The 57,671-nt window shown below is 66.1% G+C and carries 52 protein-coding genes (2 of these 52 running past the window's edge); 47 read left to right on the forward strand and 5 right to left on the reverse strand.

Features of this window, described 5'->3' with window-relative positions:
• From thrS to J2S45_RS05130, 15 genes are all read left to right on the forward strand, one after another.
• On the forward strand, positions 1-344 hold the 3' end of the coding sequence (thrS, locus tag J2S45_RS05060; protein WP_270974482.1) for a threonine--tRNA ligase. 1,672 nt of this gene lie to the left of the window's left edge; 344 of the gene's 2,016 nt are visible here — the last part of the coding sequence; its start codon lies beyond the left edge, outside the window; the stop codon is at positions 342-344.
• A gap of 9 nt (positions 345-353) precedes the next feature.
• Positions 354-980, forward strand: coding sequence for a phosphatidylinositol phosphate synthase (pgsA, locus tag J2S45_RS05065; RefSeq protein WP_307634733.1), 627 nt, complete (start codon positions 354-356; stop codon positions 978-980).
• Positions 977-1,936 (forward strand): phosphatidylinositol mannoside acyltransferase, encoded by a 960-nt coding sequence (locus J2S45_RS05070; RefSeq protein WP_270974485.1) that lies wholly within the window; start codon positions 977-979, stop codon positions 1,934-1,936. Before pgsA ends, J2S45_RS05070 begins: the two co-directional genes overlap by 4 nt.
• Entirely contained in the window at positions 1,933-3,057 is a 1,125-nt protein-coding gene (locus J2S45_RS05075) for a glycosyltransferase family 4 protein (RefSeq protein WP_307634734.1), read from the forward strand. Before J2S45_RS05070 ends, J2S45_RS05075 begins: the two co-directional genes overlap by 4 nt.
• A complete protein-coding gene (locus tag J2S45_RS05080; RefSeq protein ID WP_270974489.1) occupies positions 3,054-3,638 on the forward strand; it encodes a hypothetical protein in 585 nt (194 codons plus the stop codon). The genes J2S45_RS05075 and J2S45_RS05080 overlap by 4 nt, the downstream gene beginning before the upstream one ends.
• 16 nt (positions 3,639-3,654) lie before the next feature.
• The gene (locus tag J2S45_RS05085; RefSeq protein ID WP_307634735.1) at positions 3,655-4,191 is read left to right on the forward strand and encodes an NUDIX hydrolase; all 537 of its coding nucleotides are present in this window, start codon (positions 3,655-3,657) and stop codon (positions 4,189-4,191) included.
• Positions 4,192-4,243: 52 nt separating this feature from the next.
• Positions 4,244-5,002, forward strand: a complete 759-nt coding sequence (locus tag J2S45_RS05090; RefSeq protein WP_270974492.1) for a YebC/PmpR family DNA-binding transcriptional regulator — start codon at positions 4,244-4,246, stop codon at positions 5,000-5,002.
• Between the two features lie 2 nt (positions 5,003-5,004).
• Entirely contained in the window at positions 5,005-5,616 is a 612-nt protein-coding gene (ruvC, locus tag J2S45_RS05095; RefSeq protein ID WP_307634736.1) for a crossover junction endodeoxyribonuclease RuvC, read from the forward strand.
• Positions 5,617-5,738: 122 nt separating this feature from the next.
• Positions 5,739-6,332 (forward strand): Holliday junction branch migration protein RuvA, encoded by a 594-nt coding sequence (ruvA, locus tag J2S45_RS05100; protein ID WP_307634737.1) that lies wholly within the window; start codon positions 5,739-5,741, stop codon positions 6,330-6,332.
• Between the two features lie 2 nt (positions 6,333-6,334).
• Positions 6,335-7,345 carry a Holliday junction branch migration DNA helicase RuvB gene (ruvB, locus tag J2S45_RS05105; RefSeq protein ID WP_307634738.1) on the forward strand — a complete coding sequence of 337 codons (1,011 nt, stop codon included), beginning with the start codon at positions 6,335-6,337 and terminating at the stop codon, positions 7,343-7,345.
• Positions 7,346-7,442: 97 nt separating this feature from the next.
• Complete coding sequence (yajC, locus tag J2S45_RS05110; protein ID WP_307634739.1) at positions 7,443-7,838, forward strand: preprotein translocase subunit YajC; 396 nt, start codon at positions 7,443-7,445, stop codon at positions 7,836-7,838.
• 23 nt (positions 7,839-7,861) lie between these two features.
• Positions 7,862-9,703 carry a protein translocase subunit SecD gene (gene secD / locus J2S45_RS05115; RefSeq protein ID WP_307634740.1) on the forward strand — a complete coding sequence of 614 codons (1,842 nt, stop codon included), beginning with the start codon at positions 7,862-7,864 and terminating at the stop codon, positions 9,701-9,703.
• On the forward strand, positions 9,703-10,800 hold the full coding sequence (secF, locus tag J2S45_RS05120; RefSeq protein WP_296929596.1) for a protein translocase subunit SecF: 1,098 nt from the start codon (positions 9,703-9,705) through the stop codon (positions 10,798-10,800). Before secD ends, secF begins: the two co-directional genes overlap by 1 nt.
• Positions 10,797-11,351, forward strand: coding sequence for an adenine phosphoribosyltransferase (locus tag J2S45_RS05125; RefSeq protein ID WP_270974500.1), 555 nt, complete (start codon positions 10,797-10,799; stop codon positions 11,349-11,351). Before secF ends, J2S45_RS05125 begins: the two co-directional genes overlap by 4 nt.
• 58 nt (positions 11,352-11,409) lie before the next feature.
• Positions 11,410-13,707 carry a RelA/SpoT family protein gene (locus J2S45_RS05130; RefSeq protein WP_270974502.1) on the forward strand — a complete coding sequence of 766 codons (2,298 nt, stop codon included), beginning with the start codon at positions 11,410-11,412 and terminating at the stop codon, positions 13,705-13,707.
• On the opposite strand, the gene J2S45_RS05135 is transcribed toward J2S45_RS05130, so the two are convergent.
• Positions 13,658-14,170 carry a hypothetical protein gene (locus tag J2S45_RS05135; RefSeq protein ID WP_300047107.1) on the reverse strand — a complete coding sequence of 171 codons (513 nt, stop codon included), beginning with the start codon at positions 14,168-14,170 and terminating at the stop codon, positions 13,658-13,660. The genes J2S45_RS05130 and J2S45_RS05135 overlap by 50 nt on opposite strands.
• Before the next feature lie 104 nt (positions 14,171-14,274).
• Positions 14,275-15,642, reverse strand: a complete 1,368-nt coding sequence (locus J2S45_RS05140) for a DUF349 domain-containing protein (protein WP_307634741.1) — start codon at positions 15,640-15,642, stop codon at positions 14,275-14,277.
• Between the two features lie 141 nt (positions 15,643-15,783).
• Here J2S45_RS05140 and J2S45_RS05145 point away from each other — a divergent pair, with 141 nt between their 5' ends.
• The 4 genes from J2S45_RS05145 to J2S45_RS11060 all read left to right on the forward strand — a co-directional run bounded on the left by J2S45_RS05145 (position 15,784) and on the right by J2S45_RS11060 (position 21,177).
• Entirely contained in the window at positions 15,784-16,503 is a 720-nt protein-coding gene (locus J2S45_RS05145) for an MBL fold metallo-hydrolase (protein WP_270974506.1), read from the forward strand.
• A 69-nt stretch (positions 16,504-16,572) separates the two neighbouring features.
• Positions 16,573-17,892, forward strand: a complete 1,320-nt coding sequence (gene hisS, locus J2S45_RS05150; protein WP_307634742.1) for a histidine--tRNA ligase — start codon at positions 16,573-16,575, stop codon at positions 17,890-17,892.
• Entirely contained in the window at positions 17,885-19,621 is a 1,737-nt protein-coding gene (locus J2S45_RS05155) for a dynamin family protein (RefSeq protein ID WP_307634743.1), read from the forward strand. Before hisS ends, J2S45_RS05155 begins: the two co-directional genes overlap by 8 nt.
• Positions 19,618-21,177 carry a GTPase gene (locus J2S45_RS11060; protein WP_322790543.1) on the forward strand — a complete coding sequence of 520 codons (1,560 nt, stop codon included), beginning with the start codon at positions 19,618-19,620 and terminating at the stop codon, positions 21,175-21,177. The genes J2S45_RS05155 and J2S45_RS11060 overlap by 4 nt, the downstream gene beginning before the upstream one ends.
• Here J2S45_RS11060 and J2S45_RS05165 read toward each other — a convergent pair.
• Both J2S45_RS05165 and J2S45_RS05170 read right to left on the reverse strand, forming a co-directional pair.
• A complete protein-coding gene (locus tag J2S45_RS05165; protein ID WP_307634744.1) occupies positions 21,174-22,913 on the reverse strand; it encodes a DEAD/DEAH box helicase in 1,740 nt (579 codons plus the stop codon). The two genes, J2S45_RS11060 and J2S45_RS05165, sit on opposite strands and share 4 nt — an antisense overlap.
• 74 nt (positions 22,914-22,987) lie before the next feature.
• Positions 22,988-24,385, reverse strand: a complete 1,398-nt coding sequence (locus J2S45_RS05170) for an MFS transporter (protein ID WP_307634745.1) — start codon at positions 24,383-24,385, stop codon at positions 22,988-22,990.
• A gap of 157 nt (positions 24,386-24,542) precedes the next feature.
• Here J2S45_RS05170 and aspS point away from each other — a divergent pair, with 157 nt between their 5' ends.
• The 3 genes from aspS to J2S45_RS05185 are packed head-to-tail and all read left to right on the forward strand — an operon-like array spanning position 24,543 to position 28,234.
• Entirely contained in the window at positions 24,543-26,363 is a 1,821-nt protein-coding gene (gene aspS / locus J2S45_RS05175) for an aspartate--tRNA ligase (RefSeq protein WP_296929612.1), read from the forward strand.
• A gap of 30 nt (positions 26,364-26,393) precedes the next feature.
• Complete coding sequence (locus J2S45_RS05180) at positions 26,394-27,107, forward strand: GNAT family N-acetyltransferase (protein ID WP_307634746.1); 714 nt, start codon at positions 26,394-26,396, stop codon at positions 27,105-27,107.
• A complete protein-coding gene (locus J2S45_RS05185) occupies positions 27,104-28,234 on the forward strand; it encodes a hypothetical protein (protein WP_307634747.1) in 1,131 nt (376 codons plus the stop codon). Before J2S45_RS05180 ends, J2S45_RS05185 begins: the two co-directional genes overlap by 4 nt.
• Here J2S45_RS05185 and J2S45_RS05190 read toward each other — a convergent pair.
• Complete coding sequence (locus tag J2S45_RS05190) at positions 28,218-30,707, reverse strand: MMPL family transporter (RefSeq protein WP_307634748.1); 2,490 nt, start codon at positions 30,705-30,707, stop codon at positions 28,218-28,220. The genes J2S45_RS05185 and J2S45_RS05190 overlap by 17 nt on opposite strands.
• A gap of 115 nt (positions 30,708-30,822) precedes the next feature.
• Between J2S45_RS05190 and J2S45_RS05195 the strand changes: the two genes are divergently transcribed.
• The 25 genes from J2S45_RS05195 to rpe all read left to right on the forward strand — a co-directional run.
• The gene (locus J2S45_RS05195) at positions 30,823-32,157 is read left to right on the forward strand and encodes a replication-associated recombination protein A (protein WP_270974518.1); all 1,335 of its coding nucleotides are present in this window, start codon (positions 30,823-30,825) and stop codon (positions 32,155-32,157) included.
• Positions 32,158-32,277: 120 nt separating this feature from the next.
• Positions 32,278-32,898, forward strand: coding sequence for a 30S ribosomal protein S4 (gene rpsD, locus J2S45_RS05200; RefSeq protein ID WP_270974519.1), 621 nt, complete (start codon positions 32,278-32,280; stop codon positions 32,896-32,898).
• Positions 32,899-32,961: 63 nt separating this feature from the next.
• A complete protein-coding gene (locus J2S45_RS05205) occupies positions 32,962-33,321 on the forward strand; it encodes a DUF948 domain-containing protein (RefSeq protein WP_307634749.1) in 360 nt (119 codons plus the stop codon).
• A 51-nt stretch (positions 33,322-33,372) separates the two neighbouring features.
• Positions 33,373-36,039 carry an alanine--tRNA ligase gene (alaS, locus tag J2S45_RS05210; protein WP_307634750.1) on the forward strand — a complete coding sequence of 889 codons (2,667 nt, stop codon included), beginning with the start codon at positions 33,373-33,375 and terminating at the stop codon, positions 36,037-36,039.
• Positions 36,040-36,042: 3 nt separating this feature from the next.
• Positions 36,043-36,501, forward strand: coding sequence for a Holliday junction resolvase RuvX (gene ruvX, locus J2S45_RS05215; RefSeq protein WP_270974522.1), 459 nt, complete (start codon positions 36,043-36,045; stop codon positions 36,499-36,501).
• Position 36,502: 1 nt separating this feature from the next.
• On the forward strand, positions 36,503-37,657 hold the full coding sequence (gene mltG / locus J2S45_RS05220; RefSeq protein WP_270974523.1) for an endolytic transglycosylase MltG: 1,155 nt from the start codon (positions 36,503-36,505) through the stop codon (positions 37,655-37,657).
• Entirely contained in the window at positions 37,609-38,328 is a 720-nt protein-coding gene (locus tag J2S45_RS05225; RefSeq protein ID WP_307634751.1) for a hypothetical protein, read from the forward strand. The genes mltG and J2S45_RS05225 overlap by 49 nt, the downstream gene beginning before the upstream one ends.
• A 106-nt stretch (positions 38,329-38,434) precedes the next feature.
• Positions 38,435-38,989, forward strand: a complete 555-nt coding sequence (locus J2S45_RS05230) for a prepilin peptidase (RefSeq protein ID WP_296929628.1) — start codon at positions 38,435-38,437, stop codon at positions 38,987-38,989.
• A gap of 43 nt (positions 38,990-39,032) precedes the next feature.
• Positions 39,033-40,244, forward strand: coding sequence for a chorismate synthase (aroC, locus tag J2S45_RS05235; RefSeq protein ID WP_296929630.1), 1,212 nt, complete (start codon positions 39,033-39,035; stop codon positions 40,242-40,244).
• Complete coding sequence (aroB, locus tag J2S45_RS05240; RefSeq protein WP_307634752.1) at positions 40,244-41,794, forward strand: 3-dehydroquinate synthase; 1,551 nt, start codon at positions 40,244-40,246, stop codon at positions 41,792-41,794. Before aroC ends, aroB begins: the two co-directional genes overlap by 1 nt.
• Entirely contained in the window at positions 41,791-42,327 is a 537-nt protein-coding gene (locus J2S45_RS05245; RefSeq protein WP_307634753.1) for a nucleoside/nucleotide kinase family protein, read from the forward strand. The genes aroB and J2S45_RS05245 overlap by 4 nt, the downstream gene beginning before the upstream one ends.
• 81 nt (positions 42,328-42,408) lie before the next feature.
• Complete coding sequence (locus J2S45_RS05250; RefSeq protein ID WP_307634754.1) at positions 42,409-44,301, forward strand: heavy metal translocating P-type ATPase; 1,893 nt, start codon at positions 42,409-42,411, stop codon at positions 44,299-44,301.
• Between the two features lie 89 nt (positions 44,302-44,390).
• On the forward strand, positions 44,391-44,948 hold the full coding sequence (gene efp / locus J2S45_RS05255) for an elongation factor P (protein ID WP_270974530.1): 558 nt from the start codon (positions 44,391-44,393) through the stop codon (positions 44,946-44,948).
• Positions 44,948-45,448 carry a transcription antitermination protein NusB gene (locus J2S45_RS05260; RefSeq protein ID WP_307634755.1) on the forward strand — a complete coding sequence of 167 codons (501 nt, stop codon included), beginning with the start codon at positions 44,948-44,950 and terminating at the stop codon, positions 45,446-45,448. The genes efp and J2S45_RS05260 overlap by 1 nt, the downstream gene beginning before the upstream one ends.
• A 54-nt stretch (positions 45,449-45,502) precedes the next feature.
• Positions 45,503-45,898 carry a carbamoyl-phosphate synthase domain-containing protein gene (locus J2S45_RS05265; protein WP_307634756.1) on the forward strand — a complete coding sequence of 132 codons (396 nt, stop codon included), beginning with the start codon at positions 45,503-45,505 and terminating at the stop codon, positions 45,896-45,898.
• Entirely contained in the window at positions 45,898-49,164 is a 3,267-nt protein-coding gene (gene carB, locus J2S45_RS05270; RefSeq protein WP_307634757.1) for a carbamoyl-phosphate synthase large subunit, read from the forward strand. The genes J2S45_RS05265 and carB overlap by 1 nt, the downstream gene beginning before the upstream one ends.
• A 177-nt stretch (positions 49,165-49,341) precedes the next feature.
• Complete coding sequence (gene mihF, locus J2S45_RS05275) at positions 49,342-49,653, forward strand: integration host factor, actinobacterial type (protein WP_307634758.1); 312 nt, start codon at positions 49,342-49,344, stop codon at positions 49,651-49,653.
• Between the two features lie 74 nt (positions 49,654-49,727).
• Positions 49,728-50,279 carry a guanylate kinase gene (gene gmk / locus J2S45_RS05280; RefSeq protein ID WP_307634759.1) on the forward strand — a complete coding sequence of 184 codons (552 nt, stop codon included), beginning with the start codon at positions 49,728-49,730 and terminating at the stop codon, positions 50,277-50,279.
• Positions 50,280-50,330: 51 nt separating this feature from the next.
• A complete protein-coding gene (gene rpoZ, locus J2S45_RS05285) occupies positions 50,331-50,597 on the forward strand; it encodes a DNA-directed RNA polymerase subunit omega (RefSeq protein WP_270974536.1) in 267 nt (88 codons plus the stop codon).
• A complete protein-coding gene (coaBC, locus tag J2S45_RS05290) occupies positions 50,587-51,888 on the forward strand; it encodes a bifunctional phosphopantothenoylcysteine decarboxylase/phosphopantothenate--cysteine ligase CoaBC (protein ID WP_307634760.1) in 1,302 nt (433 codons plus the stop codon). The genes rpoZ and coaBC overlap by 11 nt, the downstream gene beginning before the upstream one ends.
• Entirely contained in the window at positions 51,888-53,069 is a 1,182-nt protein-coding gene (gene metK / locus J2S45_RS05295; RefSeq protein ID WP_307635430.1) for a methionine adenosyltransferase, read from the forward strand. The genes coaBC and metK overlap by 1 nt, the downstream gene beginning before the upstream one ends.
• Positions 53,070-53,099: 30 nt before the next feature.
• Positions 53,100-55,196 (forward strand): primosomal protein N' family DNA-binding protein, encoded by a 2,097-nt coding sequence (locus tag J2S45_RS05300; RefSeq protein ID WP_307634761.1) that lies wholly within the window; start codon positions 53,100-53,102, stop codon positions 55,194-55,196.
• 30 nt (positions 55,197-55,226) lie between these two features.
• A complete protein-coding gene (gene fmt, locus J2S45_RS05305) occupies positions 55,227-56,138 on the forward strand; it encodes a methionyl-tRNA formyltransferase (RefSeq protein WP_296929649.1) in 912 nt (303 codons plus the stop codon).
• Positions 56,138-57,547 (forward strand): transcription antitermination factor NusB, encoded by a 1,410-nt coding sequence (locus J2S45_RS05310; RefSeq protein WP_307634762.1) that lies wholly within the window; start codon positions 56,138-56,140, stop codon positions 57,545-57,547. Before fmt ends, J2S45_RS05310 begins: the two co-directional genes overlap by 1 nt.
• 20 nt (positions 57,548-57,567) lie before the next feature.
• Positions 57,568-57,671: the start of a ribulose-phosphate 3-epimerase gene (rpe, locus tag J2S45_RS05315; RefSeq protein ID WP_307634763.1), read on the forward strand. It continues 559 nt past the right edge of the window; 104 of the gene's 663 nt are visible here — the first part of the coding sequence; the start codon lies at positions 57,568-57,570; the stop codon falls past the right edge of the window.

The raw sequence follows: 57,671 nt of genomic DNA on the forward strand, positions 1-57,671 counted from the left end.
TGACCGAGCATTACGGCGGAGCCTTCCCGGCGTGGCTTGCCCCGGTCCAGGTGCGTTGCGTGCCGGTGGCTGAGGCCTTCGACGACTACCTGTTCGATGTGGCGGACAAGTTGCGCTCGCGTGGCGTGCGCGTGGAGGTCGACACCTCCGACGACCGCTTCGGAAAGAAGATCCGCAACGCCTCGAAGGACAAGATCCCATTCACGCTCATCGCCGGCGGTGACGACGCGGCGGCGGGCGCGGTATCCTTCCGCATGCGCGATGGCTCGCAGGACAACGGCATCGCCGTCGACCAGGCGATTGAACGGATCTGCGCGGCTATCGACAGCCACGAGAACCAGTAGGGAGTAGCCATGCTTTCTCGCAGCGGCCGGCCGCTGGCGAAGGTCATCTTTGGTCCCATCGCCAAGGCTCTCGTCCGGATGGGGGTCGGTGCCAACGCCGTCACGATCGTGGGCGGGGTGGCATCCTCCGTCGCCGCGCTGGTGCTCTTCCCACTCAACCAGTTGCTGGTTGGTGCGCTGGTGGTAACCATCCTCGTCATCTTCGATAACTTGGACGGTCAGATGGCGCGCCTGACGGGTAAGACCACGAAGTTTGGCGCCTTCCTCGACTCGACGATGGACCGGTTTTCCGACGGCGCGATCTTCGCTTCGCTCGCGATGTGGGGTTACCTGCACGCGGACGAGGCCACGAAGGTCTGGGTGGTCTCCGGAGCCATCGCGGCCGCCATCGTCGGCGGAATCGTGCCCTACGCCCGGGCGCGCGCGGAGGGGGTGGGCTATTCGGCGTCGGTGGGCCTTGCCGAGCGAGCCGACCGCCTCGTCTTCGCCCTCATCCTCGTGCTTGCCACAGGGCTTGGCGCCACCCACTGGGTGATGGCCGTGGGCATGTGGGTGCTCGCTGTCCTCGCCCTGTTCACGGTGGGCCAGCGCGTCGTCTACGTCCACAAGCAGATGGCGCAGGCTGGTGACGCGTGAGTATCCTGGGCCTCTTCCGGGCCGCCTCGTGGCTGGTTGACGCGTTGCCCGAACCGGTGGGACGGGCGATCTTCCGGGCCGTCGGCGCGGTTACGGGCGCCTCCAACATGCACGGCGCGGTCCAGCTGCGTGCCAACCTGGATCGCATCGTGCCCGTGACGGGATCCTGGAGGGCGCGGCGGCGTAGCTCCAGGGCGATGCGCTCCTACATGGACTACTACTACGAGGTGTTCCGCCTCAGCTCGCTGACGCAAGAACAGATCGACGCGCGGGTCACATGCGAGAATGTCGATGCGCTAAGGGCACACCTGGAGTCGGGGCATTCGGCCTCGGCGGCGCTACTTCACATGAGCAACTGGGACCTCGCCGGGGCCTGGGCGACCAGGAACCTCGCACCCGTCCACTCGATCGCGGAAAAGCTCAACCCGCCCGAGTTGGCCGAGCACTTCCTCAGCTTCCGCCGCTCGATCGGGCTGACCATCTACCAAACCGGCGGCGGGGCGATCTCCCACCTCGAGCGCTCCATGCGCACAGAGCCGATCATCGTCACGCTGCTATGCGACCGGGACCTATCCGCCTCCGGCGTCCAGGTGAACCTCGCGGACAAGCCGGTTCGTGTGGCGGTGGGCGCGGCGCTGCTGGCCCAGCGCACGGGTGAACCGATGTGGCCGATCACGATCGTCAACGACGACTTCGGTCACGACGCCGAGCGCGTGCGCCGCGCCGGAACCCGCTACGGGATCCGGATCATCTTCGGCGAGCCAATTCGCGCCGGGGTCGGGCCGGAGGCGAGTGGAAAGGAGCGCGAGGCCGACATCGTGCGGATGAATCAAGACTGGCTCGACCAGGCCTGGCCGTTACTCGCCACCCATGTTGCCGATTGGCATATGCTCCAAAAGGTATTCGTCGAGGACCTGGACCCGGCGCGGCTGGCCAGGTTTAAGGAACCCACATGAAGATCGGAATTGCCTGCGGTTACTCGTGGGACGTGCACGGCGGCGTGCAGTACCACATCCGCGACCTCGCCCAGGAGTTGATATCGCGCGGGCACGAGGTGTCCGTCATCGCCCCGGCCGAAAAGACGCCGGCTGAGGACTTCGTCTACCCCGTCGGTGCGGCGATCCCGGTGCACTACAACGGCTCGGTCGCGCGCCTCAGCTTTGGCCCGCGCGTCAACCGTGAGGTACGAAAGTGGCTCAAGCAGGGCAACTTCGACGTCCTCCATGTTCACGAACCCTTCACGCCGTCGGTGTCGATGCTCGCCCTCATGAGCGCCGAGTGCCCGGTGGTCTCCACCTTCCACACTGCGATGGATCACTCGCGAATGCTGACCCTCGCATCCCCCTTCCTCGTGCCGATCCTTGACAAGATTCAGGCACGCATCGCCGTCTCCGAGGAGGCCCGGCGCACGGCCGTCCAGCACCTTGGCGGGGACGCCTGGGTCATCCCCAACGGCGTGTTCGTCTCGGACCTGCAGATCGACGCCCCCGATCCGCGATTCACCGGCACGCCCGAGGCGCCCACGCTTGCCTTCCTGGGGCGCCTCGACGAGCCGCGCAAGGGCCTGCCCGTCGTCGCCGCGGCGTTCGGCCAGATTCGCGCGGCGCACCCGGGGGTGCGGCTACTGGTGGCGGGCAAGGGTGATACGCAGGAGGCATCGCGCATGTTCGGAGCGAACGCCGACGCCGTCGAGTTCCTCGGACCCGTCTCCGATCGTGACAAGGCGCTCCTGCTCGGCAGCGCCGACGCCTACATCGCACCGAACACGGGCGGGGAGTCGTTCGGCATCATCCTCGTGGAGGCGATGAGCGCGGGGGCGTTCATCGTCGCCTCCGACATCCCGGCTTTTCGCGCCGTGCTCTCCGACGGGGAGTTCGGCGTGCACTTTAGCAACGAGGATCCGCAGGACCTCGCCCGCGTGGTCAACGCCGCCCTCGATGATCGCCCCATGCGCGTCAGAATCTCCGCCCTCGCTTCTGAGGCGGCATGGCGCTATGACTGGGGGACGGTCGCCTCCCATATTCTCTCGGTTTACGAGACGGCGATTCGCACCGCCAGGATCGAGGTGGACGAATGACGTGGAAAATCGCACTGCTCGTCGTCGTCGGCGTCCTGCTCGTGATCTGCATCGCGGCAACGTTGCTTGCCCGCTCGCTCGACCGTCTTCACAAGAACGTCATGAAGTCGCGTGTCGCCCTCGAGCGCGCGCTGGTGGATAGGGCACGAGCCGCCCTGCGGGTGGCTCGCTGCGGGGTGCTGGACGTGGCGAGCTCAATCGTTGTTGCTGATCTCGCCACCGCGGCGATCGAGGCCTCGGCCTACCCGATCGTCGACGACGGGCTGGACGCCATCGTCATCGAGGACGACGGGCGCACGCTCAGCCGCGGTGCGGGCGAACCGCCGGACCGCCTCACGCTCGAATCGGAGCTGAGCCGGGCGCTGCGCCACTCGGTTGATCAGCTGGAGGCGACATCGCCAGAGCTGGAAGACCTGCAACGCGCGCGCGTCGCGGTGCAAATGACACGTCGCTTCCATAACAATCACGTCTCCCAGGCGCGCCGCGTGCGGCGCAACTGGCTGGTGCGCCTCCTGCACCTGCACGGGCGGGCGCCCGAGCCGCAGATGGTCAACCTTGACGATCGGCTCGACCGTGAGTGAGCGGCCAGCGGAGACCGTGAACGAATGGCCCCTTGACGCGGACGGCTTCCCACATCGCCGGGCGGGTCGCTGCGTCGTGTTCAACACGCGCGGTCAGATCCTGATGATCCTCGGCCACGACGTCGACCGCGCCGACTACCGGTGGTGGTTCACGCCCGGAGGCGGCCTGCTGCAGGGCGAGAGTGCAGCCGAGGGCGCGGCTCGTGAGCTCGCCGAGGAGACGGGACTTCACGTGGATCCCGGGCGGCTGGTCGGGCCGGTCCTCGATCGGCGTTCGACGTTCCGCTTCTATTTCTCCACCCGTAAGCAGGACGAGCTCTTCTTCCTCCTCCACGTGAGCGAGGAGGAAGAGGTGCGGATCGATTCGCGCGCGGGCGCCCGGCTGACGGATGTGGAGAAGGAAGTACTGGACGACATGCGCTGGTGGGACCTCGACGAGCTCGCCGCCACGGAAGCGGGCGGCGTTTTGGTTTTCCCGGTCGGCCTCGTCGCGATGGCCCGTCGGTGGCGCGCGGGGTGGGACGGTGAACTTATCAGCGCCGTTGAGGAATGACGTGGTGGGCGTTGTACAATGACGCCTGTACTTGAGTCGAAAGGAAAAAGACGTGTCAGGACACTCCAAGTGGGCAACCACGAAGCATAAGAAGGCTGCGATCGATGCCAAGCGCGGCAAGTTGTTCGCACGCCTCGTTAAGAACATCGAAGTGGCGGCGCGCAACGGCGGCGGAGACCCCGACGGAAATCCCACCCTTTTTGATGCCATTCAGAAGGCCAAGAAGAATTCCGTTCCGGCTGACAACATCAACCGCGCCGTTAAGCGTGGCTCGGGCGAGGGCGGGGAGTCTGTCAACTACGAGTCGATCACGTACGAGTGCTACGGCCCGGGCGGCGTCGCGATGCTCCTCGAGTGCCTCACCGATAACCGCAACCGCGCGGCCTCGGATGTGCGCGTGGCGGTGACCCGCAACGGTGGCACGCTCGCTGACCCCGGTTCGGTGGCCTACATGTTCGCCCGCAAGGGCGTGGTGGAGGTTCCGGTTGAGGGTAACGACGAGGACGAGCTACTCATGGCTGTCCTCGAGGCGGGCGCGGAAGAGATCACCGACGCCGGCGAGGTCTTCGAGATCCTCTCCGAGCCCAATGATGTGGTCGAGGTGCGTAAGGCGCTGCAGGCCGCCGGTGTTGACTACAACTCGGCCGAGGTCCAGTTCGTGCCCTCCATGAAGGTGGCCGTGGATCTTGAGACGGCGCGCAAGGTGATGAAGCTTATCGACGCGGTTGACGACCTGGACGATATCCAGAACGTCTACTCCAACGTCGACATCCCGGCCGAGATCGCGGCGCAACTGGAGGAAGAGGACTAGAGGTGCGCGTCCTGGGCGTGGACCCCGGCATGACGCGCTGCGGCATCGGGGTGGTCGACGCGCGGGGGCGGCAGGTCGCTATCGTCGCCGTCGACGTCGCCCGCACGAAGCCGGAGATGGCACCCCATCAGCGCCTGCTCATTATCTCGAACGCCATCGAGGAGGCGATTCGGCTCTACCGGCCGGACGTTGTGGCGATCGAACGGGTTTTCGCCCAGGAAAACGTGCGCTCCGTAACGGGCACCGCCCAGGTGGCTGGCATCGCGATGCTGGCGGCCGCCAAGGCCGCCCTGCCGCTGGGGATGCACACGCCCTCCGAGGTCAAGGCAGCGGTGACGGGCAACGGCCGGGCAGAGAAGGCCCAGGTCCAGCTCATGGTTCAACGCATTCTTCGCCTTCAGGCCCCGCCGCGCCCCAAGGACGCCGCGGACGCCCTCGCGGTGGCGATCTGCCACGCCTGGCGCGGGGGAGCGGAACACATCGTGGATCGTTCCCAACACGGGGGCGCGGGGATGTTGCCGCGAGCCGAGGGAAACGACCTCACCCCGGCGCAGAAGCTTTGGGCAAACGCCGAGCGAGTCTCGCGCCGCCACGGTGCTGTCGAGCCCAAGTAGCGCCAGCGATCGCCACCCGGCCGCGGCGAAGGGGGCGCCGGGGACGCGGGTGCGTGCCGGCGCGGTCGACATCGCCGATCGCGAGCGGATATAATCAAACAGGTGTTCGAATGGGAGGGCTCATGATTGTATCTCTGCGCGGTCCTGTCCTACGCGTGACGGCGACTGCGGCCGTCATCGAGGCAGGCGGCGTCGGCTACCTGTTCTCTGCCACGCCGGATACGCTGGCCAAGCTCCGGGAGGGGCAGGAGGCTTTCGTCCACATCGCCATGGTGACATCGCGCGAGGGAGAGCAGGCCCTGTTCGGATTTCACGACGACGACGCGCGGGCCACCTTCGACGTGCTCCGGTCCGTCACGGGGATCGGCCCCCGTTCGGCGCTGACCATTGTGGCGACGCTTCCGCCTGACGAGCTCCGCCGCGCCATCGAAACCAAGGATGAGGCCGCCCTCGTGCGGATTCCCGGGGTGGGCAAGAAGTCGGCCCAGCGGATGGTGCTCGAGTTGGCCGGCAAGCTCGGTCCTGCCGTCGGCGGGGAGCCGGCGTCGGCGTCGGCGTCGTCGTCGGCTGACGACGTCATTGCGGCGCTAGTTGGTATGGGCTGGAAGGAACGCGACGCGGCGAGCGCGCTTGCCGAGGCGATGAAGACCACGCCGTCGGGCACGCTGGCCCAGCTGTTGCGCGCATCCTTGCAGGTCTTGGGGCAACGGAGGTAGCGGTGAACGAGTACACGGATCCGGACGCGAGCGACATCGAGCGCGCCCAAGAGGCTGCGTTGCGCCCGAAGGTCCTCGAGGAGTTCGTGGGCCAGGAAACGGTGCGCGACCAGCTTTCGCTCGTGCTCGAGGCGGCCGTCCAACGCAACAGGGCGGCCGATCACGTTCTGCTCGCTGGGCCGCCCGGCCTAGGTAAGACGACGCTCGCGATGATCATCGCCGCCGAGGTCAACGGCGCCTTGCGGCTGACCTCCGGACCGGCGATCCAACACGCGGGAGATCTCGCCGCGGTGCTGTCCTCGCTTAACGAGGGAGATGTGCTCTTCATCGACGAGATCCACCGCCTCGCGCGCACGGCCGAGGAGATGCTGTACCTGGCGATGGAGGACTTCCGCGTCGACGTCATGATCGGAAAGGGGCCGGGGGCCACGTCGATCCCGTTGCCGCTGCCGCCGTTCACGGTGGTCGGCGCCACCACGCGCTCGGGCCTGTTGCCCGCCCCGCTGCGTGACCGTTTCGGATTCACGGCGCACCTGGACTTCTACTCCGTCCCCGAGCTGGCCCTGATCGTGGAGCGCAACGCGCGCAAACTCGCCGTCGAGCTGACCCCCGAGGCCGCCCACGAGATCGCCTCCCGCTCACGGGGCACGCCGCGCATTGCCAACCGGCTCCTGAGGCGCGTGCAGGACTGGGCGCAGGTGCGCGGCAGCGGCGTGCTCGATCTGGATGCGGCGCGCTCCGCCCTGGAGGTCTTCGAGGTGGACAAGAAGGGGCTCGACCGCCTGGACCGCGCCGTGCTCGACGTGCTGTGCGTGCGCTTCCGCGGCCAGCCCGTCGGGCTGTCGACGCTTGCCGTGTCGGTGGGCGAGGAGCCGGAGACAGTCGAGACGGTGGCAGAACCCTATCTCGTGCGCCAGGGCTTCATGATCCGCACCCCGCGCGGGCGGCAGGCCACCTCGCTCGCGTTCCAACATCTGGGGCTCGCCGCGCCCGAAGACACGCTCTTTTCGTGACTCGCTCCACGGGTGGACAGCGTCGCCCCATAGGCCGAAAGTGGGTAGACTTGTACGGTTGTCACAAAGCAACGTGCTTTGGTTGATTGGAGATGAGATGCCCGCTGTCCCCGTTGAGTTGATTATTCTCACGGTCTTTATGGTCGGTTTGTTTTGGCTGATGAGCCGTGGTGCGAAGAAGGCGCAGAAAGCTCAGGTTGCCAAGCGCGAGGAGGCCCTCGTGGTGGGGAACAACGTCATGACGCAGTCCGGCTTCTTTGGCCGCATTGTCGACATCGACGGCGACGCCGTCACGCTCGAATCTCCCTCCGGGGATGAGACGGTGTGGCTGCGAACTGCGATCATGGGCCAGATGGACATCCCGCTCGGCCAGAGCGAGGAGGATGAGACGGGCGACGTGGAGGAGTTCCTTCAGTCCCGGCAGGCCGACGGCGACCTTCCGGACCAGAACGCGCAGGCCCCTCTCTCTGACGATCCCAGCACTGATAAGTAAAGACGAGGCTCAAAGGAACTAACGTGTCTTCAAGCCACCTGGAGGACCCGACGCCAAAACCGTGGCGTCGCCTGACCGTCCTCTTCATCCTTATTGTCGCCCTACTAGGCTCCCTCATCGTTGGCAGCCTGCGCGGCGACAAGACCAGGTTCACCCCCGATCTTGCACTCGATCTTGAGGGCGGAACCCAGATCATTTTGACCCCGGTGACCACCGACGGCTCGGAGGTGACCTCCTCCGATATTCGCGAGGCGATCAACGTGATCCGCCAGCGCGTGGACGCTACCGGCGTGTCCGAGGCGGAGATCACCGCCCAGGGCGGATCGAACATTATCGTGGCCCTGCCGGGAACGCCGTCGCAGGAGACGCTCGATCTTGTGCGCACGTCGGCCGTCTTGCGCATGCGCCCTGTGCTGTCGATCCTCGACCCGTCGCCGCTGAATGCCCAGGCCGTGGTTTCGGCGCTCGGGGACAAGGCCGGCGATCTCGACCCTGCCACGATGGACGACGCCGCGCTGGACGAAGCGATCCGGAAGCTCGCCGATGCCGATGGCAACGGCGAGCTGTCCAGTGAACCAGCCCAGACGCCGGAGAACCCCTCGGACACGAACTGGATCACCGAGGAGACCATGTACGAGGCCTACACCCTCGACTGCAAGGTTCCTGACTCGCGCCCGGCAGAAAAGACTGATAGCCCGGAGACCGCGATCGTCGCCTGTGACCCGGACACGATGACGAAGTACATCCTTGGCCCCTCGGAGCTGGACGGCACTCAGCTCGATTCGGCCTCATCTTCTCCGGCCACGAACCAGCAGGGCCAGCCCACAGGTGGCTGGGCCGTCAACATGTCCTTCGACTCTGAGGGTGGCAAGATCTTCGGTGATGTCACCACCCGCCTATCCACGCTGAAGGAGCCGCGTAACTCTTTCGCCTCCGTCCTCGACGGGCGCGTCATTTCCTCGGCCCGCGTGTCCTATCCGATCACGGGCGGCCAGGCGCAGATCACTGGCAAGTTCACGGCGGACGAGGCCTCGGCGCTGGCCAACCAGCTCAAGTTTGGCTCCCTGCCGCTGCAGTTTAACGTCCAATCCGAGGAGCAGATCTCCGCAACTCTCGGATCGGAGCAGCTCAATTCGGGCCTCATCGCCGGCCTGGTCGGCCTGATCCTGATCATCATCTACATGATCTGGCAGTACCACGCCCTCGGCGTCGTGGCGATCGGCTCGATCCTCATGTCGACGGGCCTGTCCTACCTCATCATTAGCCTCCTCTCCTGGACGATGGGCTACCGCCTGTCGATGGCGGGTGTGCTCGGTATCATCATCTCGATCGGTGTGACGGCGGATTCGTTTATCGTCTACTTCGAGCGTATACGTGACGAGATCCGCGACGGCCGCTCGGTGCGCAGTGCGGTTCAGCACGGCTGGAACCGCGCTCAGCGGACGATCATCATCTCCGACATCGTCAACCTCACCGCCTCAGTGGTGCTCTACCTCCTGACGGTCGGCTCGGTGCGCGGCTTCGCCTTCACGCTCGGCGTGACCACGGTGCTCGATCTCGTGGTCGTCATGATGTTCACCTACCCGCTCATGACCCTCATCGCGCGCACGAAGTTCTTCGGAGAGGGCAAGCGGGGCTCGGGTATGGACACAGAGAAGCTCGAGTCCACCCCGCGCTACCGCGGGCGCTCGATCCCGGTGCGCAAGGAGCGTAGCAAGCCGAAGAGTGCGCTGGTGGCTGCGGACGGCGCCGTCATCCACGACTACGAGATGCCCGACGCCCGCTTTACCGACGGCGAGTCGCTTGCCAAGCAGCGCGCCCGCCAGAGGCGAGAAGAGCGCCAGAAGAAGGAAGGAGACCAGTAATGTCGATGTACTCCTTTGGTAACGGCCTGTACACGGGCAAGCGTTCCTACAACATCGTGGGCCGGCGCAAGCTGTGGTTCACCATCGCGATCACGGCCGTACTCATTTCGCTGGCTTCCTTCGCGATCCGTTCCCCGAACCTCGCCATCGAGTTCCGCGGTGGTTCGCAGTTCACCGTCTCCGGGACGGCCACCCTCGAGCACAAGCCGGCCTACGACGTCGTCGCCAAGGCCACCACCTCCGTGCCGCGCGTGTCCGACGTCGGCCAGGAGGCTATCCGCGTTCAGACCGAATCGCTGGACGACACCAAGACCCAGGAGGTCCGGCGCGGCCTCGCCGAGGCCTACGACGTGCCCGAGGCGGACGTGACCTCCACGTACATTGGCCCCTCGTGGGGCCAGGACATCCTCTCGCAGGCGATCCGAGCCATGATCATCTTCATGGCGCTGATCTCGGTGGTCCTCATCATCTACTTCAAGTCATGGACGATCGCGGTGGGTGCTATCGGCGCCCTCCTGCACGATTTCGTGGTCACGCTCGGTATCTACTGGATTCTGGGCTTCGAGATCGCGCCCGCGACCATCATCGGACTGTTGACCATCATGGGTTACTCCCTATACGACACCGTGGTTGTCTTCGACAAGGTTCGCGAGAATACCGCCGATCTCGAACATCAGTCCCAGATGACGTACGCGGAGGAGGCCAACCTGGCCATCAACCAGACCCTCATCCGCTCGCTCAACACCTCGGTCACCGGGTGGCTACCCGTGCTGTCGGTTCTGCTTATCGGCGTGTGGTGGCTCGGCGCTGAGACGTTGCGTGACCTGGCGTTGGTCATGCTCGTGGGCATGGTGCTCTCGGCGGCGTCCTCGGTGTTCGTGGCCGCTCCGCTCGCCGTGTGGCTGGCCGAACGCGACTCGAAGATCAAGGCGCACACCGCCCGCGTCCTCGCGCGCCGCGAGGAGCTCAGTGGCGAACCATCTGACGACACCAATGACCTCAATGAAAGTTCGGTCGCCGTGGCAACCGAACGGCTGGCTGGTGGCCACCGCGGCCAGCGCGCCCAGCCCAAGCGAAAGAAAAGGAATAAGCGATGAGCAACGAGGCTATCTTTCCTCAAGACTCTGTCGAACTCGTCAAGTCCCACGTGCGCGAGGTGGAGGATTTCCCGGCGCGTGGTGTGCTCTTCCGGGACATCACGCCATTGATCGCCGACGGCGAGGCCTTCGCCTCCCTGATCACGATCTTGGCGGACCGCTACCGCGGCAAGTGCGACGCCGTGGCCGGCCTCGAGTCGCGCGGCTTCATCCTAGGTGCCCCGCTCGCCCATGAGCTCGGCATCGGCATGCTGACGGTCCGTAAGGCCGGCCGGCTGCCCGGTCCCGTCGTCGGGGTCAACTACGACCTCGAGTATGGCTCGGCCCGCATGGAGCTGCAGCCTTTCACCGTCAAAGACGGCATGCGTGTGCTCGTGATCGACGACGTCCTTGCCACCGGCGGCACGGCGGGTGCGGCCTTCCACCTCATCGAGAAGGCGGGCGGCAAGCCTGCGGGCCTGTGCGTCCTGCTCGAGCTGGCCGACCTCGGCGGGCGCGAGTACCTGGCCGAGCGCTACGACTACCCGGTGGAATCGGTCATCCGTTACTAGCACTGTTCGTCCATGTGGGGCTTCGTCATTGCCCGTGACAGTGGCGTATAATCCCCACATGGACGCAACGGTCAACGAAGAGGAACCGCGGGTACGCTCGCGGCTTTCATGGCTCGGGCGTAAGAGTGATACTCCCGCCTTGCTTGAGCCTCTCATGCGCGCCATCGGCAATCGCAAGCTCGATAAGGCGCGCATTATTCGCGCCTTTGAAACCGCTGAGCGCGCTCACGATGGCCAGATGCGAAAGTCGGGAGAGCCCTACATCACCCACCCGGTGGCGGTTGCCACGATCCTGGCAGAGCTGGGGATGGATGAAGACACGCTCGTCGCGGCGCTGCTGCACGACACGGTGGAGGATACGAGCTACTCGCTCAAGCAGCTCACGCGGGACTTCGGCTCCACGGTGGCTCTGCTGGTTGACGGCGTCACGAAGCTCGACAAGGTCGAATACGGCGAGGCCGCCCAGGCCGAGACGGTACGGAAAATGGTCATCGCCATGGCGAAGGACATCCGGGTGCTCCTTATCAAGCTCGGAGATCGGCTTCATAACGCCCGTACCTGGAAGTACGTCAACCCGGCGTCGGCTCAGAAGAAGGCGCGCGAGACGCTGGAGATCTACGCGCCGCTCGCCCATCGCCTCGGCATGAACTCGATCAAGTGGGAGCTGGAGGATCGGTCGTTTAAGGAGCTCTACCCGGCGGTCTACGCCGAGATTGAGCGCATGGTTCAGGATCGCGCCCCGGAGCGCGAGCGCTACATCTCGCAAATGAAGGCCGAGCTGGAGCGGGAGCTGGGTAAGGCGAAGCTGCGCTGTACCATCTCGGGTCGCCCCAAGCACTACTACTCGATCTACCAGAAGATGATCCTGCGCGGACGCGACTTTGAGGACATCTACGATCTGATCGGGGTGCGCGTGCTCGTGGAGGAGATCCAGGACTGCTACACCGCTCTGGGCATTGCTAACTCGCTCTACGTCCCCGTCCAGGGGCGCATCAAGGACTACATTGCCTCCCCGAAGTTCAATCTCTACCAGTCGATTCACACCACGGTTATCGGTCCGGGCGGTAAAACGGTGGAGATCCAAATCCGCACGTATGAGATGCACAAGCGTGCCGAATTCGGCGTGGCCGCGCACTGGCGCTACAAGGAGAATCCGAACGCCTCGAAGGCCGACACGAGCGGGCAGGCGGATACCCAGCTCGAGTGGTTGCGTCAGCTCGTGGACTGGCAGCGCGAGACCGCGGACCCGAAGGAGTTCCTTGACTCTCTGCGCTACGAGATGTCGGGCAGCCAGGTCTATGTCTTTACCCCCATGGGTGAGGTCATGGAGTTGCCGACGGGATCGACCCCGGTGGATTTCGCCTACGCCGTCCACACCGAGGTAGGTCACCGCACGGTGGGTGCGAAGGTTAACGACAAGCTCGTCACGCTCGACCACCGGCTCGAATCGGGAGACACGGTCGAGATCATCACCTCCCGCTCCGAGGATTATGGGCCCTCGCAGGACTGGCAGGAGTTCGTGGCCACCCCGCGGGCACGCTCGAAGATCAAGTCGTGGTTTACCAAGTCGCGCCGCGAGGAGGCCATTGAGCAAGGCAAGGACAAGCTGGCTCGTGCCATCCGCCGCAAGAACGAGCCCGTTCAGCGCCTCATGTCACACGAGACCCTCAAGGCCGTGGCGCAGGATCTGTCCAAGTCGGACGTCACGGATCTGTATGCCAGCATCGGGGAGGGGACGATCTCGCCGGAAACCGTGGTGCGTCGCCTCATCTCCTCGCAGGGCGGAACCGCGGGCGTAGAGGAGACGATGGCGGAGGCCGTCACCCCCACCCGGATCCAGCACCAGCAGATCGGATCGGCGTCGTCGGCCGTCATCGTCTCCGACATCGAGAACACGGACGTGTTGGTCAAGCTCGCCAAGTGTTGCACGCCGGTGCCGCCGGACGAGATCGTCGGCTTTATCACCCGCGGTAGCGGCATCTCGGTTCACCGCAAGGATTGCACGAACATGCGCTCTCTGAAACGTGAGCCGGAGCGCTTCATCGATATCGCGTGGGCCGACGACGCGGATTCCAACGTCTTCCTCGTCCAGGTTCAGATTGAGGCGCTCGACCGCAAGGGTCTGCTGGCGGACGTCACGCGGGTACTGTCCGAGCACGACGTCAACATGCTCACCGGCTCGATGAACACCTCGAACGAGCGCGTGGCGCGGTTGAACTTCACCTTCGAGATGGCCGACCCGCGTCACCTGCGCCAGGTCCTGCACGAGCTTCGCAAGATTGAGGGCGTCCACGACGCCTACCGGCTTACAGGCTCAGCGAAGCAGGCTGTCCGAGATCACGAGGCAGCTGGGTAAGGATCTCGCGTACGCGGGCAATCCCGTGGAGTTGGAGCTGGTAGGCGCGCCGTTCGATCGCCTGAACGCACGTGCCAGCGCGCACCAGGAGGCACAGGAGCTCCACGCCCGCGTCCTCGTGGGAGATCATGAGGTCGATCGCCGTGCGTTCCAGGGTGGTCACGAGCTGGCCGCCGACGTCGGCGAGGTCGGTGCCCGGGATGGCGGCTGGCGCAACGGCGTCCACCCGGGTCTGTAGTTGGGGCGTGTGCCAGCCGGTGTGAACGAAGAGCGCCGACTCGCGGACAAATACTTTGCCCGGCTTACGCATGGCTAGCAGACGGGCCCGGGAGGTGGCTGTCTTGCACAGGTCGACCCCGACGTATCCGATCTCGCCGATGTCGATCATGAGGCCTGCGCCGGCCAGGGTTCGCGCCTCGTTGCGCTGGGCCAGCGTGGTGGGTTGGTAGATGTGGAGCGTCATGGGTCAAGTTCACCACGACGCCGACCCGGCACATACGGGCTACCCACAGCTGTGGACAAGAGCGCCGCTGGAGACCAGCGGCGCTCTTGTGGAAAGTGTCGGCGTTAGTCGCCTTGGACGGCGCTCAGCCAGGCTTTGCGGGCGGCGAGGGCGTCCTCGTACTCCTTGAGCTTCTTTTCGTCGCCGGTTTGGCGGGCTTGAGCTATCTGAGTTTCGAGCTCGTCGATGAGATGCTGGAGCTGCTCGGCCATGCCAGCCGATCGCTCGTCCTTTTCCGGGTCAGAGTTCTTCCACTGCTCGGATTCGGCATCGCGGATCTGGGCCTCGATGTCGCGCATGCGCCCCTCGGTGCGCTGGATGTCGGCTCGCGGCACGCGGCCGATGGCGTCCCAGCGTTCGCCGATCGCGCGGATCTGGGCCTTGGCGTAGTCGATGTCGGTGACGGGCAGGAGCTTTTCCGCCTGAGCCAGCAACTCGAGCTTGAGGTCACGGTTGGCGGCGAATTCTTCGTCGATCTCGGCGTTGTAGGCGTTGCGGGCTTCATAGAAGCGATTCTGGGCGGCGCTGAAGCGCTCCCACAGCGCGTCGTCTTCGCGCTTGTTCATCCGCCCCGCGCGCTTCCACTCGTTCATGAGGTCGCGGAACTGACCCGAGGTGGGCCCCCAGTCTGTTGAATCCGCGATGGCCTCGGCGCGGGCGATGAGGGCCTCCTTGCGAGCAACGATCTCCTTGCGCTCCGCGTCGCGCTGCGAGAAGAACTGGCGACGGTGGCGGTCGAAGGTGGTGCGAGCAGAAGAGAAGCGCTTCCAGAGCGCCTCCTCCGTGGGGCGGTCGATGCGCGGGGAGTGGCGCTGGGCGTACTTCCACTGGTCGAGCAGGTTAGTCAGTTCGGCGCGAGAGTTCTTCCAGTGCGTGTTCGCCGGATCCTGCGCTGCGACGGCCTCGGCGGCCTCGACGATCGCGGTGCGTTCGGCCACGGACGCCCGCTTTGCTTCCTCTCGTTCCGCCTTGACCTGGGCGCGCCGCTCGTCGGCGGCCCCCTGGAGGGCTTCCACGCGCCTGCGCAGCGCATCGATGTCGCCGACGACGGCGGGCTCGCGCAACTGCTCGGACAGGCCCTTGAGGGAGGCCGCGATCTCCTCGGGGGAGATGTTAGCCAGGCGAGCCTCGAGAAGGCTGACCTCGTTTTCAAGATCAAGGTAGCGCCGAACGTACAGGCCGAGGGCGTCCTTGTCGGATCCGCCGATGGTGTATTGACCGACGATGCGTTCGCCGTCGTTACCGGAGGAACGCAACCACACGTTGCCCTCGTCATCCACGCGCCCCCACTTGGCGGCCTCTGCGGCGGCGACGTCGTCTACCTCGGGAACCGGGGCTGCCACCTGCGGCTTGGGGCGAGGCGCCGGGATGGGCTTGTCCTCCGTTTGCGCCTCAGGAGTAGTGTTCGTGGTCTCGTTCGTGGAATCGGTCATGAGATTCTCCTCAGTAGACGGGGTTGGCGACGCCACACCGTTCGCGTATATCGTGCAATAGTCTACGCGGTTTGGCCTGTATTTTTCGCATTCTCGCATTCCTGGATGTACTCAAGCCTGCCTTGCGGGTAGCGTTAAGATATGTATTTCCTCCGAAACAGCGATACGTTCCTCCAGGCCAACACCTATATTCTTGCCGCGGATTCCACAGCGCTCGTGGTTGACCCCGGAGCCGGATCGCATGCCTGGGTTCCCGGTGCGCTCGACGCCCGCGGGCTGACCCTGGGCGCGGTGCTTCTCACCCATGGCCACCCGGATCACGTGTGGGACGTGGCCGCGATAGCGGGTTCGGCCCCGGTTTACATTCCCGGCCCTGACATGTACCGCATGGATGACCCGGCCGCCCACATGCCCGCCGATCCCTCCCGAGACCTCGCACTCTCGCGCATGGGTGCCCAGCCGTGGGCGAAGCCCGAGGGCCTGCGTGAGTTGCCGGCCGAGGCATTCTCCGCCCCCGTCGAGCTCGTCGCCGGTATCGCGATCCGTGCATTGCCCGCGCCAGGCCACACCGAGGGTTCGACCGTGTTCCTGCTCCAGGGCGACCCGACGCCAGATCGCGAAGGCGCCATGATGTCCACCGGACAGGTCGAGCCGATCATGCTCGCTGGCGACGTGTTGTTCAACGGCGGAGTGGGACGCACGGATCTGCCCGGTGGGGATGAACAGAAGATGGCCGCGAGCCTGCGCCTACTCGTCCAGGTGATCAAACCCGAGACGGCGGTCTTCCCCGGACACGGCCCGTCCACCACCATGTTCCGTGAGGTGCGCACCAACCCCTTCCTTCACGCCGCTATGAGCTGATGGGAGCCCGTGAGGAATTGCGCCGTGGCAGATTCCTTGTTCGAGGTGGAAAGATGAAACAATAGGCCCATGGCTAAAATTGCACCTCTATCTGGTTTCCCCGAATGGCTCCCCGCTGGCCGCATCGTCGAGCAACACGTGATCGACGCTTTGCGCACCACCTTCGAGCTACACGGGTTCTCCGGGATCGAGACGCGCGCCGTCGAGCCGGTCGAGCGCCTGCTGTCGAAGGGGGAGACCTCGAAGGAGATCTACCTGTTGCGCCGCCTTCAGGACGCGAGCGTGGACTCGGAGCTGGGGCTGCACTTTGACCTGACGGTCCCGCTGGCACGCTACGTGTTGGAAAACGCCGGGCACCTTGACTTTCCCTTCCGCCGCTACCAGATCCAAAAGGTCTGGCGTGGCGAACGCCCCCAGGATGGACGCTTCCGCGAGTTCCTGCAGGCGGACGTCGACGTCGTCGGACAGGACACCCTCGCATTCCACCACGAGATCGAGCTGCCGCTGGTCATGGTGGACGCGCTGTCGAAGCTGCCCATCCCGCGGGTACGGATTCTTGCCTCGAACCGAAAGGTCGCCCAGGGCTTCTATGCTGCGATCGGGCTGGATAACGTGGAGGAGACGCTACGCATCATCGACAAGCTCGATAAGGTCGGCCCGAAGGTGGTGGCGCAAATGCTCGGCGAGATGGGGGCCACGGAGGATCAGGCGCGTCTGGCCCTCGAGCTCGCGAGCATCCGCGGCGACGACGCCCGGGTAGCCGATCGCGTCCTCGCTCTCGGCTATCGTTCGGATCTGTTGGATGAGGGCCTCGGCGAGCTGGTCGATCTCCTCGAGGGCGCGAACGACCTCATCCCCGGCTCGGTGAGCGCGGATCTTAAGATCGCGCGCGGTCTGGACTATTACACGGGCTCGGTTTACGAATCGGTGCTCGAAGGACACGAGGACCTGGGCTCGGTGTGCTCCGGCGGTCGCTACGACTCGCTGGTGACGGACGGCAAGAAGAACTACCCGGGCGTTGGGCTTTCGATCGGTGTCTCGCGTATCCTCGCCCGCGTCATCGGGCGGGATCTGGTCCGGCCCACCCGCAAGGTGCCCACGGCCGTGCTCGTGGCGGTCAACGACGAGGGCGAGCGCCGCCATGCTGAGAAGACGGCCCAGCTCTTGCGCGGGCGCGGGATTGCGGCCGAGGTCTCGCCCAACTCGGCGAAGTTCGGCAAGCAGATCCGCTATGCCGACCGCCGCGGCATCCCCTTCGTGTGGTTCTCCACCGACGACGGCGAACAGGTCAAGGACATCCGCTCTGGAGAGCAGGTTGCCGCCGACGCCGCCTCGTGGGCGCCGCCCGCCGCGGACCTTGCCCCCGAACTTCGGGGGAGCGATGAGTGATTTTCCGCAGTTGCCCTCGCGGGTAGCGGCCGAGCTGCGTCCCTTCCGCGAGAGCCTTGCGGCGCTCGATTTCCCGTTGGAGATGGCGAGCTCGGGGGAGCGGATGCTGGTCTACGCGGACATGAACAACCAGCTCGACGACTACGTGATCCCGCGCTATGAAGCGCTTGACGCCCCGCTACTTGCCGTCTTCGGCGGCTCGACGGGTGCCGGAAAGTCGACCCTGATCAATTCGATGCTTGGCGAGGAGGTGGCCAGAGCCTCGGCGCTCCGTCCCACGACGCGCCGGCCGCTCCTGCTTCACCATCCCGACGATGCACGCTGGTTCACCGACCAGCGCATCTTTCCCCACCTGGCCCGCGTCGTGTCGCACGGTCCGGTCGATCCCGATGCGGTTGGCGAGGCCGGCGACGAGTTGGAGATCCGCGCAACGGAGCTTGTTCCGCGTGGGATGGCGCTCCTCGACTCTCCCGACATCGACTCGGTCGTGGTGGAGAATCGCCAGCTCGCGGCGCAATTCCTGGCCGCCGCGGACCTGTGGGTCTTCGTGACCACCGCGGCGCGCTACGCGGACGCGATCCCGTGGGCGATGCTCGACGAGGCGGCCGAGCGTAACGTCGTCGTCGGAATCGTCCTTAACCGGGTGCCCGCCGGCACAGGCGCACAGGTGCGCCCCGACCTGGACCGTATGCTTGGCGAACGCGGGCTTGACCATGCCCCGCTCTTCGTGCTCTCCGAGCAGGAACTGGAAGGCGGGATGATTGCCCGGGCGGACGTCGCCCCGATCCGCGGCTGGCTTGAGGGTTTGGCCTCCGACGCGCAGGTGCGCGCCTCGGTGGCGCGCCAGACGTTGACGGGCACGGTGGATAAGCTCTTGATCAGCGCCTCCGAGGTACTCGCCGGCTATGACGAGCAGCTCGCCGGGGCGGACTCGCTACGCTGGGACGTCAATGCCGCCTTCGACCGTGCCGAGGACGCTCTCAGACGCCACGCCTCCGACGGCTCGATGCTGCGTGGTGAGGTGCTTTCGCGCTGGCAGGACGTGGTGGGAACGGGTGAATGGGCCCGTAAACTCGAAAAGGGCGTCTCCTCGCTGCGCGATCGAATCACCGGTTTTTTCCGTGCGAGCGTGGACACCTCCACGGTGGAGGATGCGCTCGAGGATAACGTGCTCGCCCTGCTCCTGTCCGAGGCGGACGGAGCGAACGCCGAGATCGCACACGCGTGGCGGGCAGGTATCGGCGGCCCGCTCGCCCAGCGGGCTCAGGAGCGCCTCAGGAGCGACGACGACCGGCGGGCCGCCGCCGAGCGCCTCGTGCGCGAATGGCAGGCCGCCCTCATTGCCCTCATCCGAAACGAGGGTGAGTCCAAGAGGCTTGCGGCGCGGGCGCTGGCCTTCTCCATCAACGCGGTGGGCGTGGCCCTCATTATCGTCGTCTTCGCCTCCACCGGCGGGTTGATCGGCGGAGAGATTGCGGTGGCGGGCGGCACGGCCGTCGTTGCCCAGCGGGTGCTCGAGGCCGTCTTCGGTGACGAAGCGGTGCGCCGGATGGCGAAAGAGGCACGCGCGGACCTGGACGAGAGGGTGCGAGAGTTCCTCGGCACGGACCGAGCGGTGTGGCAGGGTGTCATCGATGAGCTTGGCCTGTCCCCCCAGATTCGCGACGACTACGCGCGTCAGCTGCGCGCCTTGACCGAGGCGAAGATCTGCGACGGGAGAAACCTATGAGCCTGACGGAGTCCATCGGAGACCTCCACGCCGCCGCCGAGATCGCGCAGGAGAAGATCCCGGGCGTCCTTGGCGAGGTACCTCAGCTCCTCGACCGCGCGGTTCGGCGTCGGACGATGAACACCGATGCCACGGTCATCGCGGTGGCGGGTCCGACGGGTGCTGGCAAATCGTCCCTGGTCAACGCGCTTGTGGGGCGGCCCGTGTCGCGGGCGAGCGCTATTCGCCCGACGACAGCGCACGCGCTTGCCGTCACCAACTTTCCCGCCGGGGAGATCCTCGACTGGCTCGCCATCACCGAGCGGCACGAAGCGCCGCTGACCGGGGCCGGCTCGGCAATCCTGATCGACCTTCCCGATGTCGATTCGACCAACTTCGACCACCGCCAGACGGCGCGGAGGCTGACCGAGCTGGTCGACGTCGTCGTGTGGGTGCTCGACCCCCAAAAGTACGCCGATGCGGTGGTCCACGAGGACTACCTGGCTGAGCTCTCGGAGCACGCAGCGACGACGATCGTGGTGCTCAACCAGGCCGACAAGTTGGACGAGGACACCCTCGCGGACGTCCTAGCCGACGCGCGCCGCCTTCTGCGGGCCGACGGCTTATCCACGCCCGTGCTTCCCGTCTCCGCCGCCACTGGGCTCGGCGTGGATGCGTTGCGAGCAAAGCTCGAGGATATCGTCGCGGAGCGGGTGGCCTCGGGCGAGAAGCTCGCGGCGGACATCCGCACCGAGTCGCGCAACATGTTAGGGCGGATCCACGCCGACGGCGGGCAGGCGGCCGCCACCGCGGTCGACGTCCCGTTCGAGCCGGTCGCCTCGGCGCTGGCGATCGCGGCGGGCGCGGGCGTGGTCGCCAGTGCCTCGGCCGATTCGTATGAGCGGCGGGCACGGCTCGCCACGGGCTGGCCAGTCACGCGTTGGCTGGCCCGGCGCGGGATCGATCCGCTCAAGCGCTTGCGTCTCGACGCCGGCGGTGTTTCCGGTGTTGCAGATTACGTCTCGCCGGCGCAGACGGCTGTGGCGCGCGGAAAGATCCGGGCGTATGTCGAGGAAGCGACCGCGCACATGCCCTCCCAGTGGGCGCGCCAGACCCGCAAAGAGGTCGACGAGCGCGCCGAGCGCCTCATCGGCGATCTGGACACATCCATTTCTAGCCTCGATGTGGAGGCGCGCCGTGTGCCAGCCTGGTGGGTGCTCTTCAATCTTCTGCAGTGGGTGGCGCTTGCCGCCGTCGTCGCGGGAGGCGTGTGGCTAGCCGCCCTCGCCTTCGCCGACACGCTCCGACTGCAGCTGGGCGAGCCACCGGCGTGGGGTATCTTTCCGCTGCCCACGCTTATGTTGGCGGGCGGCCTCCTGGCGGGTTGGATCCTCGCCGGAATTGGGCGGCTGCTGGCCGCGCGCGGTGCACGCCGAACCCGCCGCCGCGTCCTCGCGCGCGTCAACGCCGCTTTCGCGGACAAGGTCCGCGCCGAGCTGTCGGTCGTTCAGGAGGAGCGAGCCGCCTACGCCCGGCTCCAGGAATTGCTGACGGGGCTGACGAAGGCCCGTCCCTAGCGGAAGTGGCGCGGACGGCGCGGGGTGCGGTTATCGCGCCCACGGCGGGCGCCGCGTTTCGCGCCTGGGCCGGTGTCCTTAGAGATGTTGAGGTTGCGCCCGGAGACACGGGCCGTGGCGATGCGGCGCTGGGTGTCGTGGTCGATCTCGCGGTCGATCTGGACAAGCGAGAAGGTGGGGTAGATGTCGATCCGCCCGAGCTGCGAGCCGTTCAGACCACCCTCGTTTGTGAGCGCACCGACGATCGCGCCGGGGGAGACGCCATCGCGGCGTCCGACCTCGACCCGGTACATGGTCCCCTCGCCCGCGAAGGTCTTTGGCTTGGAATGACGGCGACCCTCGCGATCCTCGCGCCGGCCGTATCGCTCCTTGCGATCCTCGCGGCCCTCGAAGTGCGCGGTGAGCCGTTCGGGTTCGTCGTCGGCCTGTGGGCCCGGGTCGCGCACGCCGATCGCGAGTAGCGCGGCGATGAGGTCCTCGGGCGAGAGCGGGGTCTCCGCCTCCATCTGCTCGTCCCTAAACTCCGCGATGACCTCCCGGTAGACGGAGAGCCGGCCGACCTCGTAGCGCTCCTTGGCCTGGGCGATGAGCCGACGGGCGCGCAGCCCGGAGACCTCCGCCGGAGTGGGCAGTTCCACCTGCTCCATGTGGGCGCCCGTGATGTTCTCGATGCGACGTAGCCGGTTGCGTTCCTTGGGGGTGACGAAGGTCAGCGACGTGCCCTCCCGTCCAGCGCGTCCGGTGCGGCCGATGCGGTGGACATACGTGTCGACCTCCCGCGGAACGTCGAAGTTCACCACAAGGCCGATGCGCTCCACGTCCAGCCCGCGGGCGGCGACGTCGGTGGCCACGAGTACGTCGAGCGTGCCGTTGCGGAGCCGGTCGACGAGCTTTTCCCGGTCGCGCTGCTGAACGTCTCCGGAAAGCGTGGCGGCCTGGACGCCGCGGGTGGACAGCTCGATGGCGAGCTCCTCGGCGGTGGCACGGGTACGAACGAAGACGAGGGCGGCGTCGGCCGGCGTCGTGGCAAGCACGCGCGCGAGGGCGCCGATCTTGTGACGCGACGGCACAATCGCATACGTCTGGTGGATCGTGTCGATGGTGGAGGCCGGCGGAGCGACGGTGACCTCGACCGGATCGGTCATGTGGGTCTCGGCCACGCGGCGAATCTGGGCGGGCATAGTGGCAGAAAACAGCGCCGTGATGCGCTCCTCCGGCAGGCCGGAAGCGATCTTCTCCACGTCCTCTGCGAATCCCATGCGGAGCATCTCATCAGCTTCGTCGAGCACAAAGTAACGAACCGCCTCGAGTTTGAGAGCACCCTTGTCGATGAGATCCATGATGCGTCCCGGCGTGCCCACCACCACCTGCGCCCCGTCCTTGAGCGCGCCGATCTGCGGCACGTAGGATGAGCCGCCGTAGACGGCCACCACCCGCAAGCCCGTCGTGGTGGAGGCGAATTTGTCGATTGCGTCCGCGCCCTGCATCGCGAGCTCGCGCGTTGGGGCCAGTACGAGGGCCTGGACCCGAAGGAGGGCGGGGTCGACGTGGGTGAGCATCGGCAGGGCGAAGGCCGCCGTCTTTCCAGTGCCTGTCTGGGCCACGCCGACGACGTCGCGCCCCTGAAGGAGCGGAGGGATGGCCTCCTCCTGGATGGGGGTGGGCTCTTCGTAGCCCATGTTGGCGATGGCGGACAGGATAGTGGCGGGCAGGTTGAGCCCAGAAAATGAAGTCATGGATCCCTTGGGAGTGTGAAAACCGCAAGGCGCGAAGGGCGCGGCGGCTGGGCGCGTTCGCGCCGCCCCTTAGTCTAGTGCTCGGACGAGGCGGCTGACACCGCCTTCGGGGTGACATCAAGCACCCGGGAGGCCACCCACAGGCTCACCCCCAGGAGCGCTGTCATCGTCCCGATCACCCATACGAAGGCCGCATGACCCTGTGGGAGGGCGAGAGCGTAGATGATGCCGCACCAGGCAACGAAGAGCGCCGAGCCCAGTGTGTCGGCGATTGTGAGCGCAGACGAGATGCGACCGTGGCGTTCGGGCGGGGTGAGCGCGAGCGCGTGGACGGTCAGTGCGGGGTAGACCAGCCCGATTCCTAAGCCTGCCACGAGCCAGCCGATGAGGGCCGTGACACCGGGCACCGCGGAGGAGGCGGCGGTGATGGTCGCCGCGGTCCCAATCGCCTGAATGAGGGTGCCGACGACGGGCGCGGCCGCGCGGTAGCGCTCATTCCTCACCCGCCCGCTCGCCCAGGAGCCGATCGCCCAGGTGACCGAACCGAAGGTCATAATCATGCCCGCCTGCGTCGCGGACCAGCCGTGGACCTCCTTCAGCATGAGCGGAAGGAAGACCTCCACGGCGATGTAGGTGCCGTTGATCGCCAGCCGGAGCAAGACGGTGGCGGGCAGTCCGCGCCGGGCGCGGAAGGTCGCCCGGGGCAGGAGCGGGCGGGCAAGGACGAGGACAAGCACGGACAGGCCAATGACAAGGGCGATGGCCGTGGTGTCGAACTCCTTGGCATTGAGGCCGGAGAGCAACTGAATACCAAGAATGACAATGCCGGCCGTGGCGGAAAAGGCGACGGTACGCTTATATCCCGTGATCGGAGTGCGCTGATGCAGGTCCGGAAAGCGGGCGAACTGCTTGATGATGAGCGGCGCGGTGGGGAGAAGGATGAGGGGCACGATGGCAAACACGAGACGCCAGTTGAGGCGCTCAACGAAGAAGCCGGCCACCAGCGGGCCGATGAGCGAGGGCAGCACCCACGCGGCGGCGAAGGCGCTGAAGATGCGCGGCTGGCGGGCGGGCTCGACGTAGTTGCCCACAAACACGTAGAGCGGAACGACAATGAGACCGCCGCCCAGGCCCTGGATCGCGCGCCCAAGAACGATGACCTCCACCGACGGGGCCGCCGCCGCCACGACGAGCCCGGCCACAAAGAGCCCAAGGCCCGTGTACAGGGAGACCTTGGGACCCTTCGCGTCGCACCACGGACCGGCGAAGGCGGTGGTGATGAGCTGGGTGGCGAGGGTCACGCCCGATGCGAGAGCGTAGAGGTTGCGACCGTCGAGGATATCGACGACGTAGGGCATCGCGGTCGCCACCGCGAGAGCTTCGAAGGCGACGAGGCTGATGAGACTCACCGCGAGGATGGCAAGCCACTGCTCGAGACTCCGGCTGATGCGCTGCTTCTTTCGTTCTCTCACACCAGAATGCTAGGTGTTGATGTTGGAAACGGCACGCCCGACCAGATGTGACATTTGCCAGCCGGCGCGTAGAGTGTTTCACATGTTCCCCGCCCGTCTCGTGGGAGAACATCGCCCGCCCGTCTCGCGGGTGAGACCACAACTGAAAGAGGTATACGTGATTCGTACCCGGATGGCAGGATCCCTGCGAAAAGAAGATATCGGCGCCGTCGTGACGCTGGCGGGCTGGATCGATCGGCGTCGTGACCACGGAGGGATCGCCTTCCTGGATCTCCGTGACGCCTCTGGCATCGCCCAAGTCACCGTCCGCGAGGAGGTCGCACACGAGTTGCGCTCCGAGTTCGTCGTCAAGGTGACCGGCACCGTGATGGAGCGCCCCGAGGGCAACGCGAACGCGAGCCTCGCCACGGGCGACATCGAGGTGGAGGCTAGCGAGGTCGAGATCCTCAACCCCTCTGCACCGCTCCCGTTCCAGGTCTCGGATCACGCTGAGGATGCCGGCTCGGTCAACGAGGAGACCCGCCTGAAGTTCCGCTACCTTGACCTGCGCCGTTCGTATGAGCAGAGGGCCATCCGGCTGCGCGCGAAGGTTTCTCAGGCGGCCCGCCGCGTGCTCGACGGCCATGACTTCGTCGAGGTTGAGACGCCGACACTGACGCGTTCGACCCCGGAGGGGGCACGCGACTTCATCGTCCCTGCCCGCCTCTCGCCCGGCTCGTGGTACGCCCTGCCACAGTCGCCCCAGCTGTTTAAGCAGCTGCTCATGGTTGCCGGCATGGAGCGCTACTACCAGATTGCGCGTTGCTACCGCGATGAAGACTTCCGAGCCGACCGCCAGCCCGAGTTCACCCAGCTCGACGTCGAGATGTCCTTCGTGGATCAGGACGACGTCATCTCGGTGGCCGAGGATGTGCTCAAGGAGATCTGGGCGCTCATCGGCTACGAGCTGGCCACTCCCATCCCGCGCATGGCGTACAAGGAAGCGATGGAACGCTTCGGTTCCGACAAGCCCGACCTGCGCTTTGGCCAGGAGCTTATCGACCTCACCGAGTTCTTCAAGGACACCCCATTCCGGGTGTTCCAAAACGAGTACGTGGGCGCGGTCGTCATGCCCGGCGGCGCCTCCCAGCCGCGGCGCACCTTCGACAAGTGGCAGGAGTGGGCCAAGGCGCGCGGTGCGCGCGGCCTGGCCTACGTGACCATCGCGGAGGACGGGACCTTGGGCGGCCCGGTGTCGAAGAACATCTCCGACGCCGAGCGCGAGTCACTGGCGCAGGTCACCGGCGCCAAGCCGGGCGACTGCATCTTCTTCGCCGCCGGCAAGCCGGCTGCCTCGCGTGACCTGCTCGGGGCTGCGCGCCTCGAAATCGGCAAGCGCTGCGGCCTTATCGATGAAAACGCCTGGGCCTTCGTGTGGGTGGTCGACGCGCCGCTGTTCAAGCCCACCGCCGACGCCGAGGCTGAAGGCGACGTTGCCGTGGGAGCCGGAAAGTGGACGGCCGTCCACCACGCCTTCACCTCTCCCAAGCCCGAGTGGCTCGATTCCTTCGACCAGGATCCGGGCAATGCCTTGGCCTACGCCTACGACATCGTCTGCAACGGCAACGAGATTGGCGGCGGTTCCATCCGTATCCACCGCGCCGACGTCCAGGAACGCGTCTTCCAGGTGATGGGCATCGATGAGGAGACGGCGAACAAGCAGTTCGGATTCCTGCTGGAGGCCTTCAAGTATGGAGCACCGCCGCACGGCGGCATTGCCTTCGGCTGGGACCGTATCGTCTCGCTGCTGGTGGGTGCGAAGTCGATCCGCGACGTCATCGCCTTCCCGAAGATCGGTAATGGCTGGGATCCGCTCACCGACGCCCCGGCGCCGATCACAGCGCTTCAGCGCAAGGAGGCGGGCGTGGACGCCAAGCCCAAGGGGGCCAAGAAGGACGCCGCTGAGGCTGAGCCGGCCGAGAAGGCCGACGCCGAGTAGATGCTCGGGCCGTCATCGGCGTTCTGGCGCTTGAACGCATGGGATGGGAACGTCCTCGAGCGCGAGGAACGCCCCGGCCTTGGCCTGCTGCTCCTTGCCGGTGATGCCGGCCCGACGCTCATCGTCTACGGTGAGCCCGGGTCGGCGATACCGGCTTTGGTCGAGCTCGCCGGGCGCGGGGTCGCGCCCGCCCACACGTTGATCAACCGCGAGGTTTACGGCGCCCTCGACGAACCCCTGCGCGAGCACTTCGGCCCGAGCTGGGGACACGCCTGGGACTTCTTCTGGGCTGATCAGCCGCTCGCCCCGGTCGAGCACTGTGAGCGCGTCGAGTTCTGCGCCGCGGCGAGTGAGGAGATGGCCGAGGTACGCGGGGAGATCCGCGCCGCGCTACTCGCCTCCAACCCAATCTCTGACGCTGTGGGGGAGCTGGACCGGCTGGACTGGTTCTACCTGCGCGCCCCCGACGGCAACATCGCCACCGTCATGGGGGCAGAGAGAACCGGGGGCGCGGTAGGCTTCCATGGCCTGGGTACCGTTCCCGACTATCGTGGCAACGGGTACGGGGGAGCGATGATGGTTGGCGCCGTGAACGCTGCCCTCGAGCGTGCCCAGTTTATCCGCTTTGGCGTGTGGGCCTGGAATGAGGGCGCGATGCGCCTTTACACTCGGCTTGGCATCACCCGCGACGGCGCGATTATTTCCGGCCGCGTCGAACCCTTCGAGGAGCTGAGAGGCACGTGAGATCGCGCGCGTTTGGGTTGCTCCCCGGTATCGCCCTTGCACTTGCCGGCTGCTCGGCGGGCGGCGCGCAGGTCGAATGGTCTATCCCGGTTGGCGGAATGTACGGAGTGCATTTCGCCGACCTGGGCGACGTCATTATCGTGCCCCGCGGGCAGGCCATCGAGGGCTATGACACTGCGGGAAAGAAGCTGTGGAGCGTCACCCTTGCCGACGAGGCACAATCCTGCGTGGCAGCGGGTTCGGGCGCGATGTGCGTGGCGGGAACCCAGATCTTCGTCGACCGCGACGGGCAGACCGTAGCCCGCTCCGACCTCGCCTTCGTCGGCCAGGCCGGGGACAGGGCCTACTATGCGCGCGGGGAGGAAGACGGCGTCGTCCTCATCGAGGAGAAGGCCGATACCCCGCTCGATCAGCTCGGCGCGAGCGCGCAGGTGCTCGCCCGCTACGAGGGGCGCACCGCCTACCTGCCGGACGGCACGAAGGTCGAGCGCGCAGGTACCACCTACCCCGAGCCGCTCCAGCGCCTCCTCGACGAGGGCGTGTTGACCGTCGATTCCCCATGGCTCAACCCCGCTGGGATCGCCTCGGTGGCCCAACCTCTCGCCGATGGTTTCGTCGTCGTGGAGGCCGGGCAGGCGGGGGCCCGCAGCGAGCCGAGCACGCTTACCCTGTTCGACCTGGCCGGAAATGAGACCGCGCGCTTCCAGGTCACCCCGGTGCTCTACATGAACGTCAGCCCAAGCTGGACGCGGGCCACGCTGGAGAAGATTGCCCAGGATGCACAAGCGCTCGAGGAAAGCAGAGCCTTTGTCTTCGACGACGCCCGAGTAGTCGGCTTCGAGCAGGTTCTCACCGATTCCGTGGCCCCCGGATACGCCAACGTGGAGGCGCTCAGAATCGAGGGGAAGACGCTCAGCTTCGACGCGATCCAACCCGAGACGCTACGCCTCGCCGCACTCGACTACCCGTACGTCTCGGTGGCCGGAACCGGTTCTCAGACCGTTGTGGCCACGTTCGACCTCACAACCGCGAAGCGCGTGGCCGAGGCCAGCTGCTGGCTGAGCGAGGCCACCTACTGTGCGACGCCGACGGCACTGGAAAAAGTGAACCTCAGTGGACGATCTTGAACTTTTCGTAGACCTTCTTCAGCGGGCGGGGCGCCCACCAGTTCCACTTTCCCAATAGCGTCATCGTGGCTGGCACGAGCAGCATGCGCACGAGTGAAGCGTCGATGATGACGATCATGGCCAGCGCCACGCCCACCTGCTTGATTGCCAACATGTCGCCGAAGATGAAGCCCACGAACACCGCCACGATGATGGCTGCCGCCGAGGTGATGATGCGCCCTGAGCGCTGCAGGCCCATCTCGACCGCGGTGTCGTTATCATGGCCCGCGTCCCAGTATTCCTTGATGCGCGCGATGAGGAAGACCTCGTAATCCATCGCCAGCCCGAGTCCGAAGGCGACCGAGGCGGCGACGACGAAGGTCTCCAAGCCCACCGACTGCGGAAGGCCGAGCAGGCCGTGTTCGAAGACGAATACGGTTGCGCCCATGCCGGCGATGAGCGACAAAGAGTTGACAATGAGCGCCTTGATCGGTGCGATCACCGAGCCGGTCATGAGGAAGAGCAAAACGAGCACAGCGATCGCCACCATCGCCACGGCGATCGGTGCTCCGTCCTTGATCGAGTTCGTGAAGTCCAGCTGCAGTGCGGCCGCCCCGCCGACGTAGGTGTCGTAGCCGGCGTCGTAGGAGCGCAGATCCTTGACCGCGGCGGTGACCTCCGGGCCGACCTGGTCGGCGGCGTCGATGTGGAGCTTGATGAGGGTTTCGCCGTCGCCGATCTCCTCGGCGGGTAGGACCCAGTCCACCCCGTCGAGCTGCTCGATGTGGCTGACGAGGTCGGCGGTGTCGGTGGGATTCGTGTCCGCAATGACGGTGACCGACGGCGTGGCGAGGATCTGATAGTCCTGCATGCCCTCATAGGCGCGCGCCGCGCTGGTGTGGTCAGGGATGTACTCCATGAAGTTCGAGCGCATCGTCAGGTCGCGGATGGGCATCGCCATGAGGATGAGCGCCGCGGTGATGGTGATGAGGATCGGCCAGGGGCGGCGGTGAACCCAGCCGGCCAGGCGCGAGAATGCGCCCTCGTCGGAGGCCGTGTCCCCAACCTTCTTCACGATCGTACGGAAAACGGGCACGCGTGTGAGCCAGGACGGGCGGACGAGCCGGCCTCCGAGGAGCGTGATCATGGCCGGGACCATGAGGACCGCGGTGGAGACCGCGAGGACCGTGACGATGATGCCGCCGATGGCGATCATCTTCAGCATCGGCGCCTCCATGAAGGCCAGGCCGGAGATGGCGAAGGCGATGGTCAAGGCTGAGAAGGAGACCGTGCGGCCCGCGGTGGCCACGGTGGCGGCCACCGCGTTGGCGACGATGTCCGACACGTCCTGCGGTAACGCATTCGGATCCAGCCCGCGCCTGTCCAGCTGCTCGGCCACCTCCTCGCGGTAGCGCGAGACGATGAGCAAACCGTAGTCGATGGAAAGGGCCATGCCGATGACGGAGATGATATTGAGCACGAAGGAATCGACGTTCGTCACGTGGGTCAGGCCCCACAGCGCGCCCATGCCGATCGCGATGGAAGTCAGCGCCCCGATGAGCGGCATGCCTGCGGCGAGCAGGCTGCCGAAGACGATGACGAGGAGGAATAGGGCGATCGGCAGGCCTACGGCCTCGCCGGTGATGAGATCGGATTTGACCACGTCCATAATCGCGTTTTCAAACACGACGCTGGAGCTGACGTCGGCATGCGCATCGGGGTTGACCGCTTGGATCGCCTTTTCGAAGGTGGCGGTGGCGGCCAGGACATCGTCGGTGGGAGATGCGCCCGCCTCTGCCTCGACGCTGACGATGAAGCCGTCATCCTTGCGCAGATTGTTGGCGGGATTGGTCTGCTTGGCCGCCTCTTGCGCGGCGGCGCTGCGGGCTTCTTCCTCGATGTTGGCCGTGGCGGCTTGCCGGGCCTGGTCCTCAACCTGGGCGGTGGCCTGCTGGCGCGCCTGGGCGGCCACCTCGTCGGTGGGCGCACCCGGGTACTGGGCGGAGAATTGAGCCACGGCGGCGGCGACGGCCTGCTGGATCTGCGGCTCGGCCTGGGCGACGGCCTGGCTAACGGCGCCCTCGATCGTGTCGCGGTTCTGCTCGAGGGCCTGGGCGACGGCGTCGTCGGTGGCTTGCTGGACGCCTTCGCTGAACTGCTTGTCCACCGCGAGGGGGTCGACCACCTTCGTGACCCCGGGGATGGCATTGAGCTGGTCGCGCAAGTCGGTGACCTGGGATGAGACCTCGGCGTCGCTCACTGCCTGGACGACGATGACGGCGGAGTCCGGGGCGGTGTCCGCGTTCGTCTTATGGATGACGACGTCCGACTCGGTGCCCGGCACCATCGATTCCGAGGACTGCATGCGCTCGAAGAGGTTGCCCTGGCCGAACCCCCACAGTGCCGAGGTGGCACCGAGGGCGAGGAGAAGAACCCACGCGAGGACGAAGAACCTTGGTCTGCGCGCGATGGCATGGCCGATCCGATCAAACATGACGTCACCTTTCCTATATCTCCATTATGCCAATCTTGGCCGCTAGGGGGCACCCGAGTTTGCAAGGCTCCCTCGGCTGCGGCTCAGTGTCGTAGCCGAGGGATATGCTGGGGGCATGGATCTCTTTGACGCCCAATCGATGAGCGAGGACGGCACGCCCGCGGATACGTTGGCGCCCCTCGCGGTTCGCATGCGCCCGCGCAACATCGATGAGGTCGTGGGCCAGAGCCACCTGCTCGGGCCGGGGCAGCCGCTGCGCCGCCTCATCGAGCCTCATCGCGGGGGAGCGCCCGCCTCGGTGTTCCTCTGGGGTCCGCCCGGGATTGGCAAGACCACCCTGGCCTACCTCGTGGCCCGTCAGGGCAACCGCCGCTTCGTGGAGATCTCCGCCGTCTCGGCGGGTGTCAAGGAGCTGCGGGCCGTCATCGCCGAGGCGCGCGACCACCTCGTCACCGACGGCACCGACACCGTCCTCTTCGTTGATGAGGTGCACCGGTTCTCTAAGACACAGCAGGATGCGCTGCTGCCGGCGGTGGAAAACGGTTGGGTGATCCTCATCGGCGCGACGACCGAGAACCCCTCCTTTTCCGTCATCTCGCCGCTGCTATCGCGTTCCCTCCTTCTGACCCTGCACCCGCTTTCTGACTCTGATATCGAAATCCTTGTGCGACGGGCGCTTGCCGACGATCGCGGCTATGGCGGCAAGGTGAAGGCCGACGACGAGGCGGTGGCAGAGATCGTCCGTCTCGCCGGCAACGACGGGCGCCGGTCGCTGACGATTCTCGAGGCCGCCGTCGTGGGCGACCACCTCACGCTTGCCGACGTCGAGGCGGCGGTGGACGTCTACGCCGTGCGTTACGATCGCGACGGCGACCAGCACTACGACGTCATCTCCGCCTTCATTAAGTCGATCCGGGGCTCTGACGTGGACGCCGCAATTCACTACCTGGCGCGGATGCTTGAGGCGGGGGAGGACCCGCGTTTCGTGGCCAGGCGACTCATGATCTCGGCGGCGGAGGATATCGGCATGGCCGACCCGTCGGCGCTGCAGACGGCCACGGCGGCCGCGCAATCGGTGGCGCTGGTGGGCATGCCGGAGGCCCGGATCATCCTCGCCGAGGCCGTGGTGCACCTGGCTACCGCGCCGAAGTCCAATCGAGCCTACCTGGCGATCAACAAGGCTATCTCCGATGTGCGGGCGGGCAAGATCGGAGCCGTGCCCGTCCACCTGCGCGACCAGTCGGTGAAGTCATCCCGGCTGGCAGCTGACTCGACGGGCCGCAATGTGCCCTACCAGTATCCGCATGACGACCCGGACGGCGTCGTCGCCCAGCAGTACCTGCCCGACGAGCTGGTGGGGACCACCTACTACGAGCCACTCAACCGCGGCTACGAGGCCAATATCACGTCTCGGTTGGAACGGATCAAGGCGATTTTGCGCGGACAGTAGTGCTACTATGTCACGGTTGCCTCATCGAGGCGACACTCCCGTGCGGAGTTCATCCTGGGACCTTAGCCGCTAGTTGTTGGTCCCGTGCATTGCACGCCATGAGTCGACAGGAGAGTTGTTATGGCTGGAAACCGTTCACGTAAGTCGGTGCGCGAATCGCGCGCCCTCGGCATTGCCCTGACCCCGAAGGCGGAGCGCCTTATGCAGCGCCGCCCCTACCGCCCCGGAGAGCACGGACGCGGCCGGGTGAAGGAATCCGACTACTCGATCCGTCTGAAGGAGAAGCAGCGCCTGCGCGCCCAGTACGGCATCCGCGAGGCTCAGCTTCGCAAGACCTGGGACGAGGCCCGCCGCATGGAGGGCATGGCCGGTGAGAACCTGGTCGAGCTCCTCGAGATGCGTCTCGACGCCCTCGTGCTTCGCTCCGGCTTCGCCCGCACGATCGCCCAGGCCCGCCAGGTCGTTGTCCACCGCCACGTCCTCGTTGACGGCAAGCTCGTGGATCGCCCGTCCTTCCGCGTCAAGCCCGGCCAGGTCATCCAGATCAAGCCGCGCTCGCAGGCCTCCCCGCAGTTCATGGTGGCGGCCCAGGGCCAGCACGCCGACGTTCTGCCCTCCGTGCCCGAGTACCTCAGCGTTGACCTGACCAAGCTCCGCGCCGAGCTGGTTCGCCGTCCGAAGCGTGCCGAAGTTCCGGTCACGTGTGACGTGCAGATGGTCGTCGAGCACTACTCGCGATAGAACCTCCGGACAACGCGCCGCGGCAAGCCGTGGCGCGTTGTCATTTCCGGTTAAGCTATCCCTATGGCAGACATTTCTCTTGGACAGATCGCCGGGCTACTGGCCGCCCTCGGCTTCCTCGTACTCGTCTATTTCTCGATCAGGCCGCTACGCAAGCTGTGTTACGTGCTCGACCGCCTGACCGAATCCCTGCGGGAGCTGACCGAGCACACGCTACCCGCTATCGACGAGGCGGCCCAGACAGTGGCCGGGGCGAACCTGCAGGTCCAGAAGCTTGACGCGATCACCGAGGCGGCCGCCCGCACGAGCGAGGACATCTCGGCCATGACCACCTTGGTTACCTCCACTGTTGGCGCGCCCTTCCTCGCCGCGCGCAAGGGTGTCGAGAAGGTGCGCGACGCCTTCGGCACCAAGAAGCCCTAAGTCATTTTTCTCGGCGCCTACGATGGTTGGGCGCTTTAAGATGGGAGTTCAATGCGTACCTCTGAGATTCGTCGCCGCTGGCTCGATTACTTCGCCAAGCACGACCACGAGATTGCCGAGTCTGTTCCGCTCGTGTCCCCGGATCCCTCTATCCTTTTCACGATTGCTGGCATGGTGCCCTTCATTCCGTACATCGTCGGCACGGAGGAGGCTCCGTTCCCGCGCGTGGCCTCGGTCCAAAAGTGCATCCGCACGAACGATATCGATAACGTGGGGCGCACCACCCGTCACGGCACGTTCTTCCAGATGTGCGGCAACTTCTCCTTCGGCGATTACTTTAAGGAAGGCGCGATCGACCTCGCATTCGGGTTGCTGACCACCTCGGTGGACGAGGGTGGCTACGGCCTGGAGAAGGATCGCTTGTGGGTGACGATCTGGGAAGAGGACGAGGTCTCCTATCGCCACCTGACGGAGGTGGTGGGCCTCGATCCGAAGCACGTGGTGAGGCTCCCGCGCGAGGAGATCTTCTGGTCCACGGGCCAGCCGGGTCCCGCCGGTGGCTGCGCCGAGATCCATTACGACCGCGGCCCCGACTTCGGGCCGGAGGCCGTGGGCGGAAACGTAGACCCGGGCGGGGATCGCTACCTGGAGATCTGGAATCTCGTCTTCGACGAGTTCATGCGTGGGGAGGGCACGGGTAACGATTACCCGCTACTTGGCAAGCTCGACAAGACCGCCATCGATACGGGCGCGGGCCTGGAGCGCATCGCCTACCTGCTTCAGGGCAAGAAGAACATGTACGAGATCGACGAGGTCTACCCCGTCATCGCCGCCACCGAAGAGCTGACGGGTAAGAAGTACGGCGCGGACGAAGAAGACGACGTGCGCATGCGCATCGTCGCCGACCACGTCCGTTCGGCGCTCATGCTCATCGGCGACGGCGTGCGCCCCGGCAACGACGGGCGCGGCTACGTGCTTCGCCGCCTCATCCGCCGCGCGGTCCGCTCGGTGCGATTGCTTGGCTACGAGGAGATGGCTCTTCCGACGCTGCTACCGGCGTCGATGAACGTGATGAAGGAGTCCTACCCAGAGTTGGAGACGGACTTCGGTCGGATATCCCGGATCGCCTACGGCGAGGAGGAGGCCTTCCGCCGCACGCTCGAGTCCGGCACCCAGATCTTCAACGACGCGGTGCGCCAGGCGAAGGCTGAGAAGAAGGAGCTGCCCGGCCAGACTGCCTTCACCCTCCACGACACCTACGGCTTCCCGATCGACCTCACGCTCGAAATGGCACACGAAGCCGGCGTTGAGGTCAACGAGGAGGGCTTCCGCACCCTCATGCAGGAGCAGAAGGACCGCGCCCGCGCCGATGCGTTGGCGAAGAAGACGGGCCACGTGGACGCCTCCGTGTATCACAAGATTGAGGAGCGCTCCGGGGGAGCGACGCGTTTCCTCGGCTACACCGACTACTCCGCCGACGGCAAGGTGGTCGCCATCTTGCGTGATGGCCAGCCCGTGCCGTTCGCGGAGGCGCCGGCGCAGGTCGACGTCGTGCTCGACCAGACCCCGTTCTGGGCCGAGCAGGGTGGCCAGCTTGCCGACCACGGAACGATTACGGTTGCGGGCGGCGGTCTTCTCGAGGTGGGCGACGTGCAGATGCCGATCAAGGGACTTTTCGTGCACCGCGCCACGCTGACCGAGGGTTCGGTCGCGCTTGACGACGCCGTCTACTCCCAGATCGACGCGGATCGGCGCGAGCAGATTGCCCGCGCTCACACCTCGACCCACATGGTTCACGAGGTGCTCCACGAGGTGCTCGGCCCGGAGGCCACCCAGGCGGGCTCGGAGAATGCGCCCTCGCGCATGCGTTTCGACTTCCGCCACGGCTCCCAGGTCTCGGCGGCCGACCTATCGGCGATCGAGGCCGAGGTCAACCGCAAGCTGCAGGAGAACCTGGCGGTCACCGATCAGATCATGGGCCTGGAGGAAGCCAAGGCGCTTGGAGCGATGGCCCTCTTCGGCGAGAAGTATGGCAAGGAGGTCCGCGTCGTCTCGATCGGCGGGGACTGGTCGCGCGAGCTGTGCGCCGGCACCCACGTGGGCGACACGGGCGAAATCGGCCTCGTGTCCATCCTGGGCGAGTCCTCTATCGGCTCGGGCGTGCGTCGCGTGGAGGCGCTCGTCGGCCGCGGAGCCTACGCCGAGGGTGCGAAGGAGCGCGCGCTCGTCTCCCAGCTTTCGACAATGACCCACGTGCGTCCCGAGGAGCTGCCCGAGCATATCGAGTCGCTCATTGCCAAGTTGCGCAAGGCCGAGAAGGATCTTGACACGCTTCGCACCGAGAAGCTGACGGCCAGCCTGTCCGAGCTCATCGAGCGACGCCGCCAGGCACATGGCATCACCGCCGTCATCCACGACTTCGGCACCGACGCCGACCCGAACCAGGTGCGTCAGCTGGCCGCCCAGATCCGCGAGCGGCTCGGCGCGGCGCCGGCCGTCGTCGCGCTGACCGCCGTGTCCAAGGGCCGACCCTCGGTCGTCATCGCCACGAACGAGGCAGCCCGCGAGCATGGCATCAAGGCCGGTAAGCTCGTCTCGGTCGCCGCGAAGATCCTCGGCGGAGGAGGCGGCGGCAAGGACGACATGGCGCAGGGCGGCGGCCAGGATCCAGCGAAGATCAAGGAAGCGCTCGAGGCCATCTTCGCTCAGATCGGCTAGGCCGTGAGGATAGGTATACGATTCGGGGTCGACGTCGGTGCCGCGCGCATCGGCGTCGCCCGGAGCGATTCGGCGGGGATCCTCGCCACGCCAGTGGCGACTCTGCGAAGCGGTAGGGGCGATGTCGACGCCGTGGCGAAGATGGTGCGTGAGGCTGACGCGCTCGAGGTGATCGTCGGACTGCCGCTCAACATGGATGGCAGCGAGGGCAAGTCGGCGAGAGTCGCCCGGGCGTGGGCGCGGCGGCTTGCGCGGCGAATCTCACCCGTCGCGGTACGGATGCAGGACGAACGACTCAGCACGGTTCAGGCTCATCGTCAGCTTCACGAGGCCGGACGTAGGGAAATAACCCATCGGCATGTGGTCGACCAAGCGGCAGCGGTTATCATTTTGGAAAGTGCGCTGGAACAGGAACGCGTGAGCGGTCGCGTGCCAGAGCTGGTGCTAACTGCGGAGGAATAACGTGTCACAGCTTTTCGATAAGCTCCCGGATAAACAGGCAAAGGCCAAGGGCGCAGGCGAACGCGCCACGCACAGACGTAAGCGGGGTCTGCGGACCGCGGTGGTGACGTTCGTGGCGGTCGCGCTCCTGGTCATGTCGGCTGTAGTGGCCCTTCCGCACGTCCAGTCTCTTCTTTCCCTCGATCGACCGACCGCGCAAGACTATGAGGGTGAGGGCAGTGGCGAGGTCATCGTGACGATCCCGGAGGGCTCGACGGGTCGTGATATCGCGGCGATCCTCCTGGCCGGCGACGTCGTGGCCTCCGAGCGTGCCTTCGTGGACGCCTTCCAAGCCGACCGGAGGGCCTCATCGATCCAAGCCGGATCATACAAGCTTAAGAGCAAGATGTCGGCGGTGGCCGCCCTCGCGGCCCTGCTCGACCCCGCCTCCCGCGCCGAGATGACGATCTCCATCCCGGAGGGTTTCACCGTCCAACAGGTCTCGGATCGGCTCGTCAACGTGATGGGCTACGATGCGGCCGAGGTTGAAAGCGCGTTGGCGGACACCGAGGCGCTCGGCTTGCCCGCCGAGGCGGATGGCTCCGTGGAGGGCTGGCTCTCGCCCGTGACGTACTCCTTCGCCCCGGACACCTCGGCGCGTCAGGCACTGGCCGCCATGGTTGCGAAGCGGGTCAGCGAGCTCCAGGCCTCCGGAATCGCGCGCGAGAATTGGGCCCGCACCATCATTGTCGCCTCGATCGTAGAGCGCGAGGTGAACTGGCCAGATTATTACGCGCAGGTGGCGCGGGTGATCGAGAACCGGCTAGCGGACAAGGGCGAGGTCAATGGACGTCTCCAGATGGACTCCACTGTCCTATTCGGCGTGGGCAAGTCCGGCGGCGTTCCCACCCGAGAGGACCTCGCGGACGATAACCCGTACAACTCCTATCTTCACCCAGGCCTGCCGCCCACCGCGATCTCGAATCCGAGCATCGAGGTCATCAAGGCCTCGGCGAACCCGCCCGCGGGCAACTGGCTCTACTTCGTCACCGTCAACCTCGACACCGGCGAGACGAAGTTCGCCACCACCCTTGACGAGCACAACGCCAACGTGGAAGAGCTTCGCAAGTGGGTGGCCGATCACCCGGATTCAGGCGCGTCAGAGAGCGCTCGTTGATCGGCGTCGTCGGACTTGATCCGGCACCGTTCCGCCTCGCCTGCGCCGAGGTGGTTGAGCTGGGCGCCGTGCGGCTCGATTTTCCGGGCACCGGGATGGCGTTCGCGGTCGACCCCAACCCGGCCTTACGGGAGGCCTGTGACGCCATTGACGGGCTCGCGAAGGGCGTGGGCGCGATCGATACACTCGTTTTTCAGCCGATGGGCAGCGAGCGGATGGCGGTTGGCTTCGCCGCCCTGCCCGGCGCGCTCGGTCGGACCTTGGACGCCCACCTCGGCGTGCACTCCGGCGGTGGCACGCGCCTGGCCGCCATTGTGGGCTCGGGGGCGACGGCGGCCTGCGCGGTCGCGGCTCTCGTCCAGCATCGTTACCGGGTCCTCGTCGCGGCCGAGGTGCCGGGTCTCGCGGTGAGCGCCGCGCACAGGATGAACGTCGACGTCGACCTCGTAGCGCCCGCTGCGCTGGCGGGGCAACGCCTCGATCTGCTTGTCCAGACGGTGCCCGGTCGAGTGCAAGCGGTGCCGAGTGCCGTGGTCGACGTCGCCGGTGCGTGGAGCGGGGCCGATGGCCGGGTGATCGCGGCGCGCGAGGTTAACGCGCGGCAACGTCAGGATCAGATCCGGGTGCTGACGGGCAAAAACGTCGGCGTCGAAGCGATACTCGAGATATAGGGACACGCGCGAGGGGTGCTCGCCGGTCCATAGTTGCTCCGTAGCCGGCGCGCGACCCCTGTGGATAACGCCGAGGCACGGTGGTGGGAATCGCTAGCCTGAGGGCATGCATCCGCTTCTTTACAACTCGATGACGAACCGCCAGGCCGCGCTCCTCGTGTGCGCGAGCGCGCTCACCTCGGCGTGGGTTGCCGGCACGGTCTGGGCGGGGCAACCGCAGTGGTGGTTGCCTGCGGTTTTCGCCGCCCTCTTTTACCCGCCGCTCGCCATCAATGCCGTGATCGACGCCCGTCACCACGTGCTTTTGAAGAACTGGACGCACCTGGCAGGTTTAATCGCTGTTCTCGCCTTCATGGCCGCGGGCGCGCCGTGGCCAAACCTGCTGATTGGCGCGGCGATCGCTCTGCCGATGCTCGCGGTCTCAATCTTCACGCGCGGCAGGCTGATGGGGATGGGCGACGCCCGCCTTATCGCGGTGGCGAGCCTGTGGAATTCCATCTGGGACCCTCGCGGCGCGCTCGTCATGGTCTGCGTGAGCTTCGCCCTGCACGTGTTCTACGTGCTCGGGCGTTCACTCGTGGCGCACGTGACGCTACGTTCCCGCCATGCGCTAGGCCCGTGGCTTGTGGCCGGATCCTTCCTGGCCTTCACCCTCGCGTGAGCTGGTCGGGCGCCGGGCGGCGCAAGATGGCACAATAGGAGGCATGATTCGGTGGAGTACGGCAGGTGAGTCCCACGGCCCGGCGCTGGTGGCCCTCTTCGAGGGCATGCCGGCAGGTGTCCGGGTCACCAGTGAGGATATCAAGCACGCCCTGTGGCGTCGGCGGCTCGGCTACGGGCGCGGCAGCAGGCAGCAGTTCGAGCAGGACGAGCTGAGGATCCTGTCCGGGATCCGGCACGGCCAGACTCTCGGCTCGCCCATCGCACTCGAGATCGGCAACTCGGAGTGGCCCAAGTGGTCCACCGTCATGAGCGCGGACCCGGTCGCGCCCGAGGCTCTCCTCATCGACGCCGGCACCGGCGACGAACGCGAGGTCTCCCGCAACAAGCCGCTCACGAGGCCGCGCCCGGGGCACGCGGACCTGGTGGGCATGAACAAGTACGGCTTTAATTCCGCCCGCCCGGTGCTCGAGCGCGCCTCGGCGCGCGAGACCGCCGCACGGGTCGCGCTCGGCGAGCTTGCCAAACAACTCCTCGCCCAGGCCGCGGGTACCCGGATCGTCTCCCACGTGGTGGAAGTGGGCGCCGTCCGCGGGGAGGGCCTGAGTCTACCGACGCCTGAGGATGCTCCCGCCCTCGACGGATGCGACGTGCGCCAGCTGAACACCGAGCTCGCAGCCGCCTTTCGCGCCGAGGTCGACGCGGCGAAGAAGGACGCGGATACGCTCGGCGGCGTCGTGGAGGTCGCGGCTTGGGGAGTCCCGCAGGGACTGGGCACGCACGTGCGTGGGCAGGATCGCCTGGACGGGCGGCTCGCCGGCGCTCTCATGTCGATTCAGGCGGTCAAGGGCGTGGAGATCGGAGACGGCTTCGATACGGCCCGGCGGCGCGGATCGGAGGCACACGACGAGATCGTTCGTGAAGGCGGGAGCCTCCACAGGCTGACCAACCGGGCCGGAGGCATCGAGGGAGGCATGTCGAACGGCGAGCCGATCGTGGTGCGTGTGGCCTACAAGCCGATTTCAACCGTCCCGCGTGCGCTGCGTACCATTGACGTCGCGACTGGGGAGGCAGCCACCGCGCTTCACCAGCGTTCCGACACCACGGCCGTCGTTCCTGGGGCCGTCATCGCGGAGGCGATGGTGGCGCTTGTGCTGGCCGAAGCGCTCGTGGAGAAGTTCGGCGGCGATTCGCTGGCCGAGATCCGGCGCAACCTGGACTCGTGGTGGCACTCGATCGACGAGGTTCGTAGGTAATGGGGCCACGCGCGATCTTTATCGGCATGCCCGGCGCCGGCAAGTCAACGGTGGGCAGGCGCGTCGCCGCGGCACTCGGGCTCGACTTTCGCGACTCCGACGAGCTCGTCGCGGCCCGCACCGGACGTAGCGTTGCCGCTATCTTCGATAGCGAGGGCGAGGCCGCCTTTCGCGAGATCGAGGCCGACGCGATCGAATGGGCCTGCCGTGAGTTCGACGGTATCCTCGCGCTCGGGGGTGGTGCAATCCTGCACGATCGCACGCGCCGCCTGCTCTCCGACCAGCATGTCATCCTCATTGAGGCTACGGACGAGGAGCTGACCCGGCGGGTGAGCCGCTCGCGGACCGTGCGTCCGTTGTTGCGTGCAGACCCTGCGCTCCAGATCAGGAATCTACGACGCCATCGCTCGACGCTTTACCACTGCGTTGCCAATTATGTTGTTCTTTCTGACGCGCGCCCCGTGGCCCGCGTCGTTGATGAGGTGGTGAATCACTTGGAGGCTCCCTACAGGCGCATTGCGGTGGCAGGTCAGGACTACGAGGTGGTGATCGGACACGCGCTCGCCTCGGACGTCGTCAAGCTGGCGGCCACGAAGTCTCGCGCGCTGGTGGTGTTCGACGAGGACGTGGAGCGCTACGCCCAACCGATCATCACCGAGCTGACAATTTCCGATGTCCCCACAGCCACCTTCAGGCTACCGCGCGGCGAGGAGGCGAAGACGGCGCAGGTCTTAGAGCGCGGTTGGCGCGCCGCGGGGGAGGCGCACATCGGTCGCGACGGCGTTGTCATTGCGGTCGGTGGGGGAGCAACGACCGACCTGGGCGGCTTCCTTGCGGCCACGTGGCTGCGGGGTGTGTCGGTCATCCACGTCCCCACCACGCTCCTGGGCATGGTGGATGCGGCCGTGGGTGGCAAGACGGGGATCAACACGGAGCACGGCAAGAACCTCGTGGGGGCGTTCCATCCCCCGCTGGGCGTCTTCTGCGACCTGGACACCCTTGCCACCCTGGATCCCGCTGAGCTTCGAGCCGGCATGGGAGAGGTGGCCAAGTGCGGCATGATCGCGGACCGGGAGATCTTGACCATCATTGAGGCCGGCGACGCCGAGGCGCAGCGCTTCGCACTCATCTCCCGTAGCGTCCAGGTCAAGGCCGACATCGTATCCGGTGACCTGCGTGAGTCGGGGCGGCGTGAGTTCCTCAACTATGGCCATACGCTGGCCCACGCGATCGAGGCCTCCTCTGGATACCGGGTCCGTCACGGCGAGGCGGTGGCGGTCGGCTGCGTGTTTGCCGCGGCGCTTTCGGAGGCGGCGGGAGTCGGACCGGCGGGGCTGGCCGAGCATCACCGCCGGATCCTGTCCATGCTCGGCCTTCCCACTACGTACGCGGGCGCGAGCCGCGAGGAGTTGGTCAACATCATGTTCTCGGATAAGAAGGTCCGCGATGGCAAGCTCCGCTTCGTCGTCTTGCGGGAGCTGGGCGCGCCCGAGATCCTGTTTCCCACCCCCGGTCAGCTCGAGGCGGCCTTTGCGGAGGTGGGCCTGTGAGTGCAATCTTCCTGATCGGGGCCTCCGGCACCGGCAAGTCCGCGATCGTGCGTGAGTTGGCGAAGGCGGGATTCACGGCGGCTGATGTTGACGCCGCGGTTGCCGGATCGCAGGGCTACACGCTGGAGGACTTCTACGTGCTCCTCAAGCCGGAGCGGCGCAAGGCTCTGGTGGCGCGCGCGCTCGATGATTTCCTTGACGATGTCGAGGCGGATCCGACCGGACGTTGGGCGCTCGCCATCCCATCGGACGCGCTGGGGGAGAGTCTGGAGGAACCGACGAAGGCCGCACTTGTGCGCGCACGCCTGCGCGACGCGGGAACCGTGGTCAAGCTGACGGCCGACCTGTCGACCCTGGTGACCCGCAACGGACTCATCGGTCAGCGCTCGGCCACGATGGTCATGCCGCGCAAGGAATTCCGGCTTATGCTGGCCGCGCGCGATGAGGTTTACGACGCCGTCGCCCACTACACATTTGATACAACAAAGCGAGAAGCTGCCGACGTGGCGCGCGAGCTTGTTGCGCTTGTTTAGCCCGGCTTTGTGAAGGTTTACCTTCTTAAGGATCGCCTTACCTTCGTTGTTATTGGAGTTATTCCAGAATACGATGAGGGTGTGGTTAAGAAATTTGTATCCCGGTATCCGCTCGTCGCGGTCATTGGCGTCGTGGCGCTCATCGGCGTCGCCCTCACTGCGATGGGTAATGAACCCGCCGCGCGGGTGCTCGTCTCCGCGGTCGCTGCCGTCATCGCTGCCCTCCAGCTGAAGGGGATGATCGACACTTTGCGCGAGCACAGCTTCGGCATTGACATCCTTGCCGTAACGGCGATCGCTTCCACTGTGGCTGTGGGCGAGTACTGGGCCGCGCTCGTCGTGTGCCTCATGCTCACGGGCGGCGAGGCACTCGAGGACTACGCCGAGGGCCGCGCGAGCGCGGAGCTAACCGCGTTGCTCGAGGGCGCCCCGACCACCGCCTACCGCAAGAGCGCCGGCGGCATCCAGGAAATCGCCGTCGACGACGTGGCGGTGGGTGACGAGCTCGTGGTCCGTCCCCATGAGGCGGTTCCGGTCGACGCCGTGTTGCTGTCGGACTCGGCGCTGTTGGACGAGAGCCAGCTGACGGGTGAGTCGATGCCGGTCAAACACGCCGCGGGCGACATGCTGCTTGCAGGTTCGATGAACGACGCGGACGCGATCGAGGTGCGTGCCCGCGCGGTGGCCGCCGATTCGCAGTACCAGCGCATCGTCTCGCTCGTGGAAGAGGCGCGCGAGTCCAAGGCTCCGTTCGTGCGCCTTGCCGACCGGGTCGCACTTCCCTTTACTATCATCGCCTTTATCATCGCCGGGGTGGCATGGACAGTCACGGGTGACCCGATGCGCTTCGCCCAGGTGCTCGTGGTGGCCACCCCGTGCCCGCTCATCATCGCGGCGCCGGTTGCCTTCATGGCCGGTATGTCACGCGCGGCCCGCGGCGGCATGATCATCAAGAACGCGGGCACGATTGAGCAGATCGCCAAGGTGGCCTCGGTCGCCTTTGACAAGACCGGCACGCTGACGATGGGCCAGCCGCAGATCACGGACGTGGTCAGCACGATGCCGGAGGACATGCTGCGCTTGGCGGCCAGCGCCGAGTATTATTCTTCGCATCCGCTCGCGCAAGCGATCGTGGCCGCTGCGGGGGACGTGGCCGAGCCCGAGCAGGCCCGCGACGTTCCCGCCCAGGGCGTCGTAGCCCGTGTGGAGGGCCGGCAGGTCAAGGTCGGAAAATATGGCTTCGTCATGGACGTAGACGAGCCCGCCCCCGTTGAGGCTCGCCCCGGATTCACGGCAATCTTCGTCTCCGTCGACGGCGAACTCGCGGGTCACGTTGAGCTCTCCGATCCGATACGCCCCGAGACCCCTACCGCACTGAAAGCGATCGGCGCCATAGGTGTGGACCACACCGTTATGCTCACGGGCGACGCCGAGGACACCGCGCGCCGGGTGGCCAGCGAACTTGGCATCGCCGACGTGCGGGGCGGCCTCCTTCCCGAAGACAAGGTTCGGGCCGTCACCTCGATGGGTCCCAAGCCGGTGCTCATGGTCGGAGACGGCGTCAACGACGCCCCTGTGCTCGCGGCGGCCGACGTGGGCGTTGCGATGGGTGCGCGCGGATCGGCAGCCGCAGTGGAGAGCGCCGACGTCGTCATCATGCTTGACGATCTCTCGCGTCTGGCCCGCCTCCTGCTCGTCGGCAAGCGCACGATGCGCGTGGCGTGGCAGGCCATCGCGATCGGTGTCGCGTTCTCGGTGGTCCTCATGGTGATCGGCGCAACTGGAGTCATGCCCGCTTTTGTCGGTGCGTGGATGCAGGAACTCGTGGACCTGGCGTGCATTCTGTGGGCGTTGCTGGCAGCGCGCCCGTCGCGGACGGAGCGCGAGCTGAGCGAGCGGATGGCCGGCGTCGTCGTCGAAACGAAGCCCGAATGTGGGCGAAGGACGCCCGCCGCGTCCGATCTCGTCTCATAGCGCGCAATGCCACACGCCGCGGATAAGGAATTGCGGGCCCTGCACGCTAAACTTGTGTCGAGATAAGGCCAGACAAAGATTGGATAAACGTGGCAACAACGAATGACCTCAAGAATGGCATGGTCCTCAAGATTGACAACCAGCTGTGGCAGGTAGTGGAGTTCCAGCACGTCAAGCCGGGCAAGGGCCCCGCCTTTGTTCGCACCAAGCTGCGCAACGTCCTCTCCGGCAAGAACGTCGACAGGACGATGAACGCCGGTGTCAAGGTCGAGACCGCCACGGTCGATCGCCGCGACATGCAGTACCTGTACAACGACGGCGAAGACTTCATCTTCATGGATCTTGAGACCTACGAGCAGCTGCCGGTGTCGGCGGACGTCGTGGGCGCGGCTAAGAACTACATGCTCGAGAACCAGAACGTCATCGTTGCCATGCACGACGGCCAGGTTCTCTTCATCGAACTGCCTTCCTCGGTAGTCCTCGAGATCACCTTCACCGAGCCGGGTCTGCAGGGAGACCGCTCGAACGCGGGCACGAAGCCGGCCACTCTCGAGACGGGCTACGAGATCCAGGTGCCGCTCTTCATCGAGCAGGGCACGAAGGTCAAGGTGGACACCCGTACCGGCGAGTATCTGAATCGCGCCTAATGGAGAAGAAATCTCGCCCCAACCCCAAGCGGAAGGGTCGCTCGCTTCAGCGGCAGATGGCACTCGACGTGATTTTCGAGGCCGACCTTCGCGGGACAGACCTGAGCGCCCTTCTCGAGGAGCGCAAGGTCATCTCAACCCACATGGTTCCGATTGGGGACTACGGCGTCACGATCGTCGCCACGTACGCGGACAACGCCCCTGACGTGGACTCGATGATCGAGGCGGCCTCGCCGAACTGGCCCATCGAGCGCATGTCGGTCGTGGATCGATGCCTGCTCCGCGTCGGAGCGACAGAGCTCATGTTCCTCGACGTGGACCTGCCGGTGGTCGTGTCGGAGATCAAGTCGCTCGCTCGTGACATATCCACGGATCGGGCGGTTCCCTTCCTCATGGGAGTGATCAATCGAATCGGCGAGATTCGCGCCGGCGAGACGGCCGGTTTGAATGACATAATTGAAAAGTTGCCGGTGACGGGCAAAGAGCCCGAACCGAGATAGAGGCGTTGGACGCCGGTCATCTGGCCGGCGTCCTTTTTTATGAATGGAGGGTGCATGAGCCAAGCAAAGGTCATCTTCGAGGACGGAACGGAGTTCCCTGGGCGCGCCTATGGAGCGCGGGGTGAGGTGAACGGGCGTGTGGTGGTCTGCACGTCAGCCACCGGCTACGAGCCGGCGCTCGCTGACGATGCGAACGCCGATGCGATCGTGCTGTACACGACTCCTCACATCGGTAACACGGGCATGACGGGCGCCGAGCCGCTCGTCGCGCGCGGGTTGATTGCCCGCGATCCCGTTCCGCACTCGTCGAGTGCCTTCGCCGTCGCCGAGCTGGAGCAGAGGCTGAGCGAGGACGGCGTCGTAGGTATCTGCGAGGTCGACACGCGAGCTATCATGCGCCGCGTCGGGGCCGGCGCCGCAACGGTCACCATCGTCACGGAGGAGAACTAATGCCACGTCGCACCGATATTGAATCGATCCTCGTCATCGGCTCAGGCCCGATCGTCATCGGCCAAGCCTGCGAGTTTGACTACTCCGGCACGCAGGCATGCCGCGTCCTTAAGGACGAGGGCTACCGCGTGGTGCTAGTCAACTCGAATCCGGCGACCATCATGACCGACCCCAACATGGCCGACGCCACCTACATCGAGCCCATCACGCCCGAGGTCGTGGCCCAGATTATCGCCAGGGAGCGTCCCGACGCCGTACTCGCCACCCTCGGCGGGCAGACCGCGCTCAACACGGCCACGGCACTCGCCGAAAACGGCACCTTCGCCAAATACGGCGTGGAGTTCCTCGGCGCCGACGCGGAGGCGATCCGCAAGGGTGAAGACCGTCAGGCCTTCAAAGACGTCGTCGAGGCCTGCGGCGGCGAAAGCGCGCGCTCATTCATCGCCCACACGCTCAAGGAGTGTCACGAGGCCGCGGACAAGCTGGGCTATCCGCTCGTCGTGCGTCCCTCTTTCACCATGGGCGGGCTGGGCTCGGGTCTGGCCCACAACCAGGACGAACTCGACCGGATTGTCGGCGGCGGCCTGCGCTATTCAGCCACCGCGGAGGTGCTGCTCGAGGAGTCGATCCTTGGGTGGAAAGAGATCGAGCTCGAGGTGATCCGCGACGCTAACGACGTGGCGATACTCGTGTGTTCGATTGAGAACTTCGATCCCGTCGGTGTTCACACGGGCGACTCGATCACCATGGCACCCGCACTCACACTCACCGACGCCGAATTTACCGCCGTGCGTGACCTGGGCATGGCGATCATCCGCGAGGTGGGGCTCGCGTCCGGTGGCTGTAACATCCAGATCGCGATCGAGCCGAAGACCGGGCGCATGGTCGTCATCGAGATGAACCCGCGCGTCTCGCGCTCCTCGGCGCTGGCTTCTAAGGCAACGGGCGTGCCGATTGCGAAGATTACCACGAAGCTCGCGGTGGGCTACACGCTCGAGGAGATCACCAACGACATGACCGGTCTGCCGTTGTCGGCGGGCGATCCGGCTGTCGACTACGTCGTGGTGAAGGTTGCGCGCTTTGCGTTCGAGAAGTTCCCGGCAGCGGATGACACGCTTACGACGACGATGAAGTCGGTCGGCGAGGCGATGTCGCTCGGGCGGAACTTCACCGAGGCCCTTCAAAAGGCCATGCGCTCGATCGACAAGAAGGGCGTCGTGTTCCACTGGGAGGGCGAGCCAGATGTGCCCGCGCTTCTGGAGGCGATGAGGCGCCCCACCCAGGATCGCCTCATCCAGATCCAGCAGGCGCTTCGCGGCGGGGCAAGCGTGGAACAGATCAACGAGGCGACGGCCATCGACCCGCTTTTCCTCGATCAGATCCAGCTCATCAACGAGGTTGCTGACGAGATTGCGAGCGCGCAGGCGCTGACGGCCGACGTGCTGAGAAGGGCAAAGCGCCACGGCTTCTCTGACCAGCAGATCGGTGCCATCCGCGGCATCTCGGAGCAGGCGGTGCGCGAGGTACGCTGGGCCTACAACCTGCACCCGGTCTACAAGATGGTGGACACGTGCGCGGGCACGGCGCCGGCGTCGACCCCGTACATGTATTCGACCTACGACCAGGAGAGCGAGGTCATGGCCCGGAGCAAGCCGGCCGTCATGATTCTGGGCTCGGGGCCGAACCGCATCGGGCAGGGCTTGGAGTTTGACTACTCGTGCGTGCAGGCCACGTTCGCGCTCAAGGACTACGAGACGATCATCGTCAACTGCAACCCGGAGACGGTCTCCACCGACTACGACATCTCCGACCGCCTCTACTTCGAGCCTCTCACCTTGGAGGACGTGCTCGAGGCCTACCACGCCGAGCTCAAGGCGGGACCGATCGCCGGCGTCATTGTCCAGTTGGGTGGGCAGACCCCGCTCTCGCTGGCGCAGGAGCTGAAGGCGGCGGGCCTGCCGATCGTGGGAACCACGCCCGACGCGATTGATATGGCCGAGGACCGCAAGCTGTTTGGCACGGTGCTTGAGTCCGCGGGCCTTCAGGCCCCCGAGTACGGCACGGCGATGTCGGACCAGCAGGCCGTGGACGTTGCCGAGAAGATTGGCTTCCCGGTGCTCGTGCGCCCCTCCTACGTGCTGGGCGGGCGCGGCATGCAGATCGTCTATTCCCGTGACGAGCTCGATGCCTACCTTGCCCGGCACGAGTCGGACAAGACGGATGCCTCGCGGACCTCCGCCCCGTTGCTCATCGACCGCTTCCTTGACGACGCCACGGAGATCGACGTCGACGCTCTCTACGACGGCGATGAGCTGTTCCTCGGCGGGATCATGCAACACATCGAGGAGGCCGGTATCCACTCGGGTGACTCGGCATGCGTGCTGCCTACCCTCACCCTGTCCCAGGCGATGATCGACCGGATCTTCGCCGCCACGGAGGCGATCGCCCGCGGCGTCGGCGTCGTAGGCTTGGTCAACATCCAGTTCGCCATCCAGTCCGGGGTTCTGTACGTCATCGAGGCCAACCCGCGCGCCTCGCGCACGGTTCCCTTCGTATCGAAGGCGACCGGGGTCTCGCTCGCGCCGGCGGCCACGCGGATCATGATGGGGGAGAAGATCGCCGCGCTGAAGGCCTCGGGCATGCTGCCGGCCACCGACGGGCGCGTGCTCGACCTCGTCAGCCCGGTCACGGTTAAGGAGGCCGTCCTTCCCTTCAAGCGGTTTGTGACGAGGCAGGGCACTGTGGTCGACACGGGGCTCGGCCCCGAGATGCGTTCCACAGGTGAGGTCATGGGTATCGCCGCGACCTTCCCGGCAGCGTTCGCGAAGGCCCAGAGCGCCGCGTACGGCGGGTTGCCTACGGAGGGATCGGTGTTCGTCTCCGTGTCGAACAACGACAAGGCGGCGATGATCTTCCCCGTCCTCCAGCTCAGTGACATGGGCTTCACGATCTACGCCACCAAGGGCACGTCGCAGGTGCTGGAGCGCTATGGCATCGCGACCAAACCGGTGGCCAAGCTGTCGGAGGCGGGGGAGACGAACGTCGTCGACCTCATCTCTTCGGGCGCGATCGACATGGTGGTCAATACTCCCAACACGCAGGGTGCGCGTGCAGACGGCTACTCCATCCGCGCTGCGACGACGGCGGCGAATCTGCCGATCATGACCACCATCTCGGAGTTCTCCGCTGCCGTGCAGGCAATCAAGGGCATGCGCGCCCAAAATCTGGGGATTCGCTCCCTACAGGAATACCAGGCGTCCAAATAGTGAAATGAGGGGGTAATCGGATATGTCGGACTTTTGTGGTGCGGACAGGTTTTTAGGACGCTGACCTGCGGAAACGCAAGGTCTGTGAAAAATCCGAAAAAACTGTCACAAATCGAGGGGAAATTTTCCCCCGCGAGCGGCTATATTGGCCGTATACCAGCACTTTAGGGAGGCATCATGGTTCTACCACACCTGACACCGGAAGAGCGGCAGGCTGCGCTCGAGAAGGCGGCTGTTGCGCGCAAGAAGCGCGCGGCGATCAAGGCCGATCTTAAGAGCGGCAACAAGAAGCTCTCTGAGGTCCTCGAGCTCGCCAAGGAAGATGCGGTGCTCGCCAAGCTCAAGGTCACCTCCCTTCTACAGTCGCTACCCGGCGTCGGTCCGGCCAAGTGTGAGGCGATCATGGAGGATGCGAAGATTTCGCCGTCGCGCCGCCTCGCGGGCCTGGGCAAGCACCAGGCCGAGCGCCTCATCGAGCTCTTCGGCTAACGCTGACCTGTTTCCCGCGCCGCAAGCGGCGCGGGAAATTGGGTCGCCGGGGTCCAATCTGGCACGATGGATGCATGCAGGCATTCGTTCTTACTGGCCCCACCGCCGTCGGAAAAGGTACCGTCATCGCCGAACTGCGCAAGCGGTTGCCGAGTTTGTGGTTCTCGATCTCGGCTACGACACGCTCTCCGCGTCCCGGGGAAGTCGGTGGCGTCAACTACTACTTCGTCACGCACGACGAGTTCGACCGGCTTGTCGCCGAGGGGCGGATGCTCGAGTGGGCGCTCGTTCATGGCCTGAACAAGTACGGTACCCCGCGCGGGCCGGTGGAGGAGGCGCTCGCCGAGGGGCGCACGGTTCTTCTCGAGGTTGACCTCGCCGGTGCGCGTCAGATCCGCCAATCCATGCCGGAGGCGTACCAGATCTTCCTCGCGCCGCCGTCGTGGGAGGATCTCGAAGCTCGACTCCGTGGCCGCGGAACCGAGGGCGAGGAAGAGCAGCTTCGCCGTTTGGAAACCGCGAAGGTTGAGCTGGCTGCCGAGGGCGAGTTTGACGAGGTCGTCGTCAATGAGACAGTGGCACAGGCCACCGAGGACATACTTAAGATTATGCGCGCCAAAGGCTAGAATGTAGGGTCGATGCCTTGTTTTAAGGCGCCATTTCGTGGAGAGGCAAACATGTTCGGAACCACCCCTCATCCTGAGGGCATCACGTCGCCGGCGATTGACGACCTGTTGGAGAAGGTCGATTCGAAGTACACGCTCGTTGTTTACGGCGCCGCGCGTGCCCGCCAGATCAACTCCTACCGCCAGGAGATGAAGTCCGGCGATCAGAACATCACCAACATCGGCCCGCTCGTTCCCGCGCTTCCTGAGGACAAGCCGCTCTCGGTTGCGCTACAGGAAATCGATCAGGATAAGCTCTCGCTGACCGTTGAAGAGTAAGACATCGGGAGCCTCCCAGCAGGGAGGCTCTTGTGTATCCACCCCGCGGGTGCTCGTCGGGGTCTGCGGCGGTATCGCCGCCTACAAGGTCGCCGGCGTTGTGCGCAGGCTACGTCAGGCGGGGGTCGACGTGGTCGTGGTGCCAACCCCCGCATCCCTCGACTTCGTGGGAGCGACAACGTGGGAGGCCCTTTCCGGCAACCCCGTACACGTTCGTATCCCGGAGGGCGCGGACCGAGTGGTTCACGTGGCGACCGGCCAGAGCGCCGACCTGGTGCTCATCGCGCCGGGAACTGCCAACACGATGGCCAAGCTCGCCGCTGGTATCGCGGATAATCTTCTTACCGCTTCCGCTCTCGTGGCCACGTGCCCGGTCATGATTGCCCCGGCGATGCACACAGAAATGTGGAATAACCCCGCAACCCAGGCGAACGTCGCGACGCTCGCCGCGCGCGGGGTTGAGTTTATCGGTCCGGCGATCGGGCGCCTGACGGGTGCGGATTCCGGTGTGGGGCGAATGGTGGAGCCGGAGGAGATCGCCGAGGCCGCCATTGCCCGCCTCGGCCTGCCCGTGCCGTCCTCGAGCGACGTCGCCCGGCAGGACGCGACCGGCCTGCCAGTCTCGGACCTGGCCGGCGCGTCGGTCGCCATCTCTGCCGGCGGCACACGCGAACCCATCGACCCGGTCCGATTTATCGGTAACCACTCTACGGGGCGGATGGGGATCGAGCTGGCGAACGAGGCCGCCCGCCGGGGCGCTCGCGTGACGCTCGTGGCCGCGAACATCGAGGCTGCCCTGCTCGCGCAGCTCGATCCGCGCGTGGTCATCGAGCCCGTCGACACCGCGCAGGAGCTCTCCGCAGCCATGGACTCCCACGCGGAGTGCGATGTCCTCATCATGGCGGCCGCCGTCTCCGACTTCCGTGTCGCCGAGCGTTCCACGTCCAAGATCAAGCACGGCGAGGAGCTCCACCTGCGCCTCGTCGCCAACCCCGATATTCTTGCGGGTCTTACCCGCAACCGCCGCCCGAACCAGATCATCGTAGGCTTTGCCGCGGAGACGGGTGACGACACCAACGATTACCTGGAGTTCGGCCGCCAAAAGGCGCGCAAGAAAGGCGCCGACCTCCTGGTTATCAACCGCGTCGGAGAGCGCACCGGCTTCGGTGACGTCGACACGGCTGTGACGATCGTTGACTCCGACGGGCGCACCGTCGGCGAGGCAGCTGGCACCAAGCGCGAGGTTGCCGTCGCCATCCTGTCCACCATCTCCACAAGGAAGAACCTGTGATGAAGCTATTTTCCTCTGAGTCCGTGACCGAAGGTCACCCGGATAAGGTCTGCGACCGCATTTCCGACACGATCCTTGATGCCCTACTAGCCGAGGATCCCACGGCGCGCTCCGCGGTCGAGACGATGGTGACCACCGGTCTGGTCGCCGTCGTCGGAGAAGTGACGACGAACGCATACGTCGACATCCCCGCCCTCGTGCGCGAGGCAATCCGCGACATCGGATACACCTCCTCTGAGATCGGCTTCGACGCCGATTCGTGCGGAGTACTCGTCTCGATTGACCAGCAGTCGGCCGACATCGCGGGCGGCGTGAACTCGTCATTGGAGGCGCGCACGGGCGCGGGCGCGGACACGCTCGACCAGCAGGGCGCGGGCGACCAGGGCATCATGTTCGGGTATGCGACCAACGAGACCGAGACCCTCATGCCGCTGCCGATCCATCTTTCCCACCGCCTTGCCGAGCGCCTGACGGAGGTACGCAAGCGCGGCATCGTTCCGGGTTTGCGCCCTGACGGCAAGACCCAGGTGACTGTCGACTACGACGGCGATCGTCCGGTCGGCGTCCGCACGGTCATCGTCTCCACCCAGCACGACGCGGATGTGAGCCAGGACTGGCTTGGGCGCGCGATCCGAGAGCACGTCGTCCTGCCGGTGCTCGACACCGAGACAGATGTGGATACCTCGGAGGTGGAGGTGCTCGTCAACCCGTCGGGTCGCTTCGTCATCGGCGGTCCCCAGGGGGATGCGGGCGTGACCGGCCGGAAGATCATCGTTGACACCTACGGCGGTATGGCCCGCCACGGCGGCGGCGCGTTCTCCGGCAAGGACCCGTCGAAGGTGGATCGCTCTGCCACCTACGCCGCGCGCTGGGTAGCAAAGAACGTGGTGGCTGCCCAGTTGGCGGATCGATGCGAGGTTCAGATCGCTTACGCGATCGGCCGCGCCCGGCCGGTCTCGGTCCGCATTGACACCTTTGGTACGAACCACGTGGACGAGGCCGCAATCGAGAAGGCCGTAGCGGCCGTGTTCGATCTGCGCCCGGCCGCGATCATTCGCGACCTTGACCTGTTGCGCCCGATCTACGCGGCGACGTCGGCTTACGGGCACTTCGGCCGAAACAACCCCGACTTCACGTGGGAGCGTACCGACCGCGTGGAGGAGCTACGCGCGGCGATCTAAAATGTCGGACGCTCATGATTCAATGAACTCATGACGAACGACGGGCTATTTGGCCTCCCAGAATTTGGACATCAGGAAGAGCTGCTCTCCCTGAGCCCCGTCGCGCGCCGCGTGGACGGAGTGGAACGCCCGGTCGCGCGCGTCTTGCTCGACATGCCCCAGCCGCACATGGACCACCTCTTCGACTACCAGATTCCCGCGACAATGGATGCGGTGGAGGAAGGTGCCCGCGTAGTGGTTAACGTGGGCCAGCGTAAGGTGGGCGGCTTCGTCGTGGAGCGTACCGATGTCACTGCCCTGGCCTCGCTGCGCCCGCTCGCCCGGGTGGTCTCCCCGATGCGGGTCTTGACACCGGAGGTACTTCAGCTGGCGCGAGCCGTCGCCGCCCGGCAAGCCGCGCCGGTGGCCCACTGCCTGCGCCTCGCCGTCCCCCAGCGTCACGCGCGCGCTGAGCGCGAGTTTTTCGAGGATCCGCCGTCCTTCGGGAAGTCTAGGGTGGTCGATGATTCGCCGTGGTCGGCCTACATCGGCGGGCCGGAGTTCGCTACGAAGGTGCGCGCCGGCGCCCACCCGAGTGCCGCGGTGCAGATGCGTGCCCGGGACCGCGTCCACCACCTGTTGCCGAGCCTGGTGAGCGCGGTGCGGGAGGCGGGAGAGTCGGTGCTTGTCGTGGTGCCCACGCCGGTCATGGCACGCCAGCTCGCGGAGGATCTGGAGCGCCTGGTAGGGGAGAAGCCGGTGCTCATGATCTCGCAAGACGAGCACGCCACCCGCTACCGCACGTTTCTCAGCGTGCTCACGGGACGAGCCCGCATCGTGGTCGGAACGCGCGCGGCGGCGTGGGCGCCGGCCGAAAAGCTCGGCATGGTCGTGCTCGTCGATGATCACCACTCGACGCTAAGGGAACGCCGTAGCCCATACGTCCACGCACGCGAGGTGCTCGCCTTGCGCGCGAAGCTCAGCGGCTGTTCCTTCGTCGCCTTCAACTTCGGTCCGTCCCCCGAGCTTGCGGCGATGGTGGCGCGGGGAAGGGCGCGCTGGATCACGCCTGCGCCCAGTGCGCACCGCGACGGGGTGGCGCAGATTATGGCCGCGCAGGACTTCCGGATTGAGGGGATCGATCTGGCCCGGATGCCCTCCTCCGTCTTCGCGGTCACCCGCGAGGGGCTCACCCGCGGGCCGGTGCTCTTCCTCGTCCCGGAGGCCGGATACGTGCCCGTCACGGCGTGTAACCGGTGCCGGCAGCTGGCCACCTGCCCGCTGTGCGGGGGGTGGCTGGCGATCAGCCACCCGGGTGCGCCTTTGCAGTGCACGCGGTGTTCGCACGTGGTGCGTGCTTTTCGTTGCGCAGAATGCGGTGGCACGCAGGTGCGCGCAGTACGGATCGGATCGCAGCGTACGGCCCAAGAGGTGGGCCGGGCGTTTCGGGGCACACCGATCCACGTGGCGGGGGTTGGCCAATCGGCCGGGCTTGACGGCTCGGCGCGCATCGTCGTCTCCACGCCGGGTGTGATTCCGGACGTGGAGGGCGGATACACCGCCGCGGTGGTGCTCGACGCGGGTTACCTGTTGCGTTCCAACCGGCTGGATGCGGAGGTCCATTTCCTGCGCACCATCGCGCACGCCACCGCACTCGTGCGGCCGCGAAGCGCGGGCGGCAAGCTGCTGGTGGTAGGCGACGTGCCCACGCCCTTGGTCGGGGCCCTGCACACGTGGGATATGGCCGGCTGGGCAGAGGGCGTGCTCGGCGAACGCCAGCCCATTGCCCTGCCGCCTACTGCATGCTGGGTGGAGGTGCGCGCGGACCGAGAGGGGCTGCGCCAGTATCTTGGGCTGCTTTCCGCGGCAGCTCAGGCTGGTCTTGCCCGTCAGACGGGCAAGGATACCCCTGTTGGCCAGGCAGCTCCGGAGCTTCCGGTCGACGCGCTGCTGAGCGGGGGAGCGCATGACGTGGTGCCTGGCATGGCGATACTCGGCCCGCAGCTGGCCGGGGATGAACTCCTGGTTTACCTGCGCTTTCCGGAGTCCGAGCGCGCGGAAAGGATGGCCACGGTGTATGCGGCGCTCCGCGAGGCTTCGGCCCGGAGGGTGTCCGGTGTGCGTGTACGGGTGGATCCCGAACTGTAAGGGCCGGGCCAAAGCCCGTAAGATGGAAAGGTGCGTATCATCTTTGCAGGAACACCCGACACCTCGGTTCCCTCACTCGACAAGTTGAACGAGGACCACGAGGTCCTCGCTGTGCTCACCCGTGCCCCGGCGCCGGTGGGCCGCAAGCGTGTGTTGACCAAGTCGCCCGTCCACGAACGCGCGCAGGAGTTGGGCCTGCCGGTCCTGACCCCGCGTAGTCTTCGGGACGCCCAGGTCCAGGCGCAGATCGCGGAGTTGGCTCCCGAGGCGGTGGCAGTAGTCGCCTACGGTCTGCTCGTCCCGGAGGAGCTACTTGGGCTGCCCGCCCACGGCTGGCTCAACCTTCACTTTTCCCTGCTTCCGCGCTGGCGCGGGGCGGCTCCCGTGCAGTACGCCATCGCCCACGGGGATACGGTGACGGGCACGGCCGTATTCCAGATCGAGTCCGGGTTGGACACCGGTCCGGTCTACGACGTGCGCGAACACCCCATCGCCGAATCTGACACCGCCGAGTCCCTGCTCGCCGTGCTCGCCCAGTCCGGCGCGGCGCAACTCTCGCAGGTTCTGGCCGAGATCGAGTCCGGCCACGCTCAGGCGCGGCCCCAGGAGGGAGTGGCGACTCTCGCACCGCGGCTCACCTCCAAGGACGCCCGGATCGACTGGTCCCAACCGGCTGAGGTGGTGTCGGCCCGTACCCGCGGCTGGTGGCCCGCCCCCGGGGCGTGGTCCGATATGGACGGCAAGCGCGTCAAACTCGGCCCGGCCGCCGTCACCGATATCGAGGGCCTGCGCCCCGGACAGATCGGCGAAGGTGGCGTGGTAGGCACGGGAACTACGGCCGTCCGGCTGTCCCGGGTGGGTCCGGCAGGCAAGGCGTGGATGGAAAGCGCGGACTGGATCCGGGGACTACACGGTAAGGCGAGCTTTGAGGTGAGGCAGTGATGAGCGAACGTCCATCAGGGTGGCGTCCCGGCCGCAGGCAGAGCGACGCAGCCCGCACCGCCGTCTTCGAGGTCCTCACGGATGTGGAGACGAACGGGGCTTATGCCAACATCGCCCTGCCCAAGGCGATCCGAGCCGCGCGGCTGAACAAGCAGGACGCGGCCTTTGCCACGAACCTGTGCTACGGCACGCTGCGACTGCAGGGGCGTTGGGATGCCATACTCGCCCACTGCATGGACCGTGAACCCGAGCCGGCCGTCGGGGTGCTGTTGAGGATGGGCGTGCACCAGTTGTTCGCCCTACGCACCCCGCCCCACGCCGCGATTAACGAGACCGTCATGCTCACCCGCCACCATGTGGGCACGGGCGCGTCGGGTTTCGTCAACGCCGTCCTACGCCAGGCCAATGAGCGCTCGCTCAAGGAGTGGCAGGTACAGCTCAAGGACGACCACGGCAAGGCCGCCTCGACGGGGTTCATCGCCGACTGGTTTTCCCACCCGCGTTGGATTGTGCGCGCGCTGTCGGTGGCGCTCGTGGCCCACGGCCGAGAGCGCCGGGACCTCATCTCGGTCTTGAAAGCCGACAACGAGCCGGCCGACGTGGCCCTCGTTGCGCGCGACATTTCGATTAACGCGTTGCGCTCCGACGTCGGGCGGGGACACATGAGCTGCCGGCCCGGCCACCTCGTGGACTCGGCCCTCATCCTCGAGGGTGGCGACCCTGGGCGGGTGTTCGCCGTCCGAGACGGAATTGCGGGCGTTCAGGACGAGGGCTCCCAGCTCGTGGCCCGGACCTTCGCCGCCGCCCCCGTCGACGGTGAAGACGGTGCCTGGCTCGACATGTGTGCCGGGCCGGGCGGTAAGACGGCCACCCTCGTGGCGCTCAACCCCGCCGTCACCATCTTCGCCAACGAGCTTCACGAGCACCGCCTGGACCTGGTGGCTGACAACGTGGCACCCTGGGCCGATCGAGTTCAGCTCAGGCTCGGCGACGGCGCCGACATCGGCGCGGAGCAGCCCGCGAGCTTCGACAGGGTGCTCATCGACGCGCCATGTACGGGTATTGGTGCGCTGCGTCGCCGCCCTGAGGCGCGGTGGGTGAAGGCGGCCGGCGACGCCCTCGATCTAGTCCGCCTCCAGCTCTCCCTCCTGGAGTCCGGGTGGGAAGCCGTCCGGCCTGGGGGAGTGGTGGGGTACTCGACCTGCTCGCCCTACCTACCCGAGACCACCGGCGTGGTTGAGACCTTCCTCGCCGGTCGCGAGGATGTGGAGGTGCTCGACGCCCGCGAGCTCGCCTCTTCCCAGGCGAAGTTCCCGATCGTCGGGGCGGGGCCCTACCTCCAGCTGTGGCCAGACCTGCATGCCTCGGACGCCATGTTCCTTGCACTCTTGCGCAAGCGCGCGCGTTAGGCTCCGTATAGAATTGCCACATGAGAATCTCCCCATCCATCCTCAATTGTGACTTTTCGGACCTGCGCGGCGAACTGACCAAGATCCGTAACGCCGACTGGGCACACGTAGACATCATGGACAA

This window comes from Trueperella abortisuis, from assembly GCF_030811095.1.
GTDB lineage: Bacteria > Actinomycetota > Actinomycetes > Actinomycetales > Actinomycetaceae > Trueperella > Trueperella abortisuis.

Coding starts and splice junctions, on each gene's coding strand:
- J2S45_RS05140 (WP_307634741.1), bottom strand. CDS start 15,642: ATGACCGATTCCACGAACGAGACCACGAACACTACTCCTGAGGCGCAA.
- J2S45_RS05195 (WP_270974518.1), top strand. CDS start 30,823: ATGGATCTCTTTGACGCCCAATCGATGAGCGAGGACGGCACGCCCGCG.
- hisS (WP_307634742.1), top strand. CDS start 16,573: ATGGCTAAAATTGCACCTCTATCTGGTTTCCCCGAATGGCTCCCCGCT.
- J2S45_RS05155 (WP_307634743.1), top strand. CDS start 17,885: ATGAGTGATTTTCCGCAGTTGCCCTCGCGGGTAGCGGCCGAGCTGCGT.
- alaS (WP_307634750.1), top strand. CDS start 33,373: ATGCGTACCTCTGAGATTCGTCGCCGCTGGCTCGATTACTTCGCCAAG.
- aroC (WP_296929630.1), top strand. CDS start 39,033: ATGATTCGGTGGAGTACGGCAGGTGAGTCCCACGGCCCGGCGCTGGTG.
- J2S45_RS05135 (WP_300047107.1), bottom strand. CDS start 14,170: ATGACGCTCCACATCTACCAACCCACCACGCTGGCCCAGCGCAACGAG.
- gmk (WP_307634759.1), top strand. CDS start 49,728: ATGCAGGCATTCGTTCTTACTGGCCCCACCGCCGTCGGAAAAGGTACC.
- metK (WP_307635430.1), top strand. CDS start 51,888: ATGAAGCTATTTTCCTCTGAGTCCGTGACCGAAGGTCACCCGGATAAG.
- J2S45_RS05230 (WP_296929628.1), top strand. CDS start 38,435: ATGCATCCGCTTCTTTACAACTCGATGACGAACCGCCAGGCCGCGCTC.
- J2S45_RS05075 (WP_307634734.1), top strand. CDS start 1,933: ATGAAGATCGGAATTGCCTGCGGTTACTCGTGGGACGTGCACGGCGGC.
- rpoZ (WP_270974536.1), top strand. CDS start 50,331: ATGTTCGGAACCACCCCTCATCCTGAGGGCATCACGTCGCCGGCGATT.
- carB (WP_307634757.1), top strand. CDS start 45,898: ATGCCACGTCGCACCGATATTGAATCGATCCTCGTCATCGGCTCAGGC.
- rpsD (WP_270974519.1), top strand. CDS start 32,278: ATGGCTGGAAACCGTTCACGTAAGTCGGTGCGCGAATCGCGCGCCCTC.
- J2S45_RS05310 (WP_307634762.1), top strand. CDS start 56,138: ATGAGCGAACGTCCATCAGGGTGGCGTCCCGGCCGCAGGCAGAGCGAC.
- secF (WP_296929596.1), top strand. CDS start 9,703: ATGTCGATGTACTCCTTTGGTAACGGCCTGTACACGGGCAAGCGTTCC.
- J2S45_RS05130 (WP_270974502.1), top strand. CDS start 11,410: ATGGACGCAACGGTCAACGAAGAGGAACCGCGGGTACGCTCGCGGCTT.
- J2S45_RS05260 (WP_307634755.1), top strand. CDS start 44,948: ATGGAGAAGAAATCTCGCCCCAACCCCAAGCGGAAGGGTCGCTCGCTT.
- J2S45_RS05205 (WP_307634749.1), top strand. CDS start 32,962: ATGGCAGACATTTCTCTTGGACAGATCGCCGGGCTACTGGCCGCCCTC.
- J2S45_RS05300 (WP_307634761.1), top strand. CDS start 53,100: ATGACGAACGACGGGCTATTTGGCCTCCCAGAATTTGGACATCAGGAA.
- J2S45_RS05165 (WP_307634744.1), bottom strand. CDS start 22,913: ATGACTTCATTTTCTGGGCTCAACCTGCCCGCCACTATCCTGTCCGCC.
- J2S45_RS05080 (WP_270974489.1), top strand. CDS start 3,054: ATGACGTGGAAAATCGCACTGCTCGTCGTCGTCGGCGTCCTGCTCGTG.
- pgsA (WP_307634733.1), top strand. CDS start 354: ATGCTTTCTCGCAGCGGCCGGCCGCTGGCGAAGGTCATCTTTGGTCCC.
- mihF (WP_307634758.1), top strand. CDS start 49,342: ATGGTTCTACCACACCTGACACCGGAAGAGCGGCAGGCTGCGCTCGAG.
- J2S45_RS05125 (WP_270974500.1), top strand. CDS start 10,797: ATGAGCAACGAGGCTATCTTTCCTCAAGACTCTGTCGAACTCGTCAAG.
- yajC (WP_307634739.1), top strand. CDS start 7,443: ATGCCCGCTGTCCCCGTTGAGTTGATTATTCTCACGGTCTTTATGGTC.
- J2S45_RS05265 (WP_307634756.1), top strand. CDS start 45,503: ATGAGCCAAGCAAAGGTCATCTTCGAGGACGGAACGGAGTTCCCTGGG.
- J2S45_RS05145 (WP_270974506.1), top strand. CDS start 15,784: ATGTATTTCCTCCGAAACAGCGATACGTTCCTCCAGGCCAACACCTAT.
- J2S45_RS05190 (WP_307634748.1), bottom strand. CDS start 30,707: ATGTTTGATCGGATCGGCCATGCCATCGCGCGCAGACCAAGGTTCTTC.
- J2S45_RS11060 (WP_322790543.1), top strand. CDS start 19,618: ATGAGCCTGACGGAGTCCATCGGAGACCTCCACGCCGCCGCCGAGATC.
- aroB (WP_307634752.1), top strand. CDS start 40,244: ATGGGGCCACGCGCGATCTTTATCGGCATGCCCGGCGCCGGCAAGTCA.
- ruvA (WP_307634737.1), top strand. CDS start 5,739: ATGATTGTATCTCTGCGCGGTCCTGTCCTACGCGTGACGGCGACTGCG.